59 protein-coding genes (1 of these 59 running past the window's edge) are annotated in these 56,968 nt (G+C 57.5%); 28 read left to right on the top strand and 31 right to left on the bottom strand.

Annotated features, from left to right (window positions below; genetic code table 11):
- The 5 genes in view from lepB to NZ705_04465 are tightly spaced (at most 33 nt apart) and all read right to left on the bottom strand, a layout consistent with a single transcriptional unit that may run on beyond the window.
- On the bottom strand, positions 1-14 hold the 5' end (the start) of the coding sequence (gene lepB, locus NZ705_04485) for a signal peptidase I (protein ID MCS7292216.1). Its footprint begins 571 nt before the window's first position; 14 of the gene's 585 nt are visible here — the first part of the coding sequence; the start codon lies at positions 12-14; its stop codon lies beyond the left edge, outside the window.
- The gene (locus NZ705_04480; protein MCS7292215.1) at positions 11-319 is read right to left on the bottom strand and encodes a DUF2470 domain-containing protein; all 309 of its coding nucleotides are present in this window, start codon (positions 317-319) and stop codon (positions 11-13) included. The genes lepB and NZ705_04480 overlap by 4 nt, the downstream gene beginning before the upstream one ends.
- Positions 320-352: 33 nt before the next feature.
- Positions 353-1,195, bottom strand: coding sequence for a UDP-3-O-acyl-N-acetylglucosamine deacetylase (gene lpxC / locus NZ705_04475; GenBank protein MCS7292214.1), 843 nt, complete (start codon positions 1,193-1,195; stop codon positions 353-355).
- Positions 1,195-3,108 (bottom strand): BamA/TamA family outer membrane protein, encoded by a 1,914-nt coding sequence (locus NZ705_04470; GenBank protein MCS7292213.1) that lies wholly within the window; start codon positions 3,106-3,108, stop codon positions 1,195-1,197. Before NZ705_04470 ends, lpxC begins: the two co-directional genes overlap by 1 nt.
- Entirely contained in the window at positions 3,101-3,826 is a 726-nt protein-coding gene (locus tag NZ705_04465) for a phosphoribosylaminoimidazolesuccinocarboxamide synthase (GenBank protein MCS7292212.1), read from the bottom strand. The genes NZ705_04470 and NZ705_04465 overlap by 8 nt, the downstream gene beginning before the upstream one ends.
- A 50-nt stretch (positions 3,827-3,876) precedes the next feature.
- Here NZ705_04465 and trmH point away from each other — a divergent pair, with 50 nt between their 5' ends.
- From trmH to NZ705_04440, 5 genes are all read left to right on the top strand, one after another.
- Positions 3,877-4,545: a tRNA (guanosine(18)-2'-O)-methyltransferase TrmH gene (gene trmH, locus NZ705_04460; protein MCS7292211.1), complete on the top strand. Its 669-nt coding sequence runs from the start codon at positions 3,877-3,879 to the stop codon at positions 4,543-4,545.
- Positions 4,546-4,585: 40 nt separating this feature from the next.
- Positions 4,586-6,025: a protein kinase gene (locus NZ705_04455; GenBank protein ID MCS7292210.1), complete on the top strand. Its 1,440-nt coding sequence runs from the start codon at positions 4,586-4,588 to the stop codon at positions 6,023-6,025.
- A complete protein-coding gene (purL, locus tag NZ705_04450) occupies positions 6,022-8,244 on the top strand; it encodes a phosphoribosylformylglycinamidine synthase subunit PurL (protein MCS7292209.1) in 2,223 nt (740 codons plus the stop codon). Before NZ705_04455 ends, purL begins: the two co-directional genes overlap by 4 nt.
- A 219-nt stretch (positions 8,245-8,463) precedes the next feature.
- On the top strand, positions 8,464-8,730 hold the full coding sequence (locus NZ705_04445) for a Uma2 family endonuclease (protein ID MCS7292208.1): 267 nt from the start codon (positions 8,464-8,466) through the stop codon (positions 8,728-8,730).
- Positions 8,731-9,158: 428 nt separating this feature from the next.
- Positions 9,159-9,872, top strand: a complete 714-nt coding sequence (locus NZ705_04440) for a DUF4079 domain-containing protein (GenBank protein ID MCS7292207.1) — start codon at positions 9,159-9,161, stop codon at positions 9,870-9,872.
- Here NZ705_04440 and NZ705_04435 read toward each other — a convergent pair.
- Positions 9,869-10,486 (bottom strand): exopolysaccharide biosynthesis protein, encoded by a 618-nt coding sequence (locus tag NZ705_04435; GenBank protein ID MCS7292206.1) that lies wholly within the window; start codon positions 10,484-10,486, stop codon positions 9,869-9,871. The two genes, NZ705_04440 and NZ705_04435, sit on opposite strands and share 4 nt — an antisense overlap.
- Positions 10,487-10,546: 60 nt before the next feature.
- On the opposite strand from NZ705_04435, the gene NZ705_04430 reads away from it, so the two are divergent.
- From NZ705_04430 to NZ705_04410, 5 genes are all read left to right on the top strand, one after another.
- Positions 10,547-11,566, top strand: a complete 1,020-nt coding sequence (locus tag NZ705_04430; protein ID MCS7292205.1) for an alpha/beta fold hydrolase — start codon at positions 10,547-10,549, stop codon at positions 11,564-11,566.
- Positions 11,567-11,600: 34 nt separating this feature from the next.
- Positions 11,601-13,235: a phosphodiester glycosidase family protein gene (locus NZ705_04425; protein ID MCS7292204.1), complete on the top strand. Its 1,635-nt coding sequence runs from the start codon at positions 11,601-11,603 to the stop codon at positions 13,233-13,235.
- A gap of 38 nt (positions 13,236-13,273) precedes the next feature.
- Positions 13,274-14,173 carry a hypothetical protein gene (locus tag NZ705_04420; protein MCS7292203.1) on the top strand — a complete coding sequence of 300 codons (900 nt, stop codon included), beginning with the start codon at positions 13,274-13,276 and terminating at the stop codon, positions 14,171-14,173.
- 65 nt (positions 14,174-14,238) lie between these two features.
- On the top strand, positions 14,239-15,159 hold the full coding sequence (locus tag NZ705_04415; GenBank protein ID MCS7292202.1) for a polyprenyl synthetase family protein: 921 nt from the start codon (positions 14,239-14,241) through the stop codon (positions 15,157-15,159).
- A gap of 29 nt (positions 15,160-15,188) precedes the next feature.
- Complete coding sequence (locus NZ705_04410; protein MCS7292201.1) at positions 15,189-15,638, top strand: divergent PAP2 family protein; 450 nt, start codon at positions 15,189-15,191, stop codon at positions 15,636-15,638.
- Positions 15,639-15,641: 3 nt separating this feature from the next.
- Here the strand turns inward: NZ705_04410 and NZ705_04405 are convergent, their stop codons facing one another.
- Entirely contained in the window at positions 15,642-16,361 is a 720-nt protein-coding gene (locus NZ705_04405) for a MarC family NAAT transporter (protein MCS7292200.1), read from the bottom strand.
- A gap of 755 nt (positions 16,362-17,116) precedes the next feature.
- A complete protein-coding gene (locus tag NZ705_04400; protein MCS7292199.1) occupies positions 17,117-18,529 on the bottom strand; it encodes a hypothetical protein in 1,413 nt (470 codons plus the stop codon).
- 41 nt (positions 18,530-18,570) lie between these two features.
- On the opposite strand from NZ705_04400, the gene NZ705_04395 reads away from it, so the two are divergent.
- Together NZ705_04395 and NZ705_04390 are read left to right on the top strand one after the other, a co-directional pair.
- The gene (locus tag NZ705_04395; protein ID MCS7292198.1) at positions 18,571-19,416 is read left to right on the top strand and encodes a prephenate/arogenate dehydrogenase; all 846 of its coding nucleotides are present in this window, start codon (positions 18,571-18,573) and stop codon (positions 19,414-19,416) included.
- 29 nt (positions 19,417-19,445) lie between these two features.
- Positions 19,446-19,562: a photosystem II protein T gene (locus NZ705_04390; GenBank protein MCS7292197.1), complete on the top strand. Its 117-nt coding sequence runs from the start codon at positions 19,446-19,448 to the stop codon at positions 19,560-19,562.
- A gap of 1 nt (position 19,563) precedes the next feature.
- On the opposite strand, the gene NZ705_04385 is transcribed toward NZ705_04390, so the two are convergent.
- The 7 genes from NZ705_04385 to NZ705_04355 all read right to left on the bottom strand — a co-directional run bounded on the left by NZ705_04385 (position 19,564) and on the right by NZ705_04355 (position 25,833).
- On the bottom strand, positions 19,564-20,589 hold the full coding sequence (locus NZ705_04385) for a sugar phosphate nucleotidyltransferase (protein ID MCS7292196.1): 1,026 nt from the start codon (positions 20,587-20,589) through the stop codon (positions 19,564-19,566).
- Positions 20,590-20,599: 10 nt separating this feature from the next.
- Positions 20,600-21,364, bottom strand: a complete 765-nt coding sequence (locus tag NZ705_04380; protein ID MCS7292195.1) for a hypothetical protein — start codon at positions 21,362-21,364, stop codon at positions 20,600-20,602.
- A 52-nt stretch (positions 21,365-21,416) separates the two neighbouring features.
- Positions 21,417-22,268, bottom strand: a complete 852-nt coding sequence (rsmI, locus tag NZ705_04375) for a 16S rRNA (cytidine(1402)-2'-O)-methyltransferase (protein ID MCS7292194.1) — start codon at positions 22,266-22,268, stop codon at positions 21,417-21,419.
- Entirely contained in the window at positions 22,252-23,631 is a 1,380-nt protein-coding gene (glmU, locus tag NZ705_04370) for a bifunctional UDP-N-acetylglucosamine diphosphorylase/glucosamine-1-phosphate N-acetyltransferase GlmU (GenBank protein MCS7292193.1), read from the bottom strand. Before glmU ends, rsmI begins: the two co-directional genes overlap by 17 nt.
- A 63-nt stretch (positions 23,632-23,694) precedes the next feature.
- The gene (gene hemC / locus NZ705_04365; GenBank protein MCS7292192.1) at positions 23,695-24,651 is read right to left on the bottom strand and encodes a hydroxymethylbilane synthase; all 957 of its coding nucleotides are present in this window, start codon (positions 24,649-24,651) and stop codon (positions 23,695-23,697) included.
- A 62-nt stretch (positions 24,652-24,713) separates the two neighbouring features.
- Positions 24,714-25,244: a Uma2 family endonuclease gene (locus NZ705_04360; protein MCS7292191.1), complete on the bottom strand. Its 531-nt coding sequence runs from the start codon at positions 25,242-25,244 to the stop codon at positions 24,714-24,716.
- Between the two features lie 43 nt (positions 25,245-25,287).
- Entirely contained in the window at positions 25,288-25,833 is a 546-nt protein-coding gene (locus NZ705_04355) for a Uma2 family endonuclease (GenBank protein MCS7292190.1), read from the bottom strand.
- A 129-nt stretch (positions 25,834-25,962) separates the two neighbouring features.
- Between NZ705_04355 and NZ705_04350 the strand changes: the two genes are divergently transcribed.
- Positions 25,963-26,745 carry an ABC transporter ATP-binding protein gene (locus NZ705_04350; protein MCS7292189.1) on the top strand — a complete coding sequence of 261 codons (783 nt, stop codon included), beginning with the start codon at positions 25,963-25,965 and terminating at the stop codon, positions 26,743-26,745.
- On the opposite strand, the gene NZ705_04345 is transcribed toward NZ705_04350, so the two are convergent.
- Positions 26,693-27,169, bottom strand: a complete 477-nt coding sequence (locus NZ705_04345) for a transcriptional repressor (GenBank protein MCS7292188.1) — start codon at positions 27,167-27,169, stop codon at positions 26,693-26,695. The two genes, NZ705_04350 and NZ705_04345, sit on opposite strands and share 53 nt — an antisense overlap.
- Positions 27,170-27,368: 199 nt before the next feature.
- On the opposite strand from NZ705_04345, the gene NZ705_04340 reads away from it, so the two are divergent.
- Genes NZ705_04340 through NZ705_04330 form a run of 3 tightly spaced genes read left to right on the top strand, consistent with a single transcriptional unit; the run spans position 27,369 to position 31,733 of the window.
- Positions 27,369-28,529, top strand: a complete 1,161-nt coding sequence (locus NZ705_04340; protein ID MCS7292187.1) for a putative lipid II flippase FtsW — start codon at positions 27,369-27,371, stop codon at positions 28,527-28,529.
- Between the two features lie 28 nt (positions 28,530-28,557).
- Positions 28,558-29,679, top strand: coding sequence for a substrate-binding domain-containing protein (locus tag NZ705_04335; GenBank protein ID MCS7292186.1), 1,122 nt, complete (start codon positions 28,558-28,560; stop codon positions 29,677-29,679).
- Positions 29,664-31,733, top strand: a complete 2,070-nt coding sequence (locus NZ705_04330) for a CHASE2 domain-containing serine/threonine-protein kinase (protein MCS7292185.1) — start codon at positions 29,664-29,666, stop codon at positions 31,731-31,733. The genes NZ705_04335 and NZ705_04330 overlap by 16 nt, the downstream gene beginning before the upstream one ends.
- Here NZ705_04330 and NZ705_04325 read toward each other — a convergent pair.
- Positions 31,730-32,848 (bottom strand): response regulator, encoded by a 1,119-nt coding sequence (locus NZ705_04325; GenBank protein ID MCS7292184.1) that lies wholly within the window; start codon positions 32,846-32,848, stop codon positions 31,730-31,732. The two genes, NZ705_04330 and NZ705_04325, sit on opposite strands and share 4 nt — an antisense overlap.
- Before the next feature lie 162 nt (positions 32,849-33,010).
- Between NZ705_04325 and NZ705_04320 the strand changes: the two genes are divergently transcribed.
- The 4 genes from NZ705_04320 (at position 33,011) to dnaG (ending at position 35,948) form a co-directional block, all read left to right on the top strand.
- On the top strand, positions 33,011-33,466 hold the full coding sequence (locus NZ705_04320) for a YbjN domain-containing protein (GenBank protein ID MCS7292183.1): 456 nt from the start codon (positions 33,011-33,013) through the stop codon (positions 33,464-33,466).
- 37 nt (positions 33,467-33,503) lie between these two features.
- Entirely contained in the window at positions 33,504-33,626 is a 123-nt protein-coding gene (locus NZ705_04315) for a TM2 domain-containing protein (GenBank protein MCS7292182.1), read from the top strand.
- On the top strand, positions 33,626-33,763 hold the full coding sequence (locus NZ705_04310) for a hypothetical protein (GenBank protein ID MCS7292181.1): 138 nt from the start codon (positions 33,626-33,628) through the stop codon (positions 33,761-33,763). The genes NZ705_04315 and NZ705_04310 overlap by 1 nt, the downstream gene beginning before the upstream one ends.
- 196 nt (positions 33,764-33,959) lie before the next feature.
- Positions 33,960-35,948 (top strand): DNA primase, encoded by a 1,989-nt coding sequence (gene dnaG, locus NZ705_04305; protein ID MCS7292180.1) that lies wholly within the window; start codon positions 33,960-33,962, stop codon positions 35,946-35,948.
- Positions 35,949-36,562: 614 nt separating this feature from the next.
- Here the strand turns inward: dnaG and NZ705_04300 are convergent.
- From NZ705_04300 to NZ705_04250, 11 genes are all read right to left on the bottom strand, one after another.
- Positions 36,563-37,234: a hypothetical protein gene (locus tag NZ705_04300; GenBank protein ID MCS7292179.1), complete on the bottom strand. Its 672-nt coding sequence runs from the start codon at positions 37,232-37,234 to the stop codon at positions 36,563-36,565.
- A 53-nt stretch (positions 37,235-37,287) separates the two neighbouring features.
- A complete protein-coding gene (locus NZ705_04295; protein ID MCS7292178.1) occupies positions 37,288-39,042 on the bottom strand; it encodes a hypothetical protein in 1,755 nt (584 codons plus the stop codon).
- Positions 39,035-42,205 carry a hypothetical protein gene (locus NZ705_04290; protein MCS7292177.1) on the bottom strand — a complete coding sequence of 1,057 codons (3,171 nt, stop codon included), beginning with the start codon at positions 42,203-42,205 and terminating at the stop codon, positions 39,035-39,037. Before NZ705_04290 ends, NZ705_04295 begins: the two co-directional genes overlap by 8 nt.
- Before the next feature lie 4 nt (positions 42,206-42,209).
- Positions 42,210-43,247, bottom strand: coding sequence for a hypothetical protein (locus NZ705_04285; protein MCS7292176.1), 1,038 nt, complete (start codon positions 43,245-43,247; stop codon positions 42,210-42,212).
- A 73-nt stretch (positions 43,248-43,320) separates the two neighbouring features.
- Entirely contained in the window at positions 43,321-44,379 is a 1,059-nt protein-coding gene (gene aroF, locus NZ705_04280; GenBank protein ID MCS7292175.1) for a 3-deoxy-7-phosphoheptulonate synthase, read from the bottom strand.
- A gap of 53 nt (positions 44,380-44,432) precedes the next feature.
- A complete protein-coding gene (locus NZ705_04275; protein ID MCS7292174.1) occupies positions 44,433-44,840 on the bottom strand; it encodes a PAM68 family protein in 408 nt (135 codons plus the stop codon).
- Between the two features lies 1 nt (position 44,841).
- Positions 44,842-45,120, bottom strand: coding sequence for a 30S ribosomal protein S15 (gene rpsO, locus NZ705_04270; protein ID MCS7292173.1), 279 nt, complete (start codon positions 45,118-45,120; stop codon positions 44,842-44,844).
- Between the two features lie 52 nt (positions 45,121-45,172).
- On the bottom strand, positions 45,173-45,463 hold the full coding sequence (locus NZ705_04265) for a hypothetical protein (GenBank protein ID MCS7292172.1): 291 nt from the start codon (positions 45,461-45,463) through the stop codon (positions 45,173-45,175).
- Entirely contained in the window at positions 45,460-46,050 is a 591-nt protein-coding gene (locus NZ705_04260; GenBank protein MCS7292171.1) for a sigma-70 family RNA polymerase sigma factor, read from the bottom strand. Before NZ705_04260 ends, NZ705_04265 begins: the two co-directional genes overlap by 4 nt.
- Positions 46,051-46,074: 24 nt before the next feature.
- Entirely contained in the window at positions 46,075-47,709 is a 1,635-nt protein-coding gene (locus NZ705_04255; protein ID MCS7292170.1) for a CTP synthase, read from the bottom strand.
- A gap of 42 nt (positions 47,710-47,751) precedes the next feature.
- Entirely contained in the window at positions 47,752-48,756 is a 1,005-nt protein-coding gene (locus NZ705_04250) for a cysteine synthase A (protein MCS7292169.1), read from the bottom strand.
- A gap of 92 nt (positions 48,757-48,848) precedes the next feature.
- Here NZ705_04250 and NZ705_04245 point away from each other — a divergent pair, with 92 nt between their 5' ends.
- Both NZ705_04245 and NZ705_04240 read left to right on the top strand, forming a co-directional pair.
- The gene (locus tag NZ705_04245) at positions 48,849-49,118 is read left to right on the top strand and encodes a hypothetical protein (protein MCS7292168.1); all 270 of its coding nucleotides are present in this window, start codon (positions 48,849-48,851) and stop codon (positions 49,116-49,118) included.
- A gap of 10 nt (positions 49,119-49,128) precedes the next feature.
- Entirely contained in the window at positions 49,129-49,710 is a 582-nt protein-coding gene (locus NZ705_04240) for a 2OG-Fe(II) oxygenase (protein MCS7292167.1), read from the top strand.
- Here NZ705_04240 and NZ705_04235 read toward each other — a convergent pair.
- Positions 49,701-50,021, bottom strand: a complete 321-nt coding sequence (locus NZ705_04235) for a hypothetical protein (GenBank protein MCS7292166.1) — start codon at positions 50,019-50,021, stop codon at positions 49,701-49,703. The genes NZ705_04240 and NZ705_04235 overlap by 10 nt on opposite strands.
- A 75-nt stretch (positions 50,022-50,096) precedes the next feature.
- Between NZ705_04235 and NZ705_04230 the strand changes: the two genes are divergently transcribed.
- Complete coding sequence (locus NZ705_04230; protein ID MCS7292165.1) at positions 50,097-50,663, top strand: DUF4126 domain-containing protein; 567 nt, start codon at positions 50,097-50,099, stop codon at positions 50,661-50,663.
- Here NZ705_04230 and NZ705_04225 read toward each other — a convergent pair whose 3' ends face one another.
- Positions 50,664-51,341: a hypothetical protein gene (locus NZ705_04225; GenBank protein MCS7292164.1), complete on the bottom strand. Its 678-nt coding sequence runs from the start codon at positions 51,339-51,341 to the stop codon at positions 50,664-50,666.
- Between the two features lie 143 nt (positions 51,342-51,484).
- On the opposite strand from NZ705_04225, the gene NZ705_04220 reads away from it, so the two are divergent.
- Genes NZ705_04220 through NZ705_04200 form a run of 5 tightly spaced genes read left to right on the top strand, consistent with a single transcriptional unit; the run spans position 51,485 to position 56,043 of the window.
- Positions 51,485-53,533 carry an RNB domain-containing ribonuclease gene (locus NZ705_04220; protein ID MCS7292163.1) on the top strand — a complete coding sequence of 683 codons (2,049 nt, stop codon included), beginning with the start codon at positions 51,485-51,487 and terminating at the stop codon, positions 53,531-53,533.
- Positions 53,534-53,586: 53 nt separating this feature from the next.
- The gene (locus NZ705_04215; protein ID MCS7292162.1) at positions 53,587-54,930 is read left to right on the top strand and encodes an ArsB/NhaD family transporter; all 1,344 of its coding nucleotides are present in this window, start codon (positions 53,587-53,589) and stop codon (positions 54,928-54,930) included.
- Positions 54,931-54,962: 32 nt separating this feature from the next.
- On the top strand, positions 54,963-55,367 hold the full coding sequence (locus tag NZ705_04210; protein MCS7292161.1) for a hypothetical protein: 405 nt from the start codon (positions 54,963-54,965) through the stop codon (positions 55,365-55,367).
- A 57-nt stretch (positions 55,368-55,424) separates the two neighbouring features.
- Positions 55,425-55,787: a hypothetical protein gene (locus NZ705_04205; GenBank protein ID MCS7292160.1), complete on the top strand. Its 363-nt coding sequence runs from the start codon at positions 55,425-55,427 to the stop codon at positions 55,785-55,787.
- Entirely contained in the window at positions 55,762-56,043 is a 282-nt protein-coding gene (locus tag NZ705_04200; protein ID MCS7292159.1) for a hypothetical protein, read from the top strand. Before NZ705_04205 ends, NZ705_04200 begins: the two co-directional genes overlap by 26 nt.
- Before the next feature lie 479 nt (positions 56,044-56,522).
- Here NZ705_04200 and NZ705_04195 read toward each other — a convergent pair.
- The coding region (locus NZ705_04195; GenBank protein ID MCS7292158.1) for an IS630 family transposase at positions 56,523-56,968 on the bottom strand (446 nt) is incomplete at its 5' end.

Raw genomic sequence — 56,968 nt, 5'->3', positions numbered from 1 at the left:
CGTGCCCAATTCATTGGGAAGCCAACCGTTGCCGCGCCTGTTCTACCAGTTGCACCAGACAGTGATGGGCCGCCTTCGGGCCGCTCAAAGGCTCAGGAAATTCAATCCGAATGGCCTTGGGGGTATCGCCTTCCCACACCTGCAAGTCCATCCCCCTGCAATCGATCGCTTCCATCGTCGCCGCTGTTGCTCCCACCATGCCCGCCAACCCTTGGGCGTAGAGCAGGACGGCATCAGGGTGGTCCCTGTTCATATGGCGGCAGATACGCGCACTCACCTCCGCCGGAAAACTCGCATCAGATGGCAACGCTCCGCTCATGGGATTGGTTATGGGAATTCCTATTGACCGGACTCATGGGGTAGCTGACAGGGACCCACACCGCTCCATTGTACTGGGCGTTTGTCCTGTCGTCCACAGCTTAGCCGCCAGTTGGAGGTGCAGGCGATGCCCCGCTTTGTAAGCCAGGTAATGACCACGCGGTAAGGTTCCCAGCAACGCCAAATCCCCCAAAAAGTCCAGCAGTTTGTGGCGGGCGGGTTCGTCGGGAAACCGCAGGGGAGGATTCAGCCAACCCCGCTTGCGGTCGCACACCAGCGCATTGGCCAAACTGCCGCCGCGAATCAATCCCTGCGCCCGCCAGTGCGCGACTTGATCAGCTAAGCCAAACGTCCGCGCTGGTGCAATCGCCGTCGCAAAGGGTTCTTGAGCCGGAACCCACGTCACCCACTGCCGGCCAATGGCCGGGTAGTCGGGAAAATCAATCCCACAGGTGAATAACAACTGTTCCGAGGGCAGAGCCGCCACAAATCGGTCCCCCTCGACCACCACAACAGGTTCTCTAATCATTCCCCTGACGGTCGGTTGGCCCGTTCCCCAGCTCTGCAACTGCTCCACCCAGGGTTGCGCCGAGCCGTCGAGCAGGGGGATTTCGTCGCCCGTCACGTGAATCGCCACATCGTCAATTCCCAACCCCACCAGGGCGGCCAGCAGATGTTCTACTGTATGGATTTTGTCCATCCCTTGGGCCAAGGTCGTGCAGAGCGCACTGGGTTGTACAGCATGAACATGGGCCAGCATTGGACGGTTCTCCCGGTAAAACACCCGCCCTGTCCCTGGCGGTGCCGGTTCTAGGGTGACCGCAGTGACCTGTCCCGTGTGCAACCCAACGCCCGCGAGGGTCACCTGTCCCATCATCAAAAGCGTTCCCCGACCCCAAAGGTAATTTGGTTGCCGCCCCGGTCGTTCCAACCGAAATCAATCCGCAAGTTGCCTAGGAAGGGGGCTGCTAGCCGGATGCCAATTCCATAACCCAGCCCTTGACCTGGTTTACCGCGAATCCCGCCTGGGTTGCCTGGCACGTCATCTTGACTCCCCAGCGTCGTCCCGTAATCCACAAACAAGGCCCCGCGCACGATGTTGAAGATGGGGAAACGATACTCCGCTGTGGCCTGAAGGAAACTGCGGCCCGTCCCGAGTTCACCTTCACCCCAGCCGCGCACGGAGTCGGTTCCGCCCAAGCTGAAAGCCTCGTAGGGCGCCATCCGGCCTAGGATAGTTCCAGCTTGGACGTTGAACGCCAACACTTCTGGCTGGTCCGGCCGGAACTGCAACAGTTTCACCGGGAAGTAATGGCTATAGCTGGCCCGCAGGCGACTTTGGGAAATGCTGCCCGAGCCGACCGGAAGGGCCTGGCTGTAGCCCAAACGGAGAACCCACCCCCGCGTTGGGTCGGTCGGATTGTCCCGCTCGTCCTTGGTCGCCCCTAAATTCACCTGCAACAGGTCGTCAATCCCACTGCGGCTGGCCGCCAGGAAGTTCCCCAATGCATCCACCGGCGAGATCCGGTTATCTCCATCCACAATGGACACCCGCTGGTAGCTCAGCCCGACCGTGCCCCGCCAATTTCCTGGAAACGGGCGACTGAAATCAATAATTGCCCCCAACCGGTTGATCCGGGGAGTGTCCCCGTTGGGCAAATCCACCGGCGTCTCCCCACCGCTAAAGATGTAGGAAAACGACCGCCGGTTAAACGCACTGGCTGCCAGGGACAACCGCCCAGGGTCAAAGGCCAGCCACGGGTCTCGAAAATTCACATCAAACAAAATATCCCGCTCCCCGCCCTGGATATTGACGGTCAGGGACTGGAGCCGCCCGCCGAGATTTCGCTCGGAATAGCCCAGCGAACCGAAAAAGCCGGTGGCGGTACTGTAGCCGGCCCCAAAATTAATGGCCCCCGTCCGGGCTTCCACGACAGTCAGCACGATGACGGCCTTGCGGGGGTCGGCCTCGGCGGGTTCCAAATTCAAGCGCACGTCCTCAAAAATCCCCAGCCCAAACAGCGTGCGCAGGTCCTGCTGGGCCTTTTTTTCGTTGAACACGTCGCCGGGTTTTTGCTGCAGCTCGCGTAGGATGACGTAGGGTTTGGTTTTGCCCTTGACCTCCTCATCCTTGGCGTTCAGGTAGCGGATGCGGATATCGGCAATCACCCCTTCGGCCACCTCGAGCGTCACCACGCCCTGCTCGTCCACCTTGGGGGTGCCGATGACCTGTCCCAGCGGGTAGCCGTTTTTCTTGTACCACTCGTTGAGGCGCTGCACCCCCTGCTGCAAACTGCGAAAATTTAACACTTCCCCGTACAGGGGCGTGAAGACCTCGTCCACCACCTGCGGGGGCAAGACCTTGGTCCCTACCAGATTCACCCGCCGGAGCACGGGGTTGGGCTGCACCACGAACCGGATCCGCACCCCCAGCGGTGTGTCCTCTGGCGTGGCCTGCACGCTCTGGAACCAACCAGTGGCAAAGATGGCGTCAATATCCCGTTGCAACTGGCTGCGGGTGGTGGTAAAACCGGGGCGGGTGCGAATCGCGCCATAGACGGCATCCAGCAGTTCACCTTGCGCTCCCTCCACCAAAACCTCTGCAACGAGAACCCGAGGCTCAGGTTCCGCCGGTTGGGCTTGGGCCATGGAGCCGACACGCTGGGGCTGCTGCACGGTTGTTTCCGCCCTGGCCGCCAGGGGAAGCATCGTCACCAGTACCGTCGCCAGGATTGCTGTCAGCATGTCGGAGCGCATATCCCACCACACCACAACGGAGCGTTTATCCATGGAGCACCTGCTGCGTGACCCGCTCCAGCACTAGCCGGTACGCCGGTTCCACTTCCCCTAGGTCGTAGCGGAAGCGGTCTTTGTCCAGTACGCGCCGCGCTGGGTCGGTTTCGTCCGCCAACCAGAGGCGACAGGTATCTGGGCTGATCTCATCGGCCAGAAGGATTCGCCCTTGCCCGTCTTGACCGAACTCCAGTTTGAAGTCTACCAGCAAGATGCCGCATTCCGCAAAAAAGGGACGTAAATGGGTGTTGACCTGTTCCGCTAGGTGGGTGATGGTCTGTACCTGCGCCGGCGTCGCTAGTTGGAGCAACTGCAGCCGGTCCGGAGTCAACAGGGGGTCGCCCAGCGCGTCGTTTTTGTAGTAGAACTCCACCAGGGGGGGGTGCAATTCCAGGCCCAGGGGCAATCCCGTTTCGCGACACAAGCTGCCCGCCGCCCGATTGCGCACCACCACCTCCAGGAGAAACATCTGCAACGCCTGGACCTCCATCACGTCCGGCGCGACCTGGGCCAGGAAATGGGTGGGGACGCCCCGCCGTTCCAGGAATTGGAACAGGTAGCTGCTGATGGTGCAGTTGACCTCCCCCTTGCCGCGAATCTGGCCCTTTTTCTGGGCGTTGAAGGCGGTGGCGTCGTCTTTGAAGTGCATCCGCAGCACGCCGGGACGGTCAGTAGGGGTGAGAACTTTCGCTTTCCCTGCGTAAGTGGTGAACACGGCTGGGGTCTCCCGTCTTTTCTCCAGTGTAAAGCCTAGAATAGAACCCGATGACCGAGCGTCGTTGGCAACGGATTTTGCAGGTGCTGAGCCGGCGGCAACCGGATTTGACGGTGCTGGCGGAGGCGGTCCATAAACCCCACAACTTAAGTGCTATCTTGCGCAGTTGCGATGCGGTGGGCATTGGTTGCGTCCATGCTGTGAACCCCACCGGCGGCGTGCCGACCTACAGCGAAACCAGCGCCAGCGCGGACAAGTGGGTGGAACTGGTGGTGCATCCCACGCTGGAGGCGGCCATTGCTCATCTGCGCGCCCAAAACCTGCAACTGCTGGCGGCCCATCTCTCCTCAACAGCGCTGGACTACCGGGAGGTGGACTACACGCGACCGACAGGCATTATTGTCGGCAATGAAAAATCGGGAGTGAGCGAGACAGCGGCAGCCCTGGCCGACCACCACATCCAGATTCCGATGCTGGGGATGGTGCCGTCGTTGAACGTGTCCGTGGCGACAGCGGTGATTCTGTTTGAGGCCCAGCGCCAGCGTCTCCAGGCGGGTTTGTACGCTCAGCCCCGCCTCAGTCCTGAACAAATGGCCCGCCAAGCCTTCGCCTGGCTTTATCCCGAAGAAGCGGCCCAGTACCAGCAAACCGGCCAGCCCTTTCCCGACCTGGACACCTTGCGGGCGCGGGTGGTGGGGGTTTCGCCTGCGCCGCCCTGAGCATCTAGCTATAATGAAGGCGATTGCCAGGGGTAAGCCTGTGACTTCTATAGACGCTTTTTGCACGCGTCCGGTGTGCCCGCAACCCCAGCACACGTTGCATGCTGTTAGCCGCGAAGCGCTGTTGGAATTGCCCTGTCCAACCTGCGGGATGCCCCTGGTGCTGTTGGGACGCTACGTACCGCAACGACTGCTGGCCCAGGGAGGCTTTGGCCGGACCTACCTGGCACGGGATCTATACACACCGGCGCAGCGCCTGTGCGTGGTGAAACAGTTGCGGACGGCCCGCTTTAGCCCTGAAGAGCTGGTCACCGCCCAGCGGCTTTTTCACCGGGAGGCGGAGGTGTTGGAGGCGCTGGGCACTCACCCGCAAATCCCCTACCTGTTTGCTTCCTTTGATCTAACGGTGCAGTCGGCCAACGGTCAGTACGACGAGGAGTATTTCTACTTGGTGCAGGAGTATATTCCGGGGGAGGATTTGCACAGGGTGTTACAGCGCCAAGGCCGGTTGAGCGAACCGGAGGTGACGGACATCCTACGGTCGCTGCTGGGGATTTTGACATTTATTCACAGCCAAGGGGTGGTGCATCGGGACATCAAACCAGCCAACATCATGCGCCACGAAAACGGCACGCTGTACCTGCTGGATTTCGGCGCGGTGAAGCAAGTGGTGCAGGGACCGCTACACGACTCCCAGGCCGACCTGACCACCATTGGCAGCCTGATTTATGCGCCGCCGGAGCAGATGTACGGGTTCCAGGCAACGCCCGCTTCTGATATTTATGCCCTCGGGGTGACCTGCGTGGTGTTACTGACGGGCTGTTCGCCCCCGCAACTGATTGACCCAGCGCAGCTGCGGTGGCAATGGCGAGGGTTCACCACGGTCGGCGATGGGTTGGCCCGCATCCTCGACCGGATGTTGTGCCCGAACCTGCAGGAGCGCTACCCCGATGCCACAACGGTCCTGCGAGATATGGAGGCGTTTGCGGCAACCAGCACGCTCACCCTACCTGAATTCGACGAGGCGGCTCTCCTCGAGCAACTGCAGGGCGAAGGGGGATTAGAACTCCGCGACCGGCGCTACTTCCTGCGCATCTATCCGCGTTGTTTTGCCGGGTCGGAGCTGATGACCCAGCGGGGCCTGGCACGGCAGCAGGCGATTCAAGTGGGACAAACGCTGGTGGCCCGCAACCTGATTCGCGCCGTCACCGACGACCAGTCCTTTCAGGATGGCTATGTCCTGTACCGCTTTTGTACTGATGAAAGCGCCGACGATGCACCCCAGCCGGTCGAGCGGTTGATGAGCTACCGAGGGCAGGCGTACCGGCCTGCGGAGCGGGTGGTCCAGTCGGTGGAATTGACGGGCCAGTTCCGCTACCGAGGACGCACCTACGAAACCGGTGCCCTGGATACCCCAGGCAAGGACGTCTCCCAAACCTACACCTACCGGGGGCGGGTGTATCACCGGGAAACGCCATGACGGAGCTGACGCCCCAGGAATACGCCCTGGTGTGTGCAAAATTGGGCCGGGCGCCCAACCCCCTGGAGCGGGGGATGTTCGGGGTCATGTGGTCGGAGCACTGTTGCTATAAAAATTCCAAACCCCTGTTGCGGCAGTTTCCCACGCAAGGGCCGCACGTTGTGGTTGGGCCAGGCGAAAATGCCGGCGTGGTGGACGTGGGGGGTGTGTACCTGGCCTTCAAGGTAGAGTCCCATAACCATCCCTCGGCGGTGGAACCCTTCCAGGGCGCAGCGACGGGCGTAGGCGGCATTCTGCGAGATATTTTTACGCTGGGGGCGCGGCCAATCGCCCTGCTCAACTCCCTGCGGTTTGGCCCGTTGGAGGAGCCCCGCAGTCGAGCCTTGCTGACCGGTGTGGTGGCGGGCATCAGTCACTACGGCAATTGCGTCGGCGTACCGACGGTAGGAGGTGAGCTGTATGTGGACCCTGTCTATCGGGACAATCCGCTGGTCAACGTCATGGCGTTGGGGGTTTTGCATCAACCTCAGGTCATGCCGTCGGCAGCGCAGGGCATTGGCAATCCGGTGGTGTACGTCGGTGCGACGACTGGACGGGATGGGATTGGCGGAGCTAGTTTTGCCAGCGCTGAACTGGGGGAAGACACGCAAGCGCAGCGACCGGCAGTACAGGTGGGCGACCCCTTTTTAGAAAAATGCCTGATCGAAGCCTGTTTGGAGGCCTTTGCCACGGGAGCGGTGGTGGCCTGCCAGGACCTGGGGGCAGCGGGATTGACCTGTGCCACGGCAGAAATGGCAGCCAAGGGCAAGGTTGGGATTCGTCTCAACCTGGACGCGGTACCCGTGCGGGAGACGGGGATGCAACCCTGGGAGCTGATGCTGTCGGAGTCCCAGGAGCGCATGCTGCTGGTGGTGGAGCGAGGCCGGGAAGCAGACGTTTTGCCTATCTTTCGGCGCTGGGGACTGACGGCGGCGGTGGTGGGTGAAGTAATCGCAACGCCCGACGTACAGGTTTTTTATCAGGGAGAACTTGTGGCCCAAGTCCCTGCTGCGGCGCTGGCGATAGATACGCCTGTTTACGAGCGGGACCTCTTGCCCGAACCACCCCCTGCGGTGCAACGCCATTGGGCTTGGTCGGCGGAAACCTTGCCGGCGGCGACGGTGCAGGGTATAGGCGGACGCGCTTGGAATGCAGTGCTGCTTGCCCTGCTAGACCAGCCCAACCTGGGGAGCAAGCGCTGGATTTACCGCCAGTACGACCACCAGGTGCAAAACAACACAGTGGTCTTGCCGGGGATGGCCGATGCCGCCGTGATCCGGGTGCAAGGACGCCTAGGAGTCGCAGCGACGATGGACGGCAACGGGCGATGGGTCTGGCTCGACCCCGAACGGGGGGCTATGGCAATCGTGGCGGAAGCGGCGCGGAACCTGTCCTGTGTGGGGGCCGAACCCCTAGCTGTCACTGACAATTTGAATTTTGGGTCACCGGAAAAGCCGGAGATTTACTGGCAGTTGGCGCTGGCGTGTCGTGGGTTGGCTCAGGCCTGCCGGGAACTGGAGACGCCCGTAACCGGAGGCAATGTCTCCCTATACAACGAAACCCAGGGGCAAGCGATTTACCCGACGCCGGTGGTGGGCATGGTGGGGCGCGTCGCCGACATCCGCCGGTGCTGTACGATGCAGTGGGTGCCTGGTCATTATCTCTACCTTCTGGGCGTGCCCTGGGGCCAGGCAACCGGCGGCTTAGGTGGTTCAGAGTACCTGGCGGCGATTCACGGGTTGGTAACGGGGCGCCCGCCGGCGGTGGATTGGGCGCGGGAAAAACGGGTGCAGGCGGCCTGTCGGCACGGGATTGCCCAAGGGTGGATAACGGCGGCCCACGATGTGAGCGATGGTGGCGTTGTCATCGCCCTAGCGGAAATGGCGATTGCCGGTGGCTGTGGCGTCCAAATCACGGTCAAGCCACCCCTTGCGGTGCGGTGGGATGAGTTTTTCTTTGAAGAAGGTGGGAGTCGCATCTGGGTGACGATTGCACCTGACGCTCAGCCTGCTTGGGAGACTTACTTACGGGAACACTTGCCCAACGAATGGGGCTTTTGGGGTGTTATTGGCGGTGAGGCGCTGGTGATCCGGACAGAGACGCAGCGACTGATAGACCTGCCTGTGACGCTGTTGCACCAGACCTGGGCACAGGCTCTACCGCGACGTTTGCAGCTATAGCGAAGCCTGGTCGTTCACAACGCAAGGGGTCTTTGACCTAACCGGCCCTATGCTAGCTTAGGGGAGCGACCATGCCATCTGCGGGTAGTGTTGTGCAAATTGCTCAGCGGGTTGAGCGGGTGCCACCTTTTCCCGTAGCGAGTTTGAACGGCGTTATGCGGCGGTGCTGAGCGTCAAAGCCGAGTTGATTGAAGGGGTAGTGTACATGGCGTCGCCCCTGTGGGGAACCCCACAGCCATATGGTTAGTCTCTTGTGAACCTAGCAAAGTAGCAACTCCTGGTGTCGTTCTAGCCGTTGAACCTATAGTGCGGTTGGATGAGCGCAATGAAGTGCAACCCGATGTGGTTTTATTGGTTCCTGGTCGCCAAGCCACAATTAGCGCCGATGATTTTATCGAAGGGGCGCCGGAGTTCGTGGTCGAAATTGCCGCCAGCAGTGCTGCAATTGACTTGTACGAGAAAAAACAGGCCTATGCCCGCAATTAAGTTCAAGATTATATCGTCTGGCGGACCCTAGACCAGGAGAGCGATTGGTTCATCCTGGATGCAGGTGAATATCAACGGCAAGAACCGGATAGCCAGGGCGTACTCAAAAGCCGGATTTTCCCTGACCTGTGGCTCGATAGCATAGCACTTTTGCAGGTGTTGCAAATGGGATTATAGCTAAGCCATCTATGGTTGTCAGCCCTTGAGTCCCGGAGCACGGCCCCGCCTTTGGGTTTCCTCTCCTCTTTCTGACAAACTAAAGCAGCTTAGCTATAACATCCGTGCGGGGTGGCTGAGTTGACGTCAGATCTTGAGTGTGACCTGGGAATACAAGAGCGCTTCCCCTGCAGGTCAGTCATCCTGAACCCTGGATATAATGCGGGTAAACCCCAAGTCTTGCACCAGCGTATTGCAGTCGCTCGAACCCTATGAAACTCCTTGACTGGTTGCGTCTTGTCCACCCCACGCTGGCGGTGGTGCTGGTATTTCCCTTGGTGGGGATGGTGACCCACTTGGCCTGGCAAACCTGGCAACGACGCCGACAAGTCCAGCAGGGCCATGAAAGCAAAATTCCACCAGTGGTAGGGCCGGAACACGCTCGGTTGGGACGGTGGTTGACGGGAACGGTGGTAGGCGTCACGTTGGCCGGCATTATGATTCCCATTGGCCGCCACATTGTTAAGAACAACATCTGGACGAAAAACCCAACCCAAGTGATTTTAATCGGGCTGTTTTTCATTGCTACAGTGGCGGCCTTCGTAGCGCTTTATCATGCCCAAAAACGGGTCTGGCGGGCGGTGTTTGCTACGTTAACGGGAGTGGGATTGGTGGTTTTAGGTGCGCAAGACGGCGTGTGGCGACGCGGGTTTGAATGGTGGGTGTCCCACTATTACTACGGGTTGACGGCGGCGTTGTTGATGATTTTCTCCCTAGCCATCTTGCCGGATATTTATCAAGACCGGACGAATACCTGGCGCAAGATTCATGTGACATTGAATTGCTTGGCGTTGCTGCTATTTATCGGCCAGGGGTTGACCGGGACGCGCGATTTACTGGAAATTCCCCTGAGCTGGCAAGAACCGGCGATTTATTCCTGTGATTTCCAGAACTTGACCTGCCCCCAAGCGAAGCCCCAACCCTAGCGGGCTATCAGGGATTTCACCCATTCGATGAGATTGCTGCCCCCAAACCACAGGGCGTACAGGATTGACGTGGTGATAGCGCCGCCAATTAGAGAAATCAGCGAGCCAACCAGACAAAACACGCCATCGCCTTCAATAAGGCCTAGCCCGATACAGAAAATGCCCATCGCTGGAATCGTATTAGTGCCGGGCAAAGGAATAATCATGGACACGCCCATCAGAGCAACAAGCCACCCCAACACCCAATGACCGCGTTTAGGGATGACGCCCCAGCGAGGACAGGTCAGGCGTTCTAAGCGCTGCAACCAGGGGATGCCGGTCTCAACCCAGCGGGTCCAGTTGTGCCAGGTGATTTGCCGGCGCAATAGCCAGGGGGGGAGCCAGGGAATCGTCCGCCCTGCCAGCCACTGCACAGCTAAGATGAGAATCAACGCGCCGAAGGGAGTGGAATAGCCGGGCGCTGGTAGGGGCAGCGCTGACGGAAACGAGAGGATGGCAAATAACATGCCCCACGAACTTTCGCCGGTGTAGGCCAGGATGTCCCGTACCGTAATGGCGGCAGGGGGGTCGGGTTGCCTTAACCAGTCCTGCAATTTGACGGATAATCGGGGCATCGTATCGAAATACGCGGTTCCCCCACTCATTTTATGGGCAAGGGAAGCTGGAAAGCGCCTATGTTTATTCCGCCCTGGTGGCTGCGCGATGGCTGGGCCATGACGATTTTCACAGCCCTAGCGTCAGGATGGCTCACGCCCCGACTTGCCTACCGGGAACACGTGTTTACGGGCGATGGGGGTGTACCGCTGTTTGGTCTGTGGGCAAAGCCAACCCAGGCGAAGGGAACGCTGGTTGCCACCTACGGCATGATTGGGGATTTGCGTCAACCGGGTTTTTTGCACTGGCTGGCCTATCGCGCTGTGCAACGGGGGTATGCCGTGCTGTTGTTCGATAGCCGGGGACAGGGGAAAACGGGATGGCTGTCGCCCGCTTTGCCGTCGGATGGCCTTCAGGAAGGGTATGACTTTCTGGCGTTGGCCACCGCGGCCCAAGGTCTGGGTTGTCCACCGCCCTACTGGTTTGTGGGTTACTCGCTAGGGGGGCAACTGGCCCTATGGGCGGGCTGGGCGGCGATGCAAGCAAGCCGTCCCTTGCCAAGGGAATCCATCGGGGGAATTGTCGCCGTTTGCCCCAATCTGGATGCACACCGCTCGTTGCAGCACTTGAGACAACAGCCCCTAGGACGCTTGGTGGAACAGTTGCTTACCCAGGAACTGAAACGCAAGGCGCTGCGATTGCACCAAGCCCATCCCCAGGCCATCAGCCGCCAGGCAATTGACCGCATCACTAGCATTTGGACGTTTGACCAGGAGTTGGTGGTCCCGCGCCTGGGGTTCCAAACGGTTGCTGATTACTACGCCGCTAGCAGTCCCCTGCAGTTTCTCGACCAATTGACCATCCCTACGCTCGTGCTCTACAGCCGGGATGACCCGTTGTTTGCGCCGGAGATTCTGCCTGAGTTGGAACAGGCGGCGGCTGCCAATCCAGCGCTGGACCTGGTGCTGACGGACGATGGCGGTCATGTGGGCTACTACAGCAGTTGGCTAGGGCAATGGCTGGCAAACGACCCGGACCCTTGGTGGGCCTGGCATCGGGTCCTAGATTGGTGTGATGGGCAACTTCTAGCGCGTCCGTAACATCATCTCCTGTAGCGAACTTGGAAGAGTAGTGATGTGGGCGCAAGTACCGTTACCGGTTCCCCAACCCGCGCCGCTGGAACAACGGCTGAGCTGGAATGGGGAAACCTGGGTGGGAGCGTGGCGACAATGGCGGGATGCCCAAGGACGGCTGCGTTTCGCCATCAGCGACCAGGATTTGACCCAGCGGTTGGGGATGCGCCTGCGGTCCAATCGCCGTCCCCAGGAACAGGCGGTGGTCTGGTTCAGTCCCGTACAAAACTTGGCGGTGTCCTGGCATCCCCAATTCACGCGGCGCTACCTGGATGTGACGGACTTGTTCGCCGCCGTCGGTTGGCAAGTGCAGGTGCAGGGCAATCAACTGACCATCACTGCGCCAGTAGCCCAAATTCAAGGCATTCGCCAGAGCGCCCGTCGCACGGTAGTGGATGTGGATAGACCGGTTCCCTACCAAGTGCAGACGTTGGGGCAACGGACGGTTGTGCGGATTTTAGCGCCCGGTCGGAGTGAATTGCGCCAGCAAGTTGCCGATGTGCAGTTCAGCGACCGCGCCACCGTTTTGACCTTTGACCAGCCGATGCAGGCGACGACCTTGCCAGACCCGCCCCGTGTGGTGATTGAACCCCGCACCCCAGAGAACCTCGACATCCAGTGGGCCAGTGGCTTGCGGTGGCGACAGGGGCAAGTGCAGGGCTTTCCCGTCACCTGGCTAGAAATTGACCCCCAGCAGTACACCATGCGACCGGTGTGGGATAGCACACAGGGGCAACCGGGACTCGCGGCATTACCGGCTTTGGTTCAACAGGCGCAGGGCGTCGCCGCCATCAACGGGGGATTTTTCAACCGGCAGACCCAGTTACCCCTAGGAGCCATCCGGGTCGAAGGGCAATGGTACAGCAGTCCCATCCTGCAGCGGGGGATAGCGGCTTGGAACGACCGGGGACAGATGGTGTTTGGCCGGGCGCAACTCCAGGAACAGGTACGGGTCAATCAAGAAACGCCATTGGTGTTACAAGCGCTCAACTCTGGCTTTGTGCAGCGGGGTGTCGCGCGGTACACGGCTCACTGGGGCGCTTACTACACGCCGCTCACGCCCAACGAAACAGTGATTCGCATCGAACAAGACCGGGTGGTGGGTGTGGTCACCGGCGAGCTGATTCCTATCCCCTTGAATGGTTACCTGCTGGTGGGACGGGGCCTGAATGGGTTAGACCGACAGTTTCCTGCAGGTGCGACGGTGCAACTGCGCCAGCAATTGACGCCCTCCCTCTTGCAAAACTATCCCCACGCCCTAGGAGCCGGGCCGTTGTTACTCCAGCGGGGACAGGTGGTGCTCAATGCTGAACAGGAACAATTTCAACCCTTTTTCATCCGGCAAAGAGCGCCCCGCAGTGGCTTAGCCGTGAATCGCCAGGGCCGGTGGTTGTGGGTGACGGTTAGCGGCAGCGAGCAGGCGCAACAAGGTCCCACCTTGACAGAATGGACGCGCATTTTGCAAGAACTGGGGGCAGTCTCGGCGTTGAATTTAGACGGCGGCAGTTCCACCGGCTTGGTGCTGGGGGGTCAAGTGCTGGTCAACGGTGGCCGTATCCACAACGCGCTGGTATTGCGTCGTATCACACCCCAACCCAGTCAACCGTCACCCAATGACCTCCGAACTAGGAAATAAGCTAAGGAGTTAGGTAGATGTAGTGATTCACCTGTCCTATGGTTCGGCGCAGAAATTCGGCGGATTTAGTCTTCACGTGGCGCGGTTCGGTGTTGCCGAATGTCTTGCCACGGGTTCTCTTCTACAGCCTTCTGGCCTGGGTCGTTGTCCTAATTCATACCTATATTTTTAAACTACCCCCCTTTCACCTGGCGACCTTAGCGACAGAGGTAGTAGTGGGGTCACTGTTAATCTTCCGTACGAACACAGCCTACGACCGGTTTTGGGAAGGACGCAAAGCCTGGGGAACCGTAGTCAATGCGTCACGGAACCTGGCGCGACAATTACTCATCATGGTGGATGAACAGACGTCCCTTGACCGGCTGAAGAAGGAAGAAGTATTACGTTTGGTTGTTGCCTACACTATTGCTTTGAAAAAGCACTTACGAGGACAATCGGCGTTGCAGGAGCTGCGCAAGTGGGTTAGCCGTGACCGGTTAGTCCTGCTGAGCAACACGAAACACCAACCTTTAACCATTGCCTTCTGGATTAGTGACTACCTGCGCTGGCAGTTTCAGCAACAGCGCTTGACCCCTCACCAGTTCACTAGCCTGGAGCGATTATTGTCAGAGTTAGTCGATGTCACCGGCGTTTGCGAGCGTATTCTCAGCACTCCACAACCTTTGGCATACTCAGTGCATTTACGCCACATCCTCATCCTATACTGCTTGTCCTTTCCGTTTCGGCTAGTATCCCAACTCGGTTGGGGAGTGATCCCAGCGACGGCCATTGCAGCGTTTGTGGTACTGGGCATAGAAGAAATTGCCCTTGAAATCGAGAATCCTTTCGGAACTGACCCTAACGACCTGCCGCTAGATTACATTTGCCGCGATATTGAGCAGGACATAGAAGAGTTGATGGAGCTTGACAGCTTCCATCAGGTGACCGTTGTTGCCTAATGATGTCCTCCTAGTCCAGCGCCCCCTTCATCAGTTACGATCAGGGCAAACGTTGTGGGTTGGTTATGAGTCAAGCGACGGGTGTGAGTGCCAAGCGTGCCGAATTTGACCTATCGGCGTACTTGAAGGAGCGGCAACAGTGGATTGAAGAAGCGTTGTCGGCGGCCATACCCGTGCGTTACCCCGAACGGATTTACGAGGCGATGCGCTACTCGCTACTGGGGAGCGGCAAACGGTTGCGTCCCATCCTGTGTCTTGCCAGTTGTGAATTGGCGGGGGGCACGGTGGAAATGGCCATGCCGACTGCCTGTGCGCTGGAGATGGTTCACACCATGTCCCTGATCCACGACGACCTGCCAGCGATGGATAACGACGACTACCGGCGGGGCCGCTTGACCAACCACAAAATCTACGGGGAAGCCATCGCCATTCTCTCGGGGGATGGATTGCTGGCCTATGCGTTTGAGTGGCTCGTACGACAGACGCGGGGAGTGCCCGCCGAAGCCGTGTTAGAGGTCGTAGCGCGGTTGGGCCATGCGGTCGCGGCAACTGGGCTAGTTGGGGGCCAAGTCGTAGATTTGGAGTCGGAAGGCAAAACCGATGTGAGCTTGGAAACCCTGCATTTTATCCACACCCATAAAACCGGCGCGTTGTTGGAAATTTCAGTGGTCTCCGGCGCAATTTTAGCCGGCGCTGGGCAAGATCTCATTGATGCGCTAACCGACTACGCCCAGAAGATTGGTTTAGCGTTTCAAATTGTGGACGATATTTTGGACATCACCGGCACTACCGAAGAACTGGGGAAAACCACTGGCAAAGACCAAAAAGCTCGCAAAGTGACCTATCCCAGCCTGTGGGGCCTGGAAGAATCCCGTCGCCAAGCCGAACAACTGGTTTATGAAGCCAAAAACCGGTTAGACCCCTGGGGAGACAAGGCGATTCCTCTGCAAGCGCTTGCAGATTTCATCGTCGCCCGCACCCATTAAGATAGAAGGCAAAGGCGGGAGCAACGGCCATGGCGGCGTGGAACGGGGTACTGCTGGTAGCACTCCTGGCCTGTGGATTAGCGCAGGCTACGAAATCCCTGATTGCCCTAGTGCAGCAGCGGCAATGGCACCCCAAAACCCTGATTCAATCGGGGGGAATGCCTAGTTCCCATGCAGCGCTAGTGGCCGCTTTAGCTGTGGCCGTTGGTCAGACCTGGGGTTGGAATGGGCCAGAATTTGCTATTGCTGTCGTCGTAGCGCTGATTGTTATGTACGACGCCTCAGGGGTCCGCTTGGCTGCCAGTCGCCATGCTCGCTTGCTCAACCAGATGGTGGACACCCTGCGCCGCGAACACCAGGAGTTTCAAGACCAAAACCGGTTGCACGAACTCCTAGGACATACGCCGGCCCAGGTATTAGCGGGCGGTCTGCTAGGTGTGATGGTTGCGCTGGTGTTGACGCCTTGGTTGCAGGCGTAGGAGTCATAGAGCGGTTTTCAGAATTTCCGTTGTTCCATCGGCAATCAACTGCACAGCAATCGCTAGGATCAGGAACCCAAAAATGCGGTTGATTGCCCCCATTCCCGTTTGCCCCAATCGCTTCATCAAAGGTTCACCGAGCGCCAAACACAAATACAGGATAACGCTAAATAGGAAGATACCCAGAAAACAACTGAGATATTCAGACCAGTAATGGCAGCGTGTGGAAAGGCTAATAATTACCCCAATTGCGCCTGGCCCACTAATGAGCGGCACAGCCATTGGTGTAAAGGAAATATCCTCCTTATCCACTGCCTCTGCATGTTCTTGCACCGTTAGCCGCTGCTGAGAAGTTACCATTTCCCAAGCGGTATGCGCAACAATTAGCCCACCAGCAATTCGCACAACAGCTAGGGAAATTCCAAAGAAGTCTAAAATCAACCTGCCGCTTAGCAAAAATAATGCCAGGATAATAAACACATTGAGAGCTGTTTTTTGCGCCTGACGCAAGCGGTATCGGTGAGTATCATTCGCTGTCAGACTGTAAAAGACAGGGATGGCACCCACTGGATTTGCAATAGGAAATAGGATGGCAACCGTTCCCAATACCCACGATAAAGAAGAAGACATCATTGACGCTATAAACCCTTTAACTCCATCTTGCCATTCATCAGGCCTGGGGCAATAGCTATAGCTAAAAACATTTAGTCTGACGTAGAACAAGGCTAATAGGTTACGGAGCGATGTCTATGCCTTACAGCACAGACTTACGTCAGAAAGCCATTGGAGCGGTCTTGGGGGATTCACATCGGGTATCGCACTTTGCAACGTTGGCTCAAATAATGGTCTGAAACCGGTGATTGCTTACCAAAAGGGGCATAGTCATAAATTTCGCAAGTTTGTCGAAGCAAATTCCAGTCTGACCCAGAAGGAAATGGCGGCTAGTATGACGATTCGTAGGGCGCTTAAAAGACGAGCAAGAGCGGCAAGCATATCTCGAGAAAATGAAGGATGTGAAGTCGGAAGAAGTCGTTTACATAGACCAATCCGGCATTGACCAGCGAGCAGTTTATGAGTATGGCTGGGGTAATTATGGGAAGAAGGCGGGTGGGATATGATGGGTGGTGATTATCTCGGGAGATTCATCGAGCCATTAACCTGGATAGGGAGCTTTAGCTTGGTTGACGGAGTGGTTATGACCAGCGATTGGTCCTAGCAAAAAGATAGTGATGGACAGGCGGCGGTTAGGCAAGTGGTGGAGGCGGCTGGGTGTGAGCTGATATATTTGCCTAGATATTCGCCAGATTTGAACCCGATTGATTGAGCAAAAGGTCCGTAAGTTACAGGTGAGTCCAATCGAAAATCTGCAATCCTTGGTCAATGAAACTATCCGTAGCTTATGTCAAGTTTTGTGATTTTAGCTATGGGAACACCAATCAAGGGGCTTTGCCCTGGGACCTTCATCCACCGCTACAGGACTATCGGTACTCATCGCCGATGAAAGCGCTCAAGCGAGAATAGCGGATCAAGGGTTCCAGGGCCTGGAGGATTGCCGCTCCGTAACTGCGGTGACAGATACGACTATCGAGCAGAGCAACGCGTCCACCCCGTACAGGCGCCACCGCCCGCTGAAGCCGGTCCAGAGTCTGGGGCAACAGATACTCCCGAAACCAGTCTCGCCCTTGCTGCCGGAGGGCTTCCAAACGGGCCGCCACCAGGGGTTGTTCCCGCGATGGAATGGGTAGTAGTGGAATGACCAGCAGGGCGGGCGTCGGCAACCGTTCCTGGTGGGTTTGCCAAAATTGCCAACCGCTGATGAGAATGCCGTTTTCCTCGAGCGCTGTCCGTTCCCGTTGCACCCGCGAGCCGAATTCGGCGGCCAGCATCACGGCTAGTTGGGTTTGCAGGGGTTGTTCATCTACCACAATCACCACTAAACCTGAGGTCTGGGGCAATAGGCGGTACAACTCCTGGCGCAGGGCACTGTAAAACTGGGGGTGGTTGGGAGGCGGTAAATGGCCTGGCGCATACAAATGCAGGACTTCATCCCGCGGGTGGGGACCAAACCGGCAGCGCGTCACCGGCGGCAACGTCACACTGCGTAGAGCCATCCCGAGACCCACCCAGGGCCGTTGGGGCCAGTAAGGTAGCAATTCTGCCAGGGGCCACAGGGGCGAACAGTGACAGGTGAACCGCTCTAGCGACCGTTCCAGCGTCACCCAGCGCACCCAGTCGGGATGACAGGGAGGCCACACCTGCGCCAGCCATGCCTGCTCCGTTTCGGTCAACAACCACTGCTCGTAGGGATTGGGGGGATGACGCAACAGGGATTGGGTCAAGGCCATTTGGGTCTCGCGGATCAGTTCAGCTCGGTGGGGTTGCGCCCAGACCCATTCATCCCACTGCTCCGGCGGCACGTGATGCGTCAATACGGCTTCCGCCCAGGTCTCTAACTCATCTAGACCATCCACGATGGTGGGCAATTCCAGCCAGGGAGATGTTCTGGCCAGCAGGAGTTTCACCCAGTGGTCCGGCGTTACCAGGATCAATCCCTCTGCCGGCTTGCCCTGGACCTGAGGGTAACGGTACAGCGATTTTTGGACGCCCAACCAGGTGTGGAGCCGGGGCAGTTCCACCTGCAACCACCGCTGTTGTACCGCTGGTGGAGCCACCAACATGACCGGACCAGGCCACAGCAGCGCCGCCGCTAGATACCCCAGGCGATAGTGGCCCTGCACACCGGCCAAGCCCCCCACTTCCAGCACCGTACTCGGACCTAGACGCAAGGCGCGTGTGACGAGCCGGGCCAAGGTCAAATGGTGTGGCCAGGCCGGGAGCGGTTGGGTCTGTAACAGGGACCGCAGGCGCTGGTGGACTTCAACTTCTAACATTCCGCTAGAGTGTTTTATGTCCATGCTACTCTGCCGGGGCGATGCACATTGGTATCGTCGGGTTAGGGCTGATTGGAGGGTCCTTAGCCCTCGACTGGCAACGGGCTGGGCATACCGTCACTGGCGTCAGCCGGCAAGCAAAAACCGTCGCCCTAGCCTTGGAACGGGGGGCAATTGACCGAGGCGGTACCGATTTATCCCTGGTGAGCACCTGTCGCGTCGTGGTGCTGTGCGTGCCCTTGCATCAAATGGTGCCGGTCGCCCAGGCGCTCTGCCCCTACCTACGCACTGACGCCATTTTAACGGATGTGGGGTCGGTCAAGGCTCCCCTAGTCCGCACGCTGACGCCCCTGTGGCCCGGATTTATCGGTGGGCACCCGATGGCGGGCACTGAACAACAAGGCATAGAGGCGGCGCAACCGGGACTCTTTCGGCAACGGCCCTACGTACTCACGCCCACCCCGCAGACCAATGCCCAGCAATTGGCGCGGTTGGAGCAGTTGGTGACCGAACTCGACGCCCAGGTGTTGATTTGCGATGCCGAGACCCACGACCGGGCAGTCGCCTGGATTTCCCATCTACCTATTTGGGTGAGTGCTGCACTCATTGCGGCCTGTGCCCAGGAATCGGACCCCCAGGTGGCTCGCCTGGCCCAACAACTGGCCGGTCCAGGGTGGCGGGATACGACGCGCGTGGGGGGCGGTAATCCTGAGCTGGGTGTGTGTTTGGCCCAGTTCAACCGGGAATATCTGCTCCAGGGATTGCGCCGGTACCTGGCGGAGTTGAGCCAAATCATCCAGATGGTGGAAAAGCAGGACCTGCCGGCCTTGACCACCTATCTCCAGGACACGCAACAGCTTCGCCAGGGGATGACCTTGCCCCCCTAAAATAAGAACAGACGCACGACGAGGTGGCTATGGAAGCATTGACCTACACCGTACTGCTGGTGGGCGCTCTGGGTGTAATCTTTTTCGCCATCTTTTTCCGCGAACCGCCCCGCATTGACCCCAGCGTGCGCAGGGAGGAGAAGTAACTCACAGGTAGGCTCCGTAGCCTTGGGCCTGCAAGTGGGCCAGTAGTTTTTTCATCTCCTGCGTGCGGTCGGCGGCCACCACCAAGGTCACCGGTCCATCGCGAACAACAATCACATCTTGTAACCCCAGCGTGGCTACCAGTTCCTGGGGATTAGTGCTGTACACTTGGACGCCAGTGCTCTGCCAATCCACGTGTTGCATGGGCAAGGGGCGAGTGGGTAACCGTTCCAAACTGCGCCAGTCTCCCAGGTCATCCCAGGGGAAACTCACCGGTAACACCACCGCCCGCTGGGTGTGTTCCATCACGGCGTAGTCAATGCTGATCTTGGGCAACTCCCCGTAGGCGGCTATCCCACGTTCCTGCAAGGGTTGGGCAATCGCAGGCGCGTACTGGGTCAATTCCCGCCACATCACCCCCGCCGGAAAAATAAACATTCCACCGTTCCAGTAGTACTCGCTGGTGGCCAGCATCTGCACCGCCTGGGCTACATCCGGCTTTTCGGTAAACTGCTGGACACGATAGGCCCCGCCGGTCACCGGTTCTCCCCGTTGGATATAGCCATAACCAGTCGCCGGGTGCGTGGGTTGAATCCCTAGCGTGACAATGCTCTGGGTGTGGGCCGCCACGTCCACCGCTTGGGCAAGGGTGTGCTGAAACGCTGCCACGTCGGGAATCCAGTGGTCCGCTGGGAAAATACCCACCACCGTTTCCGGGCCATACCGCTGCTGTAACTCCCACGTCATCCAGGCCACTGCCGGTGCGGTATCGCGCGGTTCCGGTTCCCCTATGATTCGTTCAGGTGCTACATCAGGCAATTGTTCGCGCACCAGGGGCACGAGACTGGCCCGAGTAATAACCCACACCGCTTCCGCCCAATCGGGAAAGCGCGCCACGGTGTTCTGGAGCAACGTCCGGCCACTGCCATCGAGCGAGAGAAATTGCTTAGGTTTGTCGTAGCGACTCAAGGGCCAGAAGCGTTCCCCTTTGCCCCCAGCGAGCACCACCGGCACAAAACGCACTGTCATTGTTCCTCCCTCACAACAGACGAAATCGTTTGAACACGTCCGTCAATTCCTGTTCCAGCTGCCGGGCCAACTCAGCCGCATTGCGGGGCATCAACCGCAACTCATCGCTGATGCTAAAGGGGAACAGGGCGTCCTGTGCTGCCGGCTCCGGCGACGGCCATTGCACCAGCTTGATCTGGTAGGGCTTTTTAGAGACCAGCGCGTAGCCGACCTCTAGGCATACCTCGGGACTGGGAAACCCTTTGCCGTTGACACAGGTGATCAGGGTGGTGTCGGCAATCACGACCAACGACTGCCGGATCAATCGCCGCACATCCGTATCCAAGCGCACCGTGCCATCTGGGAGCCGCGCCGGGCGTTCAATGCGGATTTTGGGTTTGAGACGGTGCTGGGTCTGGAGCTTGCCCACCACTTGATGCAAAGCCTGGCTGATTTGGGTACTGCTGTCGGGGTAGTCGGTCTGGTCGCAAAAGAAAATCAAGGGGGGAAAAGCAGGGGGCATTTCCGAGCGTTCGAGATACACCTCGCGGCTGACCAGGTCCATGTTCGCCAGGGTGTAGGTGCCGCTCCCTTCTAGGTAAAACTCGACTTTTTCCCCAGCCAAAAACGCCCGAAACCACGCCGCTTGCTGGACGGCTTGTGCATCATCCACAAAAAAGCCCCGAAACGCCGCCTTGAGCAAGCTCTTTTTGCTCAACCGTAGGGTGGGGGGCCGTTGTTCCACATCCTCCGGGAGCAAGGGGTAATCCAAATACCAGGCTTTGACAATCAACATAAACGGGGGCGCCGGAGCCGTGCTTCATACATAGCAGGAACCACCCCTGCCGTCAACTCCCCCGCCGGTCGCACGTCAAGGCCAGTTGGTACAGTGTACGCCTGGGTAAACCGGTGGTTTCCGCTAACTGCTGGGCAATTTCTCGGCAACTGCATCCTTGGGCCAGTAAACGTTCAATTTCTGGTTGCACTTGCTCCAGGGGTAGTGAGCAACGGGGTGCCGCGCCGGCCACCACTACTGTGATCTCTCCTCGTGGGGGAGACGCCTGAAACGCCTCGGCGGCTTGTTGCAGGGTTCCCCGCCAAAATGTCTCGTGGAGTTTAGTCAGCTCGCGGGCAATCACACACCACCGCTCCCTGCCGAGAACATCGGCCATGGTGGCCAAACTCGCACCTAACCGGTGGGGGGCTTCATAGAAGATGAGAGTCGCTTCGACTGCTCGTACTTGCTCTAGAACCCGGCGACGAGCCGTTTCCTTGGGGGGTAGAAAACCCAGAAATAGGAACGAATCTGTCGGCAAGCCACTGGCACACAGGGCTGTGATAGCGGCGTTGCAGCCGGGAATGGGTGTAACGGGAATCCCCTGCTCGATACAGGCTTGGACCAGTTCCTGACCGGGGTCGCTAATGCCTGGCATCCCCGCATCGGTCACCAGGGCAATCTGGGCCCCGGCGTGCAGGCGAACCAGCAGTTCCGCTTGTCGTTGTCGCTGGTTGTGCTGGTGGTAACTCAGCTGGGGCGTCGTGATGCCGAAATGCTGGAGCAATTTGCCAGTGTGACGGGTGTCTTCGGCGGCGATTAGGTCCACTTCCCGGAGCACCCGCAGCGCCCGCAAGGTAATGTCCTCCAAATTGCCGATGGGGGTCGCCACTAGATACAAGCGTCCCTTAGTTGCTGCCGTCATGGGCCGTATTGCGCAAGTAGGGGGGTCGCCAACCGGGTTTGACCACCTGGCGCGCCCGGGCAATCACCAGCGCATCCGCCGGAACATCCTCCGTCACCACCGACCCCGCCGCCACTGTAACGCCCTCGCCCAAGGTCACCGGCGCGACGAGCACGCAGTTGGCCCCCAACTTGCAACCGTCCTTGATCACCGTTGGATGCTTATCTCGCCCGTCGAAATTGGCGGTAATGGCGCCGGCGCCTACATTCACCTGCGTTCCCAGTTGGGCATCTCCTAGGTAACTCAAATGAGCGACTCGGCAATCCGGCCCCACCTGGGTTTTTTTCATTTCCACAAAGTTCCCCACCCGGCAGTGTTCACCCACCTGGGTTTGGTCCCGCAGATGCGCAAACGGCCCCACTTGGCACCCTGCAGCAATCACGCTATTGGTCACCACCGAGTACCAGATGCGCACTTTCTCCCCGACTATGCTGTTTTCCAGCCAGCAATTGGGTCCAATGTGGCTACCCGCCCCGATCACCGTCCGCCCGCGTAAATGGGTCTGGGGTTCAATCACCACATCTGGCGCCAGTTCCACCTCGTCCTCAATCGTGACGCTGTCCGGGTCAATCATCGTCACACCCCGGCGCAGCCATTCATCCCGCAACCGTTCATAAAACAGTTGGGTCGCCACCGCCAGTTGTTTACGGTCGTTAATCCCCAAAATTTCCGTGCTGTCTTGCATATCCACCGCCCGCGCCGGTTTGAGCCACTGGATGGCATCGGTCAGGTAATACTCCTGCTGCTGGTTCTGGGTGGTCAAACGGGGGAGCACGTCCCGAAGTTTGGGCCATTGGAAACAGTAAATCCCCGCATTCACCCGCTGGTTTTGTCGCTGGGCTGGCGTGCAGTCCCGGTCTTCGATAATGGCGCTCACCTGCATTTGGCCGTCGCAGATCACCCGCCCATAGCCCGTTGGATCCGCCAGCAACGCCGTGAGCAACGTGACAGCGTAGTTCCCCTGCTGGTGGGTCTCCCACAACTGCACCAGGGTTTCCGGGCGCAACAACGGCACATCGCCGTTCAAGACCAGCAAATCGCCGGTATAGTCCTCCAGGTAGGGCACTAACTGCTGCACGGCATGGCCCGTTCCTAGCAAGGGCGATTGTTCCACAAATTCCACCTGGGGAAGATGGGCCAACGCCTGGCGCACCTGGTCGGCTCCGTGACCCACCACCACCAGCAATCGTTCCACTGGCAACCCTTGCGTGCTGCGAATCACCCGCTCCACCAGGGGTTTTCCCGCTAGCGGGTGTAACACCTTGGGCACCTCCGACTTCATGCGTGTGCCTTTGCCCGCTGCCAAGACTGCTACTGCTACCATCGCGCTGGTCCTCGTCCTCCCCCACAAGACTCTAGCGGTTTCTCCGACCGGCTGGCAACCTGTTCAGCTCCGCCCGACCGTGGCAAAGATGGCCTGCAGGATGGCTTCCGCCCCTTGCGCCCGCAACGTCTGCGCCAGGGATTCTCCCAACGCCTGGGCTTCGGCTTCCGTCGTTACTTTGGCCGTTTGGGTGCCAAACACCCGCTGTTGCCCATCCAGGCTCAACACCACCCCGCTCAGGGTCAACTCATCCCCCACCAGTTGGGAATGCACGCCAATGGGTACCTGGCATCCCCCTTCGAGTTGCCGCAAAAAGGCCCGTTCCGCCCAACAGCGCAGCGCCGTCTCCCGGTGATGCACCACTTGCAAAAGCGCCAGCACCCGTTCATCCCCCGCGCGGCACTGGACACCCAAGGCCCCTTGCCCGACCGCGTACAGGGAAATGTCTGGGTCTAGCACTTCACTGATCCGGTCAGCCCAGCCCATCCGGTGCAAGCCCGCCACCGCCAGGATCAAGCCGTCGTAGTCTCCCCGGTCGAGCTTTTGCAGGCGTGTGTTCAAATTGCCCCGGATGTCCTTGAAAGTGAGATGGGGAAACCGGTGCCGCAACTGGGCCAGCCGCCGTAAAGACGATGTACCAATGACAGCGCCAGGGGGAAGTTCTGCCAGGGTCTTTCCTTGCCAGCGGGGATGCAGCACCAGGGCATCGCGGGGTTCCTCGCGCTGGGTAATGGCCCCCAGGACTAACCCCTCCGGCATCCGCGTCGGCAAATCTTTCAGGGAATGCACCGCCAAATCCACCTCGTGCCGTAACAGCGCCTGCTCCAGTTCCTTGGTAAATAGCCCCTTATCCCCAATTTTTGCCAGCGCCACATCCAGAATCTTGTCCCCCTGGGTGGTCATCGTCACGATGGGAAATGCCTGCTCAGGGTAATGCTTTTGGAGTTCGTCGCGGACCCAGTGGGTTTGGATCAAAGCCAGTTGACTTTGGCGGGAGCCGATGCGGGTGACCGAGTTCATACGCTTTTTAGGAATAACGAAGCAATCTTCTAGGATACGGGTAAACGGGACAGCGTGCGGCGTTACGGCAAGAAATCGGCGCAGGGGATGGCTGTCTCAAACACGGGCACCGTTTGGTCAGGCGTATAAATCGTTTGCTGCTGATAACCGTGTGGTCCAGGCTGGCTGAAAACTTCCAGTTGATTGTCCACCAAATTCACCAGCCAGTAGGTGGGAATCCCCCCTTGGGCGTACAAAGGCGCTTTGATGGTGCGGTCATACTCCAAAGATGTATCGGCAATTTCAATCACTAGCAAAATCTCTGCCGGTGTAGGGTGACGCTGGAGATAAACGTCATTTTTCACGATGGCCATATCTGGTTCGGGTTCGCTGTCCCCTAGTAATGTAATCGGGTCTTGACACTGTAATAACGTGTTTGGGGGCAACAAGGGTGGCAACAGATGCAATAACCGACGGCAACATTCACTGTGGCGGGTGCCTTTGGGTGACATGGGATGCAAGCGACCAGCAATGAGTTCCACGCGCTCCCCCGGCCTAAATTTCCCCTGGCGAATCATCTCATGGTATTGAGCCAACGTTAGTTGCGCCGTCATGCGTCTTGGCCCTGCAGAACCAACGAATTAGCTCTAGGTTAGCTTAGCCTAGCTCAGATGACGGCAAGAAATCAGCACAGGCAATCAGTGTGGTGAAAAAAGGCACGACTTGGGTACGGTTGTAAATCGTTTTTTGTTGGTAGCCGCTCGGTATGGGCTGACTGAAAACCTCCAGTTGATTGTCCACCAAATTCACCAGCCAGTAGGTGGGAATCCCCGCTTGGGCATACAAAGGCGCTTTGATGCTGCGGTCGTACTCCAGCAATGTGTCGGCAATTTCTATCACTAGCAGAATCTCCGCCGGCGTAGGGTGACGCTGGAGATAAACGTCATGTTTCACAATCGCTATATCCGGTTCCGGTTCGTTATCCCCTGGTAATGTAATCGGGTCTTGGCAACGCAGCAGTAACCCAGCCGGCAACAAGGGGATGAGCAATCGCAAGAGCTGGGTACAGCAAACAGCGTGGCGGGTGCCTTTGGGTGGCATGGGATGCAATTGACCAGCAATGAGTTCCACGCGCTCCCCTGGCGTAAATTTCCCCTGGCGAATCATCTCATGGTACTGGGTCAGTGTGAGCCGAGTTGCCATACCCCAACCGTGACCAACGAATTAGTTTCAAGGTTAATCCGGCGATGACCTGTTCCGCCGAACATAGACATTGACCTGCGGCGAGAGCCAGAAAAAGGGATATAGTGTGAACAGTCACTCTCCTGTTCTATGCCTCAACCCATCATTGAGTTTCGGAACGTTCACAAAACGTTAGGTGGCCGTCCTGTCCTCAATGGCGTGAATTTAGCCGTGTATCCCGGAGAAGCTGTGGCTATCATCGGGCCGTCCGGCGCGGGCAAGTCCACTACATTGCGGCTCATTGCTGGGTTAATGGTCCCCGATGCGGGAGAAGTTTGGGTCAAGGGGCAGCCCCAAGTCCTGGTAACCGAAGGAGAAAAAAGCAAAGCTCGCATCGGCATGGTATTCCAGGAAGCCGCCCTGTTTGATTCCCTCACCGTCGCCGAGAATGTGGGCTTTTTGCTAATCGAACACAGCCGGTTGTCGCCTGAGCGCATCCAAGAACTGGTGGAACAAAGTCTGGAGCGCGTGGGTCTCAAGGACATCAGCGACCGCTATCCGGCAGAACTTTCGGGGGGGATGCGGCGGCGCGTGGCGCTGGCGCGGGCGATTATTGAAGACCCGGATAATCCCGAAGATGACCTAGATATCTTGCTCTACGACGAGCCCACCGCCGGTCTAGACCCGATTGCCGCCCACCGGATCGAAGACCTGATGCGCCATTTGCAACAGTCCGTCCAACATGCCGCCACCTACGTCGTGGTCACCCACCAGGAAAGCACAATTCGCCGCGCCGCTGACCGGATTTTGTTGCTCTATGACGGGCAGATTCGCTGGGAAGGCACCCCTGCCGAGTTAGACACCAGCGACAACCCCTATCTCACCCAATTTCTGCGCGGGGAGTTGCAGGGGCCAATTCGCTTGGTGGATTAGTTTGCCGGTATCCAAAAAAGTCAATCCGGTAATGGGTAATTTTCGTGCCTGTTTCCCGCTCCACCTGGGCAATCAACTCCGGCGGCAATTCCACCCACACATCCTGAATCTGCTGCGTATCCAAACAATGCACATGACTGTGGGGTTCGCTCACGCTACCGTACAGCCGCCCGTCTGCCCGCTCAATGCACTCGATTACCCCTTGCGACGCCAGCGCATCTAAGTTTTGATACACCGACGTATGGCCAATGTCTTGCCCCTGCGCGTTCAACCGGTGGTAAATCTCCCGCGCCGACAAGTGCTCTCCTGTCTGCCACAGCAACTCCAAAATCGCCCGCCGTTGTTGACTCAACCGCATCCCTAACGCTTGACACCGCTGGAGGGCCTCTTCCAACGACCGGACGCCCGCACCCTTGATTATCATCGCCCTGCCCCTACGTTTGTTAAATTTTGGTTAATATACCGCTATGCCTTCATTATACCTATAAAACTAAAGTCATTTCCAGTACGGTTTGGCTGGCGATAGGCCCCTTGCCGACGAAACGCTGTTAGGTTCGTGGCGTCTCCTGGCTAGGGAGCGCCAATCTCAATTTAGAGTAGAGACCAGTTGGCCTATTGGGCGTATGGTCGAAGAATTGCGGCGCTGGTTTTTGCCGTTTGCAGACCCGGAAGTGGCCTCTTGGTCGGCGTCAGCCCGCTGGTTACAAAGACTGACGTTTCTGTGGCTGGCGGTGGGGTTGGTGGTGCTGTTTTCTGCGTCGTTGCCCATGAGCCTGGCAGACCACGGCGATGGACTCTACTACATCAAACGGCAGGTGGCCTGGGCGGTGTTGGGGGTCCTGGGTTACAGCGCCGTGTTGCGGATGCCGCTGAAATGGTGGTGGCGCATCGCTGGGCCAGGCTTGCTGGTGTGTGCCGTGCTGATGGGGTTGACCCTTTCCCACGGAACGGAGGTGAATGAAGCAAGTCGCTGGCTGGCGCTGGGACCTTTGTTGCTACAACCGTCGGAATTGGTCAAACCCTTTCTCATCCTGCAAAGCAGCCGCCTGTTTGCCAATTGGTTTTATTGCCCTGGGCCGGCCCGATTGTGCTGGCTGGGAGTGTTTGCCCTGCTGGTGGGGATGACCCTGCTCCAGCCCAATTTGAGCATGGCGGGACTCATGGGAATGACCCTGTGGGTACTGGCGTTGGTGGCGGGCTTGCCCTGGTTTTACCTGGGGACAACGGCGGTGGCGGGAGCAGCTCTGGCGGGGGTGAGTTTGATGTTGAGGGATTACCAGCGGCAACGGGTGGTTTCGTTTCTCAATCCGTGGGCCGATCCGCTTGGGCATGGATACCAACTGGTGCAGAGCTTGCTGGCCGTCGGGTCGGGGGGCCTCTGGGGCATGGGGCTAGGGATGTCACAACAAAAGTTGTTTTTCCTGCCCATCCAACACACGGATTTTATCTTTGCGGTATTTGCGGAGGAGTTCGGACTAGTAGGGAGTTTGCTGCTGTTAATGTTTTTGCTGGTTTATGGGGGCTGGGGTCTGCGAGTGGCCCTGCTGGCGGAAACCCAACCAGCTCTGCGACTAGTGGCGCTCGGAGCAACGGTGTTGCTGGTGGGGCAGTCGCTGTTGAATATTGGCGTGGCGACAGGCGTGCTGCCGACGACGGGATTGCCGTTGCCGTTTTTCAGTTACGGGGGGAATTCGCTGCTAGCCAGTTTTCTATTGGCGGGACTGCTGGTGCGGGTGGCGCGAGAAGTGGACCGCGGCGCGGTCATGCCTTGGCCGCAGCGTTAAACTGGGGGTAGCAACAGGGTAATGGGCCATGACCCCCCGCTTGCCCAACCAGAAACAATTGCGCCGTCGTACGCTGTTGTCCTTGGGGATCTTGGCGGCGGGTTTGATATTGACCTGGGCACCGTTGCCAGGGGTTTCCCAAACGCTGGTTGTTGTTGCGGGTACGGAATTGCGGCAGGTGCTGGAGGTGCTCCGCCCCCGCTTTGAACAGCAGCAACCTAACATCCGACTGGAACTCCATTTCCAAGGCTCTCAGGAGCTGGCGAATAACTATTTGGACGACACGTTTGCGGGGTTCCATCCCACGATTTTGATCCCAGCGAATCAGGAAATTTTGGAAAAACTCGTGCAAGATTGGCGGGCGCGAGAAAACACCGAGCCTTTTTTGAGCAAACCGCAGCCGATTGCTTCGACCTTTATGGTGGGGATTGCCTGGCCAGAGCGTGGGCGGGTGCTGTTTCCCCAGGGACGCTTTGACTGGGAGCGGGTGGCCCAAGCCCTGCGAGCACGGCAATGGGCGGCGATGGGTGGGCCAGCAGCCTGGGGGAGTTTTGACTTCCGCATGACCGACCCCCTACGCTCCAACAGTGGCCAGTTGACCTTGGCGCTCTGGTCGCAACAGGTGCTGGGCCAGCCCTTGACTCCTAGCAATGTCAACAGCCCGCCGGTAATCGAACTGCTGCGATTGCTCAAACCCTCGGTCTATCGCCCCCCTCGGTCCACGGACCTGCTACTGGAGGAATTCATCAGCCAGGGGCCGAACGAAGGGGATGTGGCGGTGGTCTACGAAAGCATTGCCCTGAGTCGCTGGCCCCAGGCCCAGGTCGCCCAGGGTCAGGGCTACCGAATCTATTACTTCAGCCCAACGGTGGCGACGGTTTCTACTGCTGTGGTGGTGCGGCGACGGGTCTCTCCGCTACTGGCGCGGGCGGCGGAAACGTTCATCGCCTTTTTGCGGGCGCCGGAGCAGCAACAGGTGTTTGTGCAACAGGGCTTTCGGCCAGTCATTCAGCTGGCGGTTGAGCAGGTGCCGGGTAGCCCTTGGGCGCAGGGGATTCCGGGTGTGCAGGCCACGCCCCCTGTGCAACAACTTCCTATGCCCCAGTCGGCGGTGCTGGCGGAGTTGCAGAAACAGTGGCAACGGTTCTAACGAGGCTGCGCTTGGGGGGCGTAGTGGCGGGCGTCACCATAGCCGTTGGGCTGGTGGACATGGCGGGCGGCTTCACGCGTCTGGAGACCTGGACCTATGACCTGCGCCTGCGAGGGCATCTCCCAGTGCCGCCGGAACCACGGCTGGTGATTGTGGCCCTGACGCCGGCGGATTTGGGGCAACGAGCGCGCATCACCGATAGGGACCTGGAACGCCTGCTGCGCAAGTTACTGGCGGAAGGGGCGGCGGTTGTCGGAGTGGACGTGATCCGAGATGTGCCGGTCGGGGAACGACGGGCGCAACGGCGGTTGGTGCAATTGGTGAATCAACGGGCCCAGGCGCCCCAGGGCCATATCGTGCTCACGTGCTTTTTGCCGGATGAGCAGGGACGGGGCATCTTGCCGCCGCCGGGATTGCAGGAGCCGGTGGCGGTGGTGGGTTTTGCCGATGTGGTGCCGGATGCAGATGGGGTGGTGCGCCGCCAGGTGTTGTACGTCCAACCCTCGCCCGAGCCGCCAGCCCGCACCTGTCCGGCGCGTTATGCCCTGGGGTTTCTGACGGCGTTGCGTTACTTGGAACAGCAGGGCTATCCCTTGCGCGTGACGCCCCAGCAGCAGTTGCAAATCCAGCGGACAGTGATGCCGTCCTTGACGCCCTACAGCGCCGCCTATCGCCGACTGGATGCGGCGGGATATCAGGTGCTACTGCGTTACCGGCGTCCAAGCTCCCTCGCGCCGGTGGTGACCATGACCCAAGTGCTCCAGGGCACAACGCCGGTACCGCTGCGCCAGCGGGTGGTGCTGGTGGGCTATGCCGAAGGGACCGAAAAGCCGGTGCTGACGCCGCTGGGGCCGTTGCCGTCGGTGCAGTTCCACGCCCAGACGACGGCGCAGGTGCTGCAAGCGGTGCTAGCGGGCGAATCTTGGCCCTGGAGCTGGCCCCTGTGGGGGCAAGGACTGTGGTTGCTGCTTTGGAGCAGTGTGGGTGCCGGCATCGGGTGGCGGGCCCAACGGCGGTGGGGTCCCGAACCCCTGGCGGCGACCGGTCTCCTGCTCGGTACGACGCTAGTGGCAAGCTGGGCGGGCGGCTGGATACCGCTGGTGGCTCCCCTGGTCGCCTACGCTCTGAGCGGCATGGGGGTCTGGTGGGGATTGCCCCGTCCCTTAGCCGTTTGGCGACGGCGTTCGTCTCGCCCCCTGGCAAGCGTGATTGACCCCCAGGGCCGCTACGTCACAGCGCACTTGCTTAGCCAGGACGAATTGAGCTGGGTGTACGCTGCCCAGGACCAGCGGGTGGGTAAGACAGTGGTGGTGCGGGTACTCAAGCTAACGCCATCACCCCAGCGTCGCCAGGAACTCCTGCAGACCTTTGCAGCCCAGGTCCAGCGTTACGTGGCCCTCAACAGCTTGCACCTAATGCAAATCCTGGATTTTGGGTTGACCCATGAAGGATTTCTGTTCTATGTGCGGGAGTATTTCCCGGGCTGCAGTCTCCAGCAACGGTTGCGAGAACACCCCCGCCTGGCGGTGTCCCAAGCGGTGCATCTGGTGCGGCAAATTTGCCAAGGATTGGCGCCAGCCCATCAGCAGGGGTGGGTGCATCAGGACCTGAAACCCGCAAATATCTTTCTCATTCCCACGGGTCTCCCCAGTGGCGGCCATGAACTGGTGAAAATCTTGGATTTCGGTCTCACGCCTTGGATCAACGAAACCACGGCGAATACTACGCTGGGGGCCAGCCGCGCCAGCTTACCCTACACCGCCCCCGAACTATTCTGCGGCGGGACCGCCCAACCGAGCGCCGATGTCTATAGCTTGGGGGTGCTGCTCTACCGGTTGATTGCCGGCCATTACCCCTATCCCTGTGGCGACACGGCCACCTTTCACGCCTGGTGCGACGCTCACCAGCACCAGGAACCTCTGCCCTTGCCCTGGCTGGAGGGTCAACCGTTGCTGGCGGTGCTCCGGCGTTGCCTAGCCAAAGACCCCAGCCAGCGTTATCCCGATGCCCTGGCCCTGGATGCGGCCTTGGCCCAGATTCCCTTGACGCCCTAGCGACGACCTAGCAGGTAGTACACTCGCATCTCGCCCTTGCCCTTGACCGGCACTACGCCCCGTTCCTGCAGGAGAAAGTCCGCCTTGAGCAGGTGGTAAGTGGCTTCCGAGACCTGGATGGTGTTGGGCGCTGCGACCATTTGCATCCGGCTGGCGGTGTTGACCGTATCCCCCCACAGGTCGTAGATGAACTTTTTGGTGCCAATGACGCCCGCCACCACTGGCCCCGAGTGCATCCCGATGCGCACCCGCAGCAGTTGTCTGGTCTGCTCGTCCGCCTGCAGCATCTGCAGGACATCTAAGGCGAAGGCGGCCACTGCGGCGGCATGGTCGGGTCGAGGCGTGGGCAAGCCCCCCACCAGCATGTAGGCATCCCCAATCGTTTTGATTTTTTCCAGGCCATGCCGTTCCGCCAACTGGTCAAACCGGGAAAACACCGCGTTCAGCAGGGCTACCACCTCCTGGGCGGGCATCCGCGCCGCTAGTGACGTGAAATCCACAATATCAGCAAACAGCACCGTCACCGCCGGAAAATCATCAGCAATCACCTGCTGCCCCTGTTTAAGACGCTCCGCCACCGGTTTGGGAAGGATGTTCAGCAACAGGCGCTCGGACTTTTCCTGCTCTAGCCGCAGCAACCGGTGTTGTTCGTCTAGAGAGGCCAGGGCCTGCCGCAGTTCCACTTCTCTGGCTTTGCGCTGGTCGGTCTCGTACTTGAGGCGCAAGCTCGCACGCACGCGGGCCAGCAGTTCAACCTGGTGGGGCGGTTTGACAATGTAATCAGTGGCGCCCGCCTCAAAGGCTGATTCCAGGTTGGAGACTTCGACGCTGGCGGTGACCATGATGATGGGAATATCGTGGAATTCCGGCTGGCCCTTGAGGAGACGACAGGCTTCGATGCCGTTGAGGCGGGGCATACTCACGTCCATCAGGATCAAATCCACTGGCTGCTGTCGCAACAGGGCAAACGCGCTTTCGGCGTCATCGCAGGTGTACAGGTGCCGGAAACCCGCCGCCTTCAGGAGTGCCACCAACGACAGCCGTTGGCTGGGGGAATCGTCCACGATCAAAATCGCCATGTCCTGGAAAGGAGCGGTCGCCGTGGCAGCGTCCATAGGGGGTTAGGCGAATGGCTATCTGTATCCTACGCCAAGACTCCCAGCGGGCTGTGGCTGTGCAGGTCAGCTTAAGGTTTGGCCGGTTCATTACCGGACCTTAACCTTGGGGGCGGCCCCTTGCGAGTACACTGGAGGGCAGACGTGTGCGAGGAAGCCGCCATGCACTTCGAGAGTGACCCCCAACGCGCCTGTTACGAAAAAATTCGCCCTTGGATGCAAGAGCTGTTCGGCGACCGGATGGAGGTGCGGGACGACCTGCCGATTTTCATCCTGCCGCGCGGTTCAGCCTACGCAGCGGTGGAGGTGTTGCCCTGGACCCAGGACGACGCCATCATCTGCACCTGGTCCTACGTGGTCAAAGGAGCGGAACTGAAGCCGGAACTCCTAGAATACCTGTTGCGTAAAAACACCGAAATGCCCTTTGGCGCCTTTGGCATTGACGAGGACGGCGACATCCTGCTAGAGCACGCTATTGTCGGCTCAACCTGCGACCCCAAAGAGTTAGAAACCTCCGCCCGCTCGATTATGGAAATGGCCGACCGCTTCGACGACGAAATCTCCCAACTGGCGGGAGGACAACGGGCAGCAGACCGGTTGGGGACAGCGGCGAACTAGAATAGGGCTAACGGTCTGGCCAGAGGTGAGGAGTGCTATGACAACAAGTCCACCCGATGCGAGTAAGAAGATAGTGGCGGGGGTGCTGGCCATTGTGCTAGGGGCCTTTGGCGTCCACAAGTTTGTCCTAGGCTACACGACTGAAGGGTTGATCATTTAGTGGGTGGGCTGCTCACCTGCGGTCTTGCTTCGGCGGCCACGGGGATTATCGGTTTGATTGAGGGGATTATCTACTTGACCAAGAGCGACGAGGAGTTTGTCAACACCTACATTCTCAACAAAAAGGGGTGGCTCTAGATTCGCGGCCTGAACAACCGGGACGCGCTGGCTTGGCGTTTGCCTGTGGCTTTGGCTTCTGGGATTGTCGTTGATGACTCCCTCGGCAAAAGCTAGGGGGGTCTGTCATGGCTTGCTGGCGGCGGTTGTTGCCGGTGTGTACGCCTTGGGTCTAACCACCCGATACAATAGAGGCATCCCTGCTTACCCCAAACCCATGGAACCGCTGCGGCTGCACCCCCAGACCATTGAGCAGGTGCGGCAAAAGCTTGACATCGTGGACATTGTCTCCACGCGAGTAGTGTTGCGGCGCCAGGGCAAGGGATTTGTGGGACTATGTCCCTTTCACGACGACAAAAACCCCAGTTTTCACGTCAACCCTCAAAAGCAGCTCTACCACTGTTTCAGTTGCGGCGCTGGTGGGGATGCTATCAAGTTCTTGATGGAGCTAGGAAAAACCTCGTTTCAAGAGGTGATCCTGGACCTGGCGCACCGTTATCAGGTTCCCATCCGCACCCTCGAACCGGAACAACAGCAACACTTCCAGCAGCAGCTAGCCCGCCGGCAACAGCTCTACGAAATTCTAGCGGTGGCCGCCCACTTCTACGAATACGCCCTGGGCCAAAAAAGCAACCACATGGTGTGGGACTATCTCACCCAAAAACGCGGTCTGACCCCCGAGACCATCAAAGCCTTCCAACTGGGCTATGCCCCTCACGGCTGGCAAACGCTGTACAGCTATCTTGTGGAGCACAAAGGGTTTCCGGCCCCCCTAGTCGAAGAAGCAGGGTTAATCGTCAGCCGGGCTACGGGCGGCTATTACGACCGGTTCCGCAACCGTTTGATGATTCCCATCCGCGACAGCCAGGGCCGCGTGATTGGGTTTGGCGGGCGCAGTTTGGACGGGGAAGAACCCAAGTATCTCAACTCGCCTGAAACGCCCCTGTTCAACAAAAGCCGGACCCTGTTTGCGCTGGATCGGGCCAAGGAGGCCATCACCCGCACCGACCAGGCGTTAGTGGTGGAGGGGTATTTCGACGCTATCGCGCTGCACCAAGCAGGTCTGACTCAGACGGTGGCGGTGCTGGGAACCGCCTTGAGCGCCGACCAGGTGCGGTTGCTGTTGCGCTACACCGAATCCAAACGCATCGTCTTGAACTTCGACGCCGACGCAGCGGGCCAGAAAGCCGTTGAACGGGTGATTGGCGAAGTGAAAGCCATGGCCTATCGGGGAGAAGTGGCCCTGTACGTGCTGCATTTACCCGATGGCAAAGACGCCGCCGAGTATTTGCAACACCACAGCGCCGAGGACTATCAAACCCTGGTGCAGGCGGCCCCCCTGTGGTTGGACTGGCAAATCAACCAGATTTTGTTGCAACGCGACAGCCAGCGGCCCGAGCAATTCCCGGCGATTCTCCAGGAGCTGGCGGCTCTGCTGCGGCAAATTCCCAACCCGGCCTTGCGCCTACGCTATATCAACAAGGCGGTCAACGACCTAAGCCAGGGGAATGCGCGGCTGGTCTTGCAACTGGAGGCCTATTTGCACCGGCTCTTGCGCGGGCAGGACCCATCGCCCCAGCGTTTAGCGCCCCCCATCACCAGCGCCAATTTATTGGAAGCCGCCGAAGCCCAACTCCTACGCATCTACCTGCATTTGCCATCCCACCGCCAGGCCGTCGTGGATGCCCTAGAGGAATGGGATTTGGCCTTTGGCACGCCCCATCACCGCTGGTTGTGGCAACAGATTCGAGCGCTAGAGCAGCGGGTCGCCCAGAGCGGCGGCGTTCCCTACACCCTGGACTTAGTGACGGCCCTGCAACGCTTGCACCACGACTATCCCGACCACATGCGCCAGGTGCAGGGGTTGTTTCAACTGAACGAGGTAACGGAACTAGAACTGCGCCATCCCCGCCTAGTCATTCAATCGGCGGTGGCCACCATCGCCCGCGTGATTTGCGAAAAAAACTGCAAGCAACTACTAGCCCTATGGCAAGAACGCAGTCAACGGCTCAGCCAAACCCAAGACCACTACGAGCGCCAGGCCCTGTTAGACGAACTCCAGCGTTTGCAAAACTCCATCCAAGCCGAAAAAAGTTACCTCGAAAGCCTTGACCGGCAGCGGTGTTTACAGCCTACAAAGCTCAACACCACCAGCGATGACACGCTCAGTACAGAAGTATGGGCAGGTCCTACTGACAACCTCTAGGAGCAATGAGAATGCCCCAGTAAGTCTTCAATCTAGGCATCCCATGCCGATAAAGCTGAATCAACAGGTACAAAACCGTACAACCCACGATAACGGGAGACAGGACCTTAACCATAGGTATCGTACAGCCCAAGCGCGATAAACCAACCACAAGAGCGTCATCCACAAGTCCAAACACAAGAAGAATCAACGTGCGGAACGAGGTACTCAACGGGTCTCCTAAATTACTATCACTAACCATAAAAACCTTTGAAGCAAAAATCCACTATGTAACACGACAATTAGACTTCTGTCCTTCTGAAACTAACTGCTCCACGAATTTGTTTCTTCTTTGATTCCATGCTAGCGCATGGCAGGGCAATCAGTAGTTAAAAAAGCCTTAAGACTATAGCCAAGCACAGAATGCTTGACCTGAGCAGCAACTGGAACCCTACATGTTTCCCTGTTGGTTGCTTCTCAAGCGCAACAACCTAAATGTTTCCTGCAACTCATCGAGTTGGAGTCTGGAGTCAGCTATGGGTGCCATATCCTGGGTCGCAGGGCATAGCCAAAAACAAGCAAGCCGAGACCAACAGAGGGCTGCATCGCCAGCTAAGAATGCTCTTAGGTCAGTGCTATTGACTCACAGCTTTCTCAACTCGTCCCAGACGGGTAAAACGCACTTCAATCCGGCGGCGGCTAGAGTCATTACTGCGGTCAGGAGGAGCAATTTCTCCGGTGGGTAAGTACAGTTGTCCTGCTGAGTAAGCCCGGAAATTTAATCCTTTCAATTCTTCTAGCTCTGGTCTTTGGGCCTGTATTTTATGCAGCTCATTTGCAATCGCCAACGCCCGCATTAAGCCAAGGTCTACGTTGGAACCAGGCGTAAGCCGCTGCAGAGTGTTTGTTGCTGCTGACACTTCCAACAACATATCCAAGTTACTGCGAGCACCCCGATTTGGCTGACCGTCTGTGTGACCAATAATTTCAATCGTATCAATGCCAAAGCGCCGACGATTGGCTATGATTTTTTCAACTAAATCTTCCCAAATGTACTGTCGTAAGGCGCTAGATAGTTCTGCACTACCCACTGGGAAACGAAATGCCTCGTTGTCTGGGATGACAATAATAGGGGGTACTTCGTCAGATTGCTGGCCTACGTTGTTTCGACTCTGGTGGAGTGAGCCAACTAGTAAAAATAGAAGCAGGCTAAAAATTAGAAGACTCCCCGACATCAGGTCGGTGAAAGACATCCAGATATTCAGCTCTTCTACCTGTGCCAGAGAGCGGCGACGTTGACGGTGCATAGGACCTGCATCGCAAATCTATCTTCCCTACCAGTCTAACGCCGTAGGCTGCGCTAGGGGGTTCTTCTCCAGGGTGGGCGGAAAGACTTTCCTTCATTGGTCTGTGTGCTTGCTTGAGATGAAACTCGCGTGTCCAACTGGTAAGCAAAATTCCTAAGTTCCTGCAAACACTGCTTAATATCTGCTGTTTCATTCGTCAACTTGCTTAACTTTTGCTGCAGGTTTGACAGCAGCTCACCGTACTCATGCTCCCAGGTGAGACGCTGGTCCTTGTACTGTTCAAGCCCATTTTTAATGGACACTAACTCCTGGTTAATTAGCTGGTGAGCAAAACTATTAAGTTCCTGCAAATATTGCTCCACACCGGAGATTTTATTCGTCAATTGATTTAGCTGTTGCTGAAGATGAGACAGCAGCTCACTGTAGCCACGCTCCCAGGTAAAGCGCTGCTCCTTGTACTGCTCAAGCCCCTGTCTAATAGACCCTAACTCCTGGTTGAGTAGTTGGTTCTGGTTTTCAATTTGCTTCCTATTTTGGCTAACTTCTTCTTGGATAGACTGAAGACTTTGAACACATTCAGACAGGTTCTCTCGAGCAGCGTGTAAGGTGGCCGTTGCGTCACTTAGTTTTAATGCAACCTGAGATAACTCACTCGAACTGGCAATAATTTCTCCTTGTGCTTCTCTAACTCGTTCTAGCAGGTGGTGTGCTACGTCACGAATGTGAGTAAATGTCTCCGCTGCTGACTTGATGTCTTGAACAACCCGTTGAAAATCAATCTGGCTTTGGTTTACTATTTCTATTAAACTTTCTACTTTCTGATTAAGTTCTGCAACAGTGCTGTTGAGCTGCAGGGAAGAATGGGTTATAGCAATAAGCTGGTTAGTAAATTGTGAAGCTTGGGTGGCAGCTGCACTTACTTTCTCTGCAAACTGGCTGTCAGAGAGAATTTGAGCTGCCGTCTGAAAAGTGTTGGCCCCAGTTAGAAGGTTGCCAGCAGCATTGCCGAAGTGGATATAGATTTGTCGTGCCAGTTCCGCGTTCTCTCGGTTTAACTCTGTCAAGTTGCCTATCTGCCGCTCTAGGGGCTTTTCTATGGCACTGCGGACAGTTTCATAAAAGCTATCCAGAAAAACCCTAAAATTGTTTTCTATTGATCGAATCAGTCTTGTTGTGGGACTGCGGTCTTGAATTTCTAACTCATGGTCTAGAAGAATTTCTAAGTTCGCAAAAAGCTTCCTTCGGGCTATTGTCGTGTTCCAGATACTATTAACTACAACCAGTATAATGCCCCAAAGTAAGCTGACTAAACTCGAAATGAAGGCGACGGTCATTCCATCTATCTGCTTGCTAAGCTCGCTGGTAAGATCAGCCAAGTTAAGGTCAGGCCTAGCGAGAGTATCCCTAACTGCATTCAGACTAATTGCTATTCCTAGAAAGGTACCCAATAGCCCTACAGCAATTAAAAGGTTAGGTACAACCCCAGTAACATACTCAGCTTTTTCCAGGGAAAGCTTATGAAGCAATGGTTCATCAGCTAATTCACGCTCTATTAGAGCCGATGTGTTGACCTCATCATGACTTTGTAAAAACCTACTAACCTTTATCTCGAGCTTACGGACAAGCTGGGGAACATACTCTGACGTCGATGGTTCTCGAGCCCACCCTATCAGCGATTCCAGCTTCCGAAAAAGTAGTAGACGCAACAAAACGCTAAGGATGGCGAGTCCTGATGACAGTAGAATCCAAGGTAGTGTCAAGGGAGATTGAACAGCCTGACCAATAACTTGTAGGACTGAGTTAGTCATGGTCTCGGGCCTCCGGCAATTGTTTTTCCTGCTGAGAGCCCGGGAGTACTAAGGATGAACACTCCCTAATACGGTTATCTATCTCCTCTATCAGCTGTTCCAAAATTCCTTTTCTAGCTACATCAGTTATACTTCCTATCCCTTTGCCAGCTACAATTGGAACCATGGCGTGGTTGATGTGGTCCTCAGGGTAGCTACGTATGTCCTGAATTTTCTCTATAATCCTCTGCCGCTGGCCTTGCCATTCGTCTGGATTATTCACGAAATAGTCTATCTTTCTTCTCAATTCATCCCGCAGAAAATCTGTTAGCCCGCGCCCGTCAGGGGTTGCTCTGTTACCTTGTATCCAGCTCAGATTATCAATCACAGCAGACCAGTCATTTCCTAGAGAAATCCTTTCTCTGAAACCAAGATTGTCCTCAACAGAAACAACCAGATTGTCACCTTCCAGCTCAAACACATCTAAGCCAAGACATTTGAAGAACAAGGCTTGGACTTCCTTAACGATAGCGTCACTCGGGGGCAAAATATCTGAAAAGGCGATACTACGGTTAGTATGTAGGGAATCCTGACCTGACAATCTAGTCTTTTCCTGGTAGGTAAACCGTAAGCTCTTAGAAGTTAGATCATTAATGATCCGTAAAGGAAAAGCTGCATACTCGGTCATGAAGATAACTTGATGCTGTTCGGACTCAGGTAACTCACATATCTGAGTGCCTTCCAGCCAGCCGACACTTCTCAGCAGCTCTTCGAAACGGCTAACATAAGGGTCATCTCTTGCTGGAGGTCTGTGAAAGGCAATGATGGAGACTCGTTTGCTGGTTTTGTCTTCATAATAATTATCACCAAATCTAAGCGGCAGCAGGATGTCAGACTGATGCTTCAGGTTCCGTAGGTGCTCCATTAACTTTTCTCTATCGCCTAATTCTATGAAACGCTGGATGGCTGATTTACGCAACTCTCTATTTATTCGAGCGGCTCTTGCCTCCATCTCTCGGTCCAGCGCTTCACGCATCTCTTCGCGCGATGGACGAGGCTGCAGTACCCTTCTCAAGCTAGGTCTCTCATCTGCATCTAAGCTAGCCAGATCACGTATCATTTCAGCGGAAATCTGATTCATTCGCTGACGACGCTCCTGCTCTTTAGCAGGAAGAAGCTCCCGTAAGACTTCTTCAACATCAGCCGGACTATCAATTGCCAGACCAATTCGCTCCTGGCCACCCTTGTCTACTAAACTTTTTGCTTCTCTCTGAAAGAAGGATATTAACTCTTGAAGACTTTCATCAAACTCATTCAAAGAGAGAGTCCTGACGTCCACATACTCAATGAGTCCTTCCGCTGCTTGTCGCACCAAGCGCTCTACCTGCCATTGGTAGTTGCGCCGAGCAAGTTGGGCAACTTGTTCAACTGCTCTGCGAAGGGCATTCTGGATTCTAGCAACCCTGCCATACGGCCACCATTGACTCCTAATTGCTCTAATCTCATTCTGCATCTGAACAGTAACTTCCTGACATCTTCTTTCCGTATCCTGAAAGCGGTCATCTAACGGCTGTACGCGTATACGCTCAAGTTCTAGCTTGAGTCCTTGCAACCAGTTCAGTGCATTCTCTATCCCAAAAAACTGATCTTCAGGTCTTAAAATTTGCTCTAAAAACCTTTCAATACTGACTACAATATCGCGGATGATATCAGGTAGCTGGTCTACCAAAGATGTCAACCAAGCACCCCTCTCACGACTATTGTCGGCCAACTTGACCAAGCGTAACAAGCTTTCAAACCGCTGGGGTAGCTGTGTCACTAGGTCATCCTGCTCGGCACGTCTAGCCGCTGCATTAATTTGGCCTTCTTGTAATTGCTGCCAGCGCCTTATCAGCTCGGGCACCGTTGCCCCTTCCACTTTAACTTCTTGGATGCGACGGCGCAAAAAGTCCTCTAACTCGCTAGTTTTCCATTCGCAGCGATTGGCGAATGCTTGGCGCATCTCACCTTGCGTTGGCTTTTGTCCCGAGCCACTCCTCCAAAACTCCAGTAAAATAATCTTCGCTTTATTGACAGCTTGCTGGTTGATCTTGTCTTGAGGAAAGTAGATGGTAGCTAACCCAGTTGTCATGTAAGCTTGGCAATTAGGTCTTGGATGTTTGTCAAAATAGTTCATAGCGATTGCATTTTTCGCCAGGTTGTCTCGCGCAGAAATAGCTGCTCGAGCTGTTTCACTACTTATGAAGAAGAGACATATCTTCTGGGCAATTGTATACGCAATTTTACCCATCGCATCTGGGTCGCCAGCAGGAATGATAAAGGCACCATCAGGCGTGGAGTTGGAAATCAAATACACAAAGTCATAGGGCGGACGCATTTCGGAGAAGGGGGGCTCTCCGGGATAATTCGCATGAAAGAGCGTACCAGGACGACTATAGTAATCAAGTTCCTTCAAAGCCGCATAACAGTTGGCTTTTACATCTTCCTTGCTGGCATAAAGCTCCGGACTGATGACAAAGTAAGCATGACTCTCAAATGACCCCACGTTAGACTCGAATTGACGGCGGAGAATATAGCCGATGTCCAAGAAAATCCCACTACCTGTTCCACCGCAAAGTGAGCCCACAACAAACACACGAAGACCGGGGCTAACTGCAATACCACGCTCGATAAGTGCTGCTACATCGGCTGTGTTCACCCGAGCGTAGGCGTTTGTCAAAGATTCCTTAATTTTTTCATAGTTTTTAAACAGTGCCAAGCGACCAATAGCTCGTATCGCGCCCGCACCATTCTCAATGGTACTGAGATTGCGAATTAGGCCACTGGGAAACCATTCAAAAATATGGTCATCTGGCGTACTAAGATAAGGATTTTGGCAGCGTTGCTCGTAGTTTTCCTTAAACTGATTCACAACGTGATGGGACACGGAAATGTGTAATTTCTCCGCTGGCGTGAAATCAATGGACTGCCCCCGATAGGGCAAAAGATGCACACCACCGTCTGTATCAATGTAAACGAAACCAACAATTGGCAAAGCTGACAAAGACCCAAATTCATCAACAATGATGCGTCTAACTCGCTCCAGTACTTTCGCCCCTGTTCCTCCTATCCCTACACAGAGAACTCGCGTAACTCTTAGCAAATCTTCATTGTGAGCGCTAGTCATGAGACCTGCTTTGCCCAAGCAACTACCAGCTAATTTTAATCGTCTCGTCCCTGTAAGACAAGCAAACCATCCGCTGGCGGTAAGGTATCGTAACAGAGCTCACAATCGGCTGACCGTTGTAGGAGAGACCTTCGTCAAAAGCAGCAATTTTGAGTGTTTGGTGATAGCGTTGAATGCGGCCCACCGTTTGCATGACTGGCAAGGTTACATCAACACCGAGGTCTATTTTTTGACCGTGCCTAAGCTTGAAAGGGTATTCCTGGTCATTGACCTGAATAGTAATGGGCCAAGGAATCTGCTGGCGCACCCATCGCACTAAGGACCAGACTCCACCCAGACTGGCGGCAAGGCCAAGGATGCCTCCCAGCAGCAACTGCCACCAAAGCTGTCCCCACAGGTAATTGTTGACCAAACAGACTTCGCCTCCACCAGGTCTGGGGGTGCAGAACTCCTGGACAGTGGGAGCGATGTCCACCACAGTAAGCTGGAACTGACCAACTGGCATCTGGCGTAAGGACATAGGGAGCACCGCCAGCCAGCGGTCGCGCTCCACAGCGAGGGGCTGACCAGCCAAGCCGCAAGGACTGTTGGGTGCTTCTACCCACTCCTTGCCTTGGGGAAGATGCAAGGGGGCGTCGGTCACCCAGACGACCGACTGGGCTTTAATGGGTTGACCTTGTTGCAGACGCTGCTGATTCAGCTCTGCTAGATACCGATAAATCGCAAGTTCCGCGCATTTGATATCGGTTCCCCGTTCGGGTCCGGGACTCATGGGCACCGCGGCCAAGATTTTGGGAATATCTTCGGGGCCCTGGTAGCGAAAGACCTTAGGAGCGTGTACGCCGGTCGCAAAAGGAATGACGTGCAAGTTATGCCCTTTGACTAAAGTTTTCTCCACAATCTGGCGCAGGTGAAGCCGCCCTGCATCGTTCAGACCCACGCTTTCTGTGAGGTCAACAGCCAGCACCACATCGCGACCGCCCCAGCGACCAACCCACGCAAGCGCCCTTTGTTGCCACGCAGACAGGGGACGGTTGCCAGGAACGATGGAATCAGGCATGCAGCTCCTTCAGGTATTTAAAAGCCTTCTACCCTAAACTAGCTGCTCTCGGTCTGTACTGCAAAGGCAAGCCCTACACCGCCACCGGCACCTTGGGCCAACGACCTACCGCTTGCCCAATCACCGCTAGTTCTTCGCGCATCAACCGGTCAAAGCGTTCGGGCGTCAGGGATTGGGGACCATCGGAGAGCGCTTTGGCAGGATTGGGGTGCACCTCAATCATTAGGGCATCTGCTCCTGCCGCAATCGCCGCCATTGCCATCGCTGGGACGTACTCGGATTTACCTGTACCGTGGCTTGGGTCAATCATGATGGGCAGGTGCGTGAGTTTACGCAGTACGGGGATGGCCGCTAAATCCAAAGTGTTACGGGTGTAACGATGGTCAAACGTGCGAATGCCCCGCTCGCACAAAATGACTTTGGGGTTGCCCGCCGCCAGGATGTACTCTGCCGCCATCAACCACTCCTCAATCGTGGCCGACATCCCCCGCTTCAACAGCACCGGCTTGTCCTGGGCGCCAATTTTCTTCAGCAGGGAAAAATTCTGCATGTTGCGGGCACCCACTTGTAGTACGTCCGCCACTTGCGCCACTTTCTCAATATCGGCGGCATCCATGACCTCGGTAATCACCCCCAACCCAGAGGCGGCCCGCGCGATGGCCAGCAGCTCCAATGCGCTCTCGCCGTGGCCCTGGAACGCATAGGGCGATGTCCTGGGCTTGTAAGCGCCGCCTCGCAACATCTTGGCACCCGCCGCCTTCACCCGCAGCGCCGTTTCCACAATCATTTCCTCGTTTTCCACCGAGCAAGGACCGGCAACGACCACCACCGGCTGCGTTTCCCCGAAGACCACCGTGCCGTTGGGGGTTTCTACCGCAATTTCGCTGGGTTGCCCGTGGCGATACTCGCGGCTGGCCCGCTTAAAGGGTTGTTCTACCCGCACCACATCTTCGATCCAGGGACTGAGTTCCTGAATGCGTTCTGGTTGCAGTTGGGCGGTTTCCCCCACCAGCCCAATCACGACCTTGTACTGCCCAACAATCTTTTCAGGATTTAATCCCCAAGAACGTAGTTCTTCGCTAATCCGCTCAATTTCCAGTTCCGGCGCGCCGGGCTGCATCACAATGATCATGGCCGTGGGGTCAATGCACTACACCGTTTTTGTATTGTAACGAACAGGGCGACTTACGCAGCCGAATTGTTACGTTTTGCTTTGATGCTGGCTAAGCCGGCCCGTAAACGTCCCCAGTTGGTGCGAAATTCTTGCCAACCGAGCCAGTGTCCGACTCGGTCCGCATCCCAGGAGGCTGAGAGAATCCCGTAACTCAACCCCACCATGCCCAGGCCAAACAACCCCAGCGTGACCACCACGACCACTGGCACTGGTATTTTAATGCCTTGCTGGAGGAGTAAATAGCTCGTGGGAAAGGCGGCCAACCCCAAGGCGGTGGGAGTACCGCAAAACACCGCCATGCGCCGCAGCATCCGGTCGCTCACCACCTTGGGCATCCCTGGTTCCTCAATTTGTTGCCAACCCCGCTTCTTAGGGGGAGGCGTGTCCTGCTGCACGGTTCGCCGAGATTTTTTCGCCATCCTAAACCCGTAACCCCCGAATTCCTAACCGTTGCACCAGACTCTCGTAGCGGTCGTAGTGGTGCTTGCGCAGGTACAACAGCAATTGCCGCCGCTGGCTAATGAGCTTGAGAAGCCCCCGCTGCGATGCATAGTCCTTCTTGTGGGTGCGCAGGTGCTCGCTGAGTTGATTGATCCGCGCGCTCAACAGGGCAATTTGCACCTCGGGCGAGCCGGTGTCCGTGGCATGCAGCTGGTACTCGTTGATGATCTGCTGCTTTTGCTCCTGCAACAAACCCATCGGAGCCGCTCAAGAAATGGGACAGTACCTTAACTTAGCACGACGGCTGGGTTTATGGCAACAAGGTCAGCCAGTCGTCATCACCGCGCCATTGGGCCTCCAACCAGGCTTCCACTTCAGCGATCTGGGCGGGGTCGGGCTGCAGGAAATAGGCTGAGGCCATGCCCAGGCCCAGGGACAGGACGATCACCGTGAGCAGGGACGGGAACCAGCACCAAACAGGCCGAGGCTGGGGCCGAGTGATACAGGTCAAAATCCGCGACTCCAACGCCGGATGGGCGGGGGGAACAGTCGGGGCATAGCGCCGGAGAAAGTCCACTACCGGGTCTCGCGCTCGACTCATAGACTCACTCCTTGTGTTTCTAGGTAACGACGCAGAGCAGCCCGCGCGTGGAACAGCCGGGATTTGACGGTCCCCACCGGAATCTGCAAAATCTCACTGATTTCTTTCTGTGACAGGGCCTCCAGGTCGTGCAATACCAGCACTGTACGCTGGTCAAAACTGAGGGCGGCCAGCCCTTGCCGCACCAGCTCCTCGTAGTGCAAATCCAGCAAATCCGGGGCCGGGATGCGGTCGGGCGCGACTTGGGTCAGGGTTTGTAGTTGGGTGCGCTGGTGGGCGCATTGCCGTCGGTAGTCCTGGGCCACGTTCAACGTGATGCGATAGAGCCAGGTGTTGAACATGGCCGCTTGGCGCAAGCGGGGCAATCCCCGCCACACCCGCATAAACACTTCCTGGGTCAAGTCGTCTAGGGCGTCGCCGCCGCACAACCGGTAAAGCGTGCCTCGCACCCGCGCTTGAAACCGGCGGTACAACCAGCGAAATCCCTCGGGGTCTCCCTGCTGGCACTGCTGTACCAGCGCCCAATCATTAGGCTCTGACCGCTCAGTTTGGGCTATGGGGGGGTTGCTGGCAACGGCTGTGACCATCCGACTCACCAAGCTCCTGTTGCTTTAGACGCCGCCTGCGCCTCGGAGGTTCAGCGCCGCCTCCACCAAACCTCGAAACAGGGGATGGGCCTGGCTGGGTCGCGAGGAAAACTCCGGGTGAAACTGCACCGCGATGAAAAAGGGGTGGGACGGGAGTTCAATCATCTCCACCAAGCGCCCATCGGGAGACGTACCGCTGATGCGATAGCCGCTTTCCAAAAACAAGCTGCGGTAGGCGTTGTTGAACTCGTAGCGGTGACGATGGCGCTCGTAGACCACCGTTTCCCCGTATAACCGGGCGGCCAGACTGTCCGGCTGCAACCGGCAAGGATACAACCCCAACCGCATGGTGCCCCCCAAATTCACCACGTCGTGCTGCTCCGGCAACAGGTGAATCACTGGGTGGGGCGTCTGGGGGTCAAACTCGGCGCTGTGGGCACCTGGGAGTCTTGCAATGTGCCTGGCCCATTCCACCACAGCGCACTGCATCCCCAAGCACAGCCCAAGAAACGGAATCCCTTGCTCCCGAGCGTAGTGAATCGCGGCAATTTTTCCTTCGACCCCCCGAATGCCAAAGCCGCCGGGCACCACCAGGCCCTGGACACCTTCTAAATGCGCAGCCGCTCCGTCTCGCTCTACGTCCTCCGCACTCACCCAGCGCAACTTGACCTCCGTCTCCAGGTGAATCCCAGCATGGCGCAGCGCCTCCACCACCGAAAGGTAGGCATCGTTGAGTTGGACGTATTTCCCCACCAGGGCGATTTCCACCTGGGCCTGGGGATGGTACAGTCGGTCTACCAGCATCCGCCAGGGGGCCAAATCCGGGGGTCGGTCGGGTAAAGCCAACAGGCGCAACACCTGGGTTGCCAACCCCTCCTGCTCCAGATTCAAGGGCACCTCATAAATGCTGCGGGCGTCCTGGGACGTGATCACCCCCTCTACCGGCACATCGCAAAAACTGGCGACTTTTGCCTTGATTTCCGGCGACAGGGGCCGCTCGCACCGGCAGACGAGTAAATCCGGCTGAATCCCAATCGAGCGCAGTTCCTTCACCGAATGCTGAGTCGGCTTGGTTTTCATCTCCCCGGCGGCGGCAATCCAGGGCACCAGGGTCACGTGCATGTACACCACCCGGTCGCGGCCCACTTCATTGCGGAACTGGCGAATCGCCTCCAGAAAGGGCAAGGACTCGATGTCCCCCACCGTGCCGCCGATTTCGGTAATCAGCACATCGGGCTGGCTATCGGCCACCACCCGGCGAATCCGGTCCTTGATTTCGTTGGTGATGTGGGGGATCACCTGCACCGTCGCGCCACCGTAGTCGCCCCGCCGCTCGCGGTTGCACACCGCCTGGTAAATCGAACCGGTGGTGACATTGTTCAGGCGCGACACCGGCGTGTCTGTGAAGCGTTCGTAGTGCCCCAGGTCCAAGTCCGTCTCTGCGCCGTCAGCCGTGACAAACACCTCTCCGTGCTGGAACGGGTCCATGGTGCCAGCGTCCACATTGATGTAGGGGTCGAGTTTCAGGATGGAAACCTGATAGCCTCGCGACTTGAGCAACCGCCCCAGACTCGCTGCGACAATCCCTTTGCCAATGCTCGAGACTACCCCGCCGGTGACAAACACATAGCGCGTCGGGGATTCACTATTGCCAACCACCACAGTTGTTCAGAGCGAAAACGGCGCCTGCATCGCTCCCCATTATAGGTCAAAGGCGGGCGGCACCCCGCTGTCCCAGGGCCAAAGCCCCTTCTGCTGCAACCAGGCGCGATTGAACAGGCGCGATTGGTAACGGGCGCCCCCATCGCACAGGACTGTCACGATCACCTGTCCGGGTCCCATCTGCCGCGCCAATTGCACCGCCGCCGCCACGTTGATCCCAGTCGAACTGCCCAGGAACAAGCCTTCCCGGTGCAACAGGTGATAAACCATCCGGACGCAGGTGAGGTCGTCAATTTGAATAGCGTCGTCCATCGGCACGTTCTCCAAATTGGCGGTGATGCGGGAGTTGCCAATGCCTTCGGTGATGGAACTGCCCTGGGTTTTGAGTTCCCCTGTTTTCACGTAGCTGTAGTAGGCGCTGCCCAGGGGGTCGGCCACCACGCAGCGAATCTGGGGATTTTTTTCCTTCAGATACAGGGTCACGCCGCCGAAGGTCCCCCCTGTCCCAATCGCCGCGACCCAGGCCGTGATGCGCCCGTCGGTTTGTTGCCAGATTTCCGGGCCGGTGGTTTCGTAGTGGGCTTGCCGGTTGGCCAAGTTGTCGAATTGGTTGGCCCAGATGGCGTTGTCCATCTCCTGGGCCAGCCGCGCGGAAACTTTCACATAGTTGTTGGGGTCGCGGTAGGGAACAGCGGGCACGGTTTTCACCTCCGCCCCCAGCAGACGCAGCAAATCGATTTTTTCTTGGGATTGGGTCTCAGGAATGACGATCAAACAGCGGTAGCCGCGGGCGTTGCAGATGTGGGCCAACCCAATGCCGGTATTGCCGGCGGTGCCTTCAACAACCGTGCCCCCCGGTCGCAAGCGTCCCTGCTGCTCGGCATCGCGGATGATGTACCAGGCCGCCCGGTCCTTGACGGACCCGCCAGGATTGAGAAATTCGGCTTTCCCCAAAATTTCGCAGCCGGTTAACTCGCACAGGGAATGGAGACGAATCAAGGGGGTTTGCCCAATCGTGCCGACAAAGCCGTGGCGAATATCCATCCCGCCCGTGGACCTCCGTACGGTTCTCAATTCTAGAGCAATTGCGCCGGATGATATACTGATTGGGTAGGCCTTTTACCCACACCAAAGCGGTGACCCACCCCGAATCGTCTCCAGCAGGGCCGGACAAAGAAAGTTTTATCTACCCCCGGGCAACATATCACGGGGAATTCACGCCCCAGAAGTTTCTGTTCAACGCCAATTTACAGGAGTTTGCCCATCGAGTCGGGATTATTTGTAGTTTGGAAACGGGGGGGAAAATCACCACCGAGGAGGCCTACCGGGAAATTAAAAAACTGTGGAAGCGTTTGAAAGAGAGCTGGAAGAACTTGGGGTTTCAGGACGAGCCGGATAATCACTAGGGCAGTGGGTTTGGACCTGATACCGTTGGGCCAGGACATTCTCTGGATACCGGGGGTAATTGCGCCGGACATCTGCCGCCATGTGATGACCATCGTGGAGGCGCAGGAACTGCAAACGGCGGGGATTCTCCTGGATACAGTGGACACTCAGGTCCGCTCCAGCGATATTTTGCACCTGGGGGGAACGCAACCGCTGCTGCGCTCGACCCAGGCATTGCTGGCATCCTGTTTACGACCAGTGCAGAAACTGCTCCATCGCTACTACGGCATCGCGTTTTACGACATGGAGGCGATTGCGATCCTGCGCTATCGCCCCGGCCAGTTCTACCGACGCCACGTGGATAACATTCTTTTAGGAAGTCGCCGCGCCGAGCTGGCTCAGGGAATCCCCACGCGCGATATTGGGGTGGTGGGTTACTTGAACGACGACTTTACTGGGGGAGAAACCTACTTCGACCGTCAAAATATCACAGTGAAACCCCAACAGGGGGCTGTGGTCGTTTTTCCCGCCTACTACACCCATCCCCACCAGGCCTTGCCGGTGCGTACGGGAGTAAAGTACGTCCTGACCACCTGGCTGTTTCACGGCTGAGCTTGCGGGGGATGCTGCTCGAGAAATTCCCGGATTACCTGCAGGGCCTCCTTGACGGTGGAGTAGTACTCCAGGTCGCCGGGGGTATCGAGCTGGCCCTCGTGCAGGGTCTGACGCTGCAACAGGGTGAGAATTTGCCCGATTTCACCCAGAAGTTGGGCTTTTTCCCGGTGCTCAAACACGGTCCAATTGCCGTGCTGGGCTTCCCAGGCTTGGGGGTTGTCAGTATAGGCGCCGTAAAACTGGCGGTAGTGGGCCAACCGCTGTTCCAGGTGCGCCCGCCAGGCTGGTTCGGTTGCAGGCGATGACACAGGCCCTCGGAAACTCAGGGATTCATCAAAATTTATCTTAATTCCATATCCCGGAGGGCGTGGGTTGCAAGCGCGATGACCGCCGTTCTCGCCGTGCTGGCCGCCGCCGCCGCTGGTGGATTCCGGTTGGCGCTCCCCCTGCTGCTGATTCTGGTGCTCCGGCGGGAGGACACCTGGGAGCAGACACCGGTGTTGGGCCAGTTTTCGCCAGCGCTGGTGTTGGGGACGCTAGCGGCTGGGGCGGTTTGGGAATTGGTCGCCCCGCTGCATGCCTGGGGCCTGCGGTTGGTGCAACCCCTGCAGGTGCTGCTGAGTCCGCTGGTGGGCTGGCTGATTGGTGTCATGACCGCCCAGGTGATGGGCTTGCCCGCCGGTCTTCACGCGCTGATGGGCTGTGTGGGTGGCGCACTGGCCTTGTTGCTGCAACTGGTGCAAACGGGCTGGTTGTACCGCCGGGGCCGATTTCCCGCCTGGGTCGGCCTAGCGCAGGACGGGTTGTGTGCCCTGCTGACCGTTTTTGCCTTGCAAGCGCCGACGCAGGGGGGATTGATAGCCCTGATGCTCATGTGGCTGGCGTTGCGGGCGGCCAAGGCTTGGCAACAGCAGTTTCGTCGTCACCGGCGTTCCCAGGGCCCCGATTGACTACCACTGGGGATAACCGGTCTGGGGGTCCATGGGTTGATAGCGCTCCGGCGGCGGCAGTTCCTCCGGCTTGCCGACTCGCCAGGCCACTTCGCCTCGTTTTTTCCCCACCCGCACAAACACAAACCCGGAGTCCTCAAACCGTTCCCCGTGCTCGGTAATCGTCCGGGGCGCGACCCGCAGCAGATGGGCCACCTCCGACGTGCTAAGAATCCAGCCGTTGCGATAGGCCTCCTCCAAGGTGCGCAGGTACTCCAAGGGGTCGCTGTTGACTTTGAGTTGGGCTAACCGCTGGGCTACAGCGTCGGCAATCACCCCGGCGGTCGAGCGCATACTGGTCACCACCGCCCCTGCAACCGCATCGGCCACCGTGCCGATCAGATGGGTCAAATTCACCGGAATTTCTGCGCGGTTGACGCTCAAATCGGTAGGGGGATTCGGTTCCTGGGCGAGAAAGTCGTTGATGGTGCCCCCCTGCTGCAAAAACTCGTGCAACCGGTCGAGCCGCTCCAACTCTTGGGCGGTGATGTAGGCCCGCCGGCTCACCTTAAAGGGTTTGATCCCCAGCCCCTTGAGCCGGTTGTACAGGGCGTTGTGACCCAATTGATAGCGGTCCTCCAGCAACTCCACCGGAAAACTGTCCAGTTGCGTGTCGTTCTCCCGAGTCCTGGCATCCATGACGCTCTCCTGCGGGGGTTCGCTGTAGGAAAGGTGGTAGGAATTCTTACATTCTTTCCCATCATCTTAGCAAGGGGGCCGGTTTCTGCCAAGATCACTGCGCAGCAGTGATAAAGTGAAACACAGGATAGATGGGAACAGCCATGCCATTTTCGATTGGAGAACTCTTGGGCAATTTGCCAGAGGATAAATTGATTGCGCCCAAGGTGCTGGCCAAAAAGTTGTTTTGTGAAACGGAAAGCGACCGCCTACGTTTGAAAATTGCCCTGGATGTCCTGACCAAATTGGCATTGGTGACCGAAGAATTTGGTAAGTACCGGCGGGTGCCGATGCCGGATATGGTCAAGGCGCGCTTGCGCTTTTCCCGGGGGAGTTTTTGGGCCGTTCAAGACGAACCCGGCGCCGCCGATATTTACATTCCCGCCCGTTATCTGGGGACCGCCTGGCACGGGGACCGGGGATTGATCAAGGTCACGCGCAAGGGGCGCAACCGCCGTAGCCCCGAAGGGGAGGTGTTTCTGGTGCTGGAACGGGCGATTACTGCTCTGGTGGCCCAGGTCAAGGCTGGGGAACAGGGTTACGTCGCCAAACCGATGGACGACCGGTTAAACATCACGGTGGCCTTGCCTGGTGAAGGGGTGGGCCAGTGGGTGGACCAGTTGGTGTACGTGACGATTGAGCGCTACCCGTTGGCCCAGATGCCCGCCCAGGGAGCCATCAAACAGGTGTTAGGCCCCAATGCCCAGAGCGCCGACCCGGCCCTGCTGGTGGTGTGCAAACATAATTTGCTGCCCAACCCACCGGCGGGATTACCGGCAACCCTGACGGCTCAACCGCCTGAGGCGCAGCGACAGGACTACCGGGAACTGGCAACCTGGGGGCTGGGCAAGCTGGCGGTTTCCTGGGAACCCGGGCGTTTGGGGATCCATATTCCCGACGGCACGGCCTACCTCCCGACGGAAACGCTGGTGGATTGGTACGCTCGGCAGCAGGGGGCTACGTTTGGGTTGGGGGATACCATCTATCCCATGACCCCTCCTGTGAGTTGGGGGCCGGAGTGGCCCAGCCTGTCGCTGTGGGTGGAACTGGACGCGCAAGGGCAAGTGGGCACCTACCGGCTCGAACCAGGCTGGGTGCGGGTGAAGGAGCCACCGCCGCCCGAGGTGGTCACAGCCGTATCAGACTGGGTGGCGCGGACCCAAAAGCCGGTGGGTTTACCGTTGACCGAGCCCTATCCCTTGCCCGATGAGCATCCGAGCGGGTTGCCCCGCCAGGAAACCGACCCGCAGGCGCGCGTGGCCCAAGCGCTGGCGCTGCTGGCCAATCACCTGTTGGCTCGGCATCTGCAGGCGTTGCAACTCCCGGCCCTGTTTCGCGTGCAACCGCCCCCCGACCCGGAAGCCTGGCAACGGTATCGTTCCCTGTTGCAGAGCCTGGGGTTGACCGCGCCAGAGACGCCGGAGATAACCACGCTGTTACCCTTGCTCCAGTCCCACGAACTCGCGCCCCTGTTGCAGACCCTGTTTCTGGAAATCTTGCCCCCTCCCACCGACAGCCTGCAACCGGGAGAACACTTTGGGACGGGATTCACGCCCTATCTCCACGGGGTCGCTCCCCTCGACCGCTACACCGACCTGTTTAACCAGCGGGTGCTGTGGGCCTTGTTCATCCACGGGAAAGACCGCAAAAGCTCCCGTTCTAAGGAAACGGTGGACCTGCGCAGTAGCGAGTGCCATGGGCGGGTGGACTGGCCGGTGTTGCCCCCGTCGGTGCAAGAGGAGCTGCAAACCCAGGCCCAGCAAATACTCTCCCAGTGGCCAGAGCGGGAACGGGTGCATCGCCAGGCCCGCGACGACTATGCCCATCTCCTGTGGCTCCATCGCTGTCGGTTGTCGCCCGGACAAAGGGTGCGCGGGTTGGTCGTCGGCGTGGAATCCTACGGGTTTTTTGTGGCGATTGAACGCACGCCGCTGCAGGGGTTGGTCCACGTCACGGCGCTGCGCAACGACTGGTACGAATTTCGCCCTCAACAACAGGCGCTGGTGGGTCGGCGCACCGGAGCGACCTTCACGGTAGGCATGGAGATGGAGGTGATGGTCAAGGGAGTGGACTACTACCGCCAGCAGGTGGATTTAGTGTTGCCACTAGACACCACCGACCCCGCTTCCCCGCCTCTGGAAACCCCAAGTTGACGGCATGGGTAAACAGTTGTTAAAGTAACGGCAATTTGTCACGGTATCCTTCTATGGAGGACTGGCAAGTTGCGGTTACAGGGATTACCTTTCTGGCCGTCATTGCCCTGATCATCACCGAGAGGCTGCACCTGACTGTAGCAGCGCTGTTGGGAGCCATGGTGCTGGTGTTTTGCCACGTGATGACCCTGGGGGAAGCTGTCGGCTACATCGGGCGCAGTTACAACACGCTGGCCTTGTTTTTTGGGGTGATGGTGCTGGTGCGGGCCTTTGAACCCACCAAAATTTTCGACTACCTGGCAGTCCAGATGGTGCGGTTGGGAAAGGGCCGTGGTCGCAACTTGCTTCTGGGAGTGGTGGCAATCACGACACCGGTCTGCGCCGTATTGCCCAATGCCACGACGGTGATGTTGCTGGCGCCCCTGATTCCCCCGCTGGCCCAAGATATCGGCGTGGATTTCGTGCCCCTGTTGATTCTTATGGTAATGGTTGCCAATTCCGCGGGGCTATTGACGATGGTCGGCGACCCAGCGACTTACATCGTGGCTGATTCGATTAACCTGACTTTTATGGATTATCTCTGGCGCTTGAGCTTGGGGGGCGTGATTGCCGTGACTGTCATTGTGTCCATGCTCCCTTTTCTGTTTCCTAAAATCTGGCGCAAGAAGTTGGAAAATCTAGAGGTCTTGCCTCATCCCCAGATCAATCACCCGCGCGTACTATTGGTGGGTCTGGTCATTATCATCTTTGTATTGACGATGTTTGTGGTGGGAGAATCGTTACCCCAAAGACTTTCACCAGCAGCGGTGGCCCTGATGGGAGCCGCTCTTGCTTTATTACTTAGCCACCATAGCAGTATTGATACAGTTCATAACATTCTCCGCGATGTAGACTGGAGTACGTTGATTTATTTTATGAGTATTTTTGTCTTAATTGGCGGCCTGGAAAAAAGCGGGATCATCGCAAGTTTATCTGGGGTTTTGGGTATGATTTTAGGTCAGAATATTCTGATAGGTTGCATTGTTTTGGTTTTTTTTGTGGGTTTGGTTTCGAGCGTGGTACCCAATATCCCCTTGGTGACGGCGATGGTACCCCTGCTCAAGCAGTATGTAGTGAATGTGGGTTTAGCGCCGGCGGCTGTTTTGCAACCGGAGTTTGACGGGCAATTTCCCGATGCGGTGTTGCCGCTTTTTTACGCCATGATGTACGGGGCGACCTTGGGCGGGAATGGCACGTTGGTCGGGGCTTCGGCAAATATCGTGGCGGCGGGAATTGCCGAGCAACATGGCCGACAGATAACCTTCCGGCGTTTCCTGGTCTACGGGATACCAGTGATGCTAGTCCAGCTGGGGGCCGTGTGTCTTTTTGTGGTTGTGCGCTTTTTCCTTTTCGGATAGAGTAAAGGCAACTCGGTTTTCGGTATCGGTCCATGTGGGCGCGGCTACGGTCGATTTTGCAAAAAGAACCTCAACCGGCGGCGCAACCCCAGCGCGAAGCCCTGCTCGACCTGCTGTTGTTGGGAATGTATGTGGATAACCGGTTGTCGGTGGCTGAGACCGATGTCCTCAACGCACAACTGTTGGATATGCCTTGGGAATCTGGGATGGCGCTGAGTCTTTACGTTCAAAGCAATATGCCCAAAATTCGCACGGCCTATGAAAACCTGGGGGCGCGTTTACAGCTTTTGCAGTCCATTCGCGACCGTTTGGCGACACCGGCGGCTCGCCAGGATGCTTACCAGAAACTCCAGGAGTTTTTGGCGGTCGATGGGGTGGCTCCCCGAGAAAAGGAATTTTTAACCCAGGTACGCATGGTTCTGGGACTGTCGGCTTGACGAGAGCTGCAACGGTGGCTTAGGGTACAAGGCAGGAACACGGCTTGGTCAGCGGTCATGTCGGGTACCAGAGCGAAGTTCAACCTGTGGGGGCCGGCTCTGTTGGTGCTGGTGGGCATGGCTAGCGGCGTTGCCCTGACGTTGTGGGGAGTCCAACAGTTGGGGTCACGAGAGACTCCCCCACCAATGCCGGGAGAGCAGACAGTGCGCCTGGAACCAGCGCCCCAGGGACAGTCCGGTGTCGGAGCGCCAGGCGTCCAACCGAAAGCCAAAGCCGTGGCGAGCGTGCTCAGCAAAGACGAGCGCTTTCGCTTTGAACTGCAGGGTTGCCGCTACCAGGACATGAAAGTCCTGTGTGACCTGGAAATTACCAACCAACCTGACGGACAGGGAAATGCCGTTTACGTTGATAGCCAGTGATCAGCCCGCCTCCTTGGCCTTTACGGACAAGGGGTTGCAATTTGAGGCGGCTGTCGCCCAGTTTGGTTCCCAAAGGGGATGGACTGCCCGACAAATTGCGGTGGCTAACGTCCCAACGCCCGCCAGTCTCACGTTTACCGAGATGCCCCAAACGTCCTATCTGTCGCTGCTGCGCATTGGTTATCGCTTTGTCCCACCGGAAACCGCCAACCCCGAAGAGGGGACGGTGGAGTTTCGTCGCGTGAACCTGGAATAAGGTGACCATGACCGTAACGGCCAAAGGCTAGGTTAACCACTTGAGTTGCCGCTTTTTGATAGGTTTTCCAATGGGCTCACCCGCTGCTCCCAATGGGTCACTTTTTTGGTCTACAGTTGTCGCAGGTGGGTGGCGGCCAACCCTGAAGCACCAAGGGTTCTAGGTGCTGCTTGTGTCACACATTTTGTGCTTGGCTATAACTCGATTATCTTCTGCTCTAGCCCAATAACTGGGCGGCTCAACGGGTCGCCAACCCGGCCTGCAGTGGCAAGTGTTTCTATAGCCAAGCCATCTATGGTTGTCAGCCCTTGAGTCCCGGAGCACGGCCCCGCCTTTGGGTTTTCTCTCCTCTTTCTAACAAACTAAAGCAGCTTAGCTATAGCTAAAATCACAAAACTTGACATAAGCTACGGATAGTTTCATTGACCAAGGATTGCAAGTTTTCGATCGCACTCACCTGTAGCTCACGCACCTTTTGCTCAATCAATCGGGTTCAAATCTGGCGAATATCTAGGCAAATATATCAGCTCACACCCAGCCGCTTCCACCACTTGCCTAACCGCCGCCGACCGGTGAAAACTGGCATTGTCCATCACTATCTTTTTGCCAGGACCAATTGCTGGTAACAACCACTCACGCAACCAAGTTAAAACGACCTGTAAATTGCAGCTCCCTATCCAGGTTAATGGCTCGATGAATCTCCCGAGATAATCACCGCCCATCATACTCACCCTTTCACGTTTTTTACCTACCTTTTTGCCATAAACTCTCTCCCCTTTTACACCCCAGCCATACGCATAAACCGCTCGCTGGTCAATGCCGGATTGGTCTATGTAAACGATTTCTTCCGGCTTCACATCCTTCATTCTCTCTAGATACGCCTGTCGCTCCTGCTCATCTTGTTCTTGGTAGGAGAAAGTTTTTT

Origin of the sequence: Gloeomargarita sp. SKYB120 (genome assembly GCA_025062155.1) — a bacterium.
Lineage (GTDB): Bacteria > Cyanobacteriota > Cyanobacteriia > Gloeomargaritales > Gloeomargaritaceae > Gloeomargarita.
The sequence above is the reverse complement of the archived record's forward strand: the minus strand, read 5'-3'. Positions and strand labels throughout refer to the sequence as shown.

Bases quoted from the DNA above. Each gene is read 5' to 3' on its own strand.
- NZ705_04480 (MCS7292215.1), bottom strand. From the start codon at position 319: ATGAGCGGAGCGTTGCCATCTGATGCGAGTTTTCCGGCGGAGGTGAGT.
- lpxC (MCS7292214.1), bottom strand. From the start codon at position 1,195: ATGATGGGACAGGTGACCCTCGCGGGCGTTGGGTTGCACACGGGACAG.
- NZ705_04470 (MCS7292213.1), bottom strand. From the start codon at position 3,108: ATGGATAAACGCTCCGTTGTGGTGTGGTGGGATATGCGCTCCGACATG.
- trmH (MCS7292211.1), top strand. From the start codon at position 3,877: ATGACCGAGCGTCGTTGGCAACGGATTTTGCAGGTGCTGAGCCGGCGG.
- purL (MCS7292209.1), top strand. From the start codon at position 6,022: ATGACGGAGCTGACGCCCCAGGAATACGCCCTGGTGTGTGCAAAATTG.
- NZ705_04440 (MCS7292207.1), top strand. From the start codon at position 9,159: ATGAAACTCCTTGACTGGTTGCGTCTTGTCCACCCCACGCTGGCGGTG.
- NZ705_04435 (MCS7292206.1), bottom strand. From the start codon at position 10,486: ATGCCCCGATTATCCGTCAAATTGCAGGACTGGTTAAGGCAACCCGAC.
- NZ705_04430 (MCS7292205.1), top strand. From the start codon at position 10,547: ATGTTTATTCCGCCCTGGTGGCTGCGCGATGGCTGGGCCATGACGATT.
- NZ705_04425 (MCS7292204.1), top strand. From the start codon at position 11,601: ATGTGGGCGCAAGTACCGTTACCGGTTCCCCAACCCGCGCCGCTGGAA.
- NZ705_04420 (MCS7292203.1), top strand. From the start codon at position 13,274: ATGGTTCGGCGCAGAAATTCGGCGGATTTAGTCTTCACGTGGCGCGGT.
- NZ705_04415 (MCS7292202.1), top strand. From the start codon at position 14,239: ATGAGTCAAGCGACGGGTGTGAGTGCCAAGCGTGCCGAATTTGACCTA.
- NZ705_04410 (MCS7292201.1), top strand. From the start codon at position 15,189: ATGGCGGCGTGGAACGGGGTACTGCTGGTAGCACTCCTGGCCTGTGGA.
- NZ705_04400 (MCS7292199.1), bottom strand. From the start codon at position 18,529: ATGTTAGAAGTTGAAGTCCACCAGCGCCTGCGGTCCCTGTTACAGACC.
- NZ705_04395 (MCS7292198.1), top strand. From the start codon at position 18,571: ATGCACATTGGTATCGTCGGGTTAGGGCTGATTGGAGGGTCCTTAGCC.
- NZ705_04390 (MCS7292197.1), top strand. From the start codon at position 19,446: ATGGAAGCATTGACCTACACCGTACTGCTGGTGGGCGCTCTGGGTGTA.
- NZ705_04385 (MCS7292196.1), bottom strand. From the start codon at position 20,589: ATGACAGTGCGTTTTGTGCCGGTGGTGCTCGCTGGGGGCAAAGGGGAA.
- NZ705_04380 (MCS7292195.1), bottom strand. From the start codon at position 21,364: ATGTTGATTGTCAAAGCCTGGTATTTGGATTACCCCTTGCTCCCGGAG.
- rsmI (MCS7292194.1), bottom strand. From the start codon at position 22,268: ATGACGGCAGCAACTAAGGGACGCTTGTATCTAGTGGCGACCCCCATC.
- glmU (MCS7292193.1), bottom strand. From the start codon at position 23,631: ATGGTAGCAGTAGCAGTCTTGGCAGCGGGCAAAGGCACACGCATGAAG.
- hemC (MCS7292192.1), bottom strand. From the start codon at position 24,651: ATGAACTCGGTCACCCGCATCGGCTCCCGCCAAAGTCAACTGGCTTTG.
- NZ705_04360 (MCS7292191.1), bottom strand. From the start codon at position 25,244: ATGACGGCGCAACTAACGTTGGCTCAATACCATGAGATGATTCGCCAG.
- NZ705_04355 (MCS7292190.1), bottom strand. From the start codon at position 25,833: ATGGCAACTCGGCTCACACTGACCCAGTACCATGAGATGATTCGCCAG.
- NZ705_04350 (MCS7292189.1), top strand. From the start codon at position 25,963: ATGCCTCAACCCATCATTGAGTTTCGGAACGTTCACAAAACGTTAGGT.
- NZ705_04345 (MCS7292188.1), bottom strand. From the start codon at position 27,169: ATGATAATCAAGGGTGCGGGCGTCCGGTCGTTGGAAGAGGCCCTCCAG.
- NZ705_04340 (MCS7292187.1), top strand. From the start codon at position 27,369: ATGGTCGAAGAATTGCGGCGCTGGTTTTTGCCGTTTGCAGACCCGGAA.
- NZ705_04335 (MCS7292186.1), top strand. From the start codon at position 28,558: ATGACCCCCCGCTTGCCCAACCAGAAACAATTGCGCCGTCGTACGCTG.
- NZ705_04325 (MCS7292184.1), bottom strand. From the start codon at position 32,848: ATGGACGCTGCCACGGCGACCGCTCCTTTCCAGGACATGGCGATTTTG.
- NZ705_04320 (MCS7292183.1), top strand. From the start codon at position 33,011: ATGCACTTCGAGAGTGACCCCCAACGCGCCTGTTACGAAAAAATTCGC.
- NZ705_04315 (MCS7292182.1), top strand. From the start codon at position 33,504: ATGACAACAAGTCCACCCGATGCGAGTAAGAAGATAGTGGCGGGGGTG.
- dnaG (MCS7292180.1), top strand. From the start codon at position 33,960: ATGGAACCGCTGCGGCTGCACCCCCAGACCATTGAGCAGGTGCGGCAA.
- NZ705_04300 (MCS7292179.1), bottom strand. From the start codon at position 37,234: ATGCACCGTCAACGTCGCCGCTCTCTGGCACAGGTAGAAGAGCTGAAT.
- NZ705_04295 (MCS7292178.1), bottom strand. From the start codon at position 39,042: ATGACTAACTCAGTCCTACAAGTTATTGGTCAGGCTGTTCAATCTCCC.
- NZ705_04285 (MCS7292176.1), bottom strand. From the start codon at position 43,247: ATGCCTGATTCCATCGTTCCTGGCAACCGTCCCCTGTCTGCGTGGCAA.
- aroF (MCS7292175.1), bottom strand. From the start codon at position 44,379: ATGATCATTGTGATGCAGCCCGGCGCGCCGGAACTGGAAATTGAGCGG.
- NZ705_04275 (MCS7292174.1), bottom strand. From the start codon at position 44,840: ATGGCGAAAAAATCTCGGCGAACCGTGCAGCAGGACACGCCTCCCCCT.
- rpsO (MCS7292173.1), bottom strand. From the start codon at position 45,120: ATGGGTTTGTTGCAGGAGCAAAAGCAGCAGATCATCAACGAGTACCAG.
- NZ705_04265 (MCS7292172.1), bottom strand. From the start codon at position 45,463: ATGAGTCGAGCGCGAGACCCGGTAGTGGACTTTCTCCGGCGCTATGCC.
- NZ705_04260 (MCS7292171.1), bottom strand. From the start codon at position 46,050: ATGGTCACAGCCGTTGCCAGCAACCCCCCCATAGCCCAAACTGAGCGG.
- NZ705_04250 (MCS7292169.1), bottom strand. From the start codon at position 48,756: ATGGATATTCGCCACGGCTTTGTCGGCACGATTGGGCAAACCCCCTTG.
- NZ705_04230 (MCS7292165.1), top strand. From the start codon at position 50,097: ATGACCGCCGTTCTCGCCGTGCTGGCCGCCGCCGCCGCTGGTGGATTC.
- NZ705_04225 (MCS7292164.1), bottom strand. From the start codon at position 51,341: ATGGATGCCAGGACTCGGGAGAACGACACGCAACTGGACAGTTTTCCG.
- NZ705_04220 (MCS7292163.1), top strand. From the start codon at position 51,485: ATGCCATTTTCGATTGGAGAACTCTTGGGCAATTTGCCAGAGGATAAA.
- NZ705_04215 (MCS7292162.1), top strand. From the start codon at position 53,587: ATGGAGGACTGGCAAGTTGCGGTTACAGGGATTACCTTTCTGGCCGTC.
- NZ705_04210 (MCS7292161.1), top strand. From the start codon at position 54,963: ATGTGGGCGCGGCTACGGTCGATTTTGCAAAAAGAACCTCAACCGGCG.
- NZ705_04205 (MCS7292160.1), top strand. From the start codon at position 55,425: ATGTCGGGTACCAGAGCGAAGTTCAACCTGTGGGGGCCGGCTCTGTTG.
- NZ705_04200 (MCS7292159.1), top strand. From the start codon at position 55,762: ATGCCGTTTACGTTGATAGCCAGTGATCAGCCCGCCTCCTTGGCCTTT.